Raw genomic sequence first — 55,783 nt, 5'->3', positions numbered from 1 at the left:
GATTGTCATTATCACTTCCGCCTTTTATTTCACCAGATACGGAAGCCGTTACTTTTCTCTTGGTATGATCGGCTTCATGACCGTTTACATTTCATCGTTTTTAAAGTTATCCCCTGGCCAATTCCCTTGGTTCTATCTGGCGATTGTTATCGGAGTCAGCTACGCCTTCCTTTATAATTTCTTTATTTTTAAAGATTCCGTACACATGCTGAGAAGAAGTATCCAATCGTTTCACACGCAAGCGAATTTGACTTTTCAATTGTTGGTCGAGATGATTCACGATCCAGAAATAAAGGAATCCCGGGCGAAAAAACTTCATTATAACGTACGTAAACTGCGTGAATATGCCAGCAATGTGGTGACTGATTTGAATACGCACGACGTAAGAAAAATTTGGCCAGGTCTCAACACGTCACAAGTACGGCTTTATGTTTTTGACACAGCTATGTTTGTCGAAACTCTTGCTGATTCGCTTTCGGAACTGAAGCGGAACGACGCTTTTGAAACAGAAGAAGTGAGGCAATTGCTCGTGGAAGTGATTGCTGCGCTTCGTAAAGCAGATGTGCTGGCACCAGAATATGAAAAAGAGAATTTGCTCACTGCCCAGCGGGCCACCGTAAAGTTCCGGGACAGGATCAATCTGCTTTTTGACGAAGAAGGCCCCCGTCCCAAAGGCAGGCTCTATTTATTGCGGCGCATCGACTCGATTGCTAATCATGTCACCAACGGTGCGATAGAAATCCAGCTTTCCCTGCAAAAAGGAGATAGTGAATCCCCTTCAACCGAGGAGCAAGACGATGAAGAGGTGGCCGAAGACGAGAAAGAAGAAGGGCTGAAACCTTCGACGAAGAAAGCACTGCAGGCTTTGGTGGGCGGTACGGTCGCCGTTATTGTCGGCCATATCATTTCACCGATTCAGCCCTACTGGGTGATTCTGACAACATTCATCGTCCTGCTCGGTACAGAAACGGTCGGCCGTACGTATCTGAAAGGATTTCAGCGTTCTGTAGGCACAGTCATCGGAGCTATTATCGGTTTTGGACTTGCCCGGCTTGTTTCCAGCTACACCACGATTGAAGTGGCACTTATCTTTGTCGTCGTTTTTTCCGCCTTTTATATTTTGACGGTTTCCTATACCGCGATGAGCATTTTCATCACCTTGCTCATTGCCTTCATGTACGATCTGTTGTTAGGGGGAATCAGTTTTGAATTATTAGGCGCCCGTGTCATTGATACGATTGCCGGGGGAGCGATTGCGTTTATCGTATCCGCGGTTCTTTTACCAACCAGGACACATGACAAGGTGAACGAGACATTTGTTAACTACCTGGAAGAGTTGAAAGGATATGTAATTCCGTATGTAAGCAGTTTTCATAAGCCGGTTAATGTGAAGGAATTAGCAGAACAGGCTTTTGCGATGGAAGAAAAGGTCCAGGTCATCAAAGATGAATCCCAGCCGATGCTGCAGCGGCCAGGTGCGATGAAGCATTCGGAATTATCGAGATGGATTACCATTTTTACTGCTACCAACTACTATGCCAAACACCTGGTAGCTTCCTCTTATCAGAAGAATTTCGGCTATCCGGATGAATTGAAAGCTATTTTTCCTAAGGTTGAGAAAAAATTAGAACATAATATTGATGCCCTGATTGGGAAGATAAGAGGCGAAGAACATATTGGTCAGTTATACGATTTACAGGATGAACGAGAGCAAATTGAGCGCCTTGCCCCTGGCAGCGATCAGGGACAAGGCGACCTTGTCCACCACCTATACTATGTTTGGCGAGTTAATCAATCGCTGCTGGTGCTGGCTGTAAAATTAGGAATAAGATGAAAAAAGGACTCCAGCGTCAGGAGTCCTTTTTGCTTATTTTAGCAAGCTATCATTGATTTCCCCGCAGGCAATTCGTACACCTGCATCACCAGATGGCTGGGATTCATTGTCGTCTGGCTTCGCGTGAATCATCAATGCTGTTCCTTCTTCTTTTAATAGGGAATTATCTTCCCCTTTTTTCATAGTTACGTTTTCCGCCAGGATTTCCTTTTGGATGGACTCGTCGCCACCTACATTAATGTTCGGCAGATCGCCCGCATGTGGCCCATCTTCACTGTTTTTTCCATGGCTGACACCTTCAGGGTTGAAGTGGCCACCAGCTGATTTAAACTCAGGCGGCTCACAGGTTCCTGTCTCATGGATATGGAACCCATGTTCACCCGGTGGAAGTTCAGATGCATCCAGGTTGATCAGCACGCCGTCCTCTTGCTGAGTCAATTTAGCGGTGCCAATATTATTATCATCCGTATCTTTCAAATCCACGGTAACCTCTTGTGTTTCTGCGCTTTTATCCTCATTACTCTTACTATCTTCGTTTTCCTTATTTTCCTTGCTGCTCTGATCCTGGTTATTCTCTTCTGTGTTTTCCTTATTTTCCATGTCTTCACCGCTTTCATTGTTGCCGCCGCATGCAGCTAATACCGCGATCATCATAATGGAAAGCATGAGAAACAACCAACGCTTCATCGGCACATCGCTCCTTTTTGTAAAAATTTCATGATATGTAACTTTTTACGATATATGGAGCTAGTAAACGTAATTGACACAAAATTGGACTTTCAACCTAATGGGGATGTGTAAGAAGTCGTGGTTTATCTTAGGGGAGGGAGGGGTCTGTCTTAACGCGGGGGTGTGCTGACTTAATGCACGTAAGTTCTTCCATAACCCCAAAAAAGAGGAGATACAATCTTCAATAAAAAAGGAAGCCGGGAAACACCCGGCTTCTCATTTAATCATTATTCTTCTACTGTAGCATTTACAGAAACTTGTACTGTTTCCTCATCTTCTTCTGTTGGTTCTTCTTCCTCAACTGCTTCTTCGTTTTCTTCGTCTACTTCCACTTCTTCTTCGGTTTCAACAGATTCTTCTTCCTTAGCTTCCTCTTCTACATCCACTGCTAGTACTGCAGAATTTTCAGAAGCATGCTCTTTTGCTGTTGCGCTTGCGTTAGCAGATGCTTGTGCGTTTACTTTGTTAACTTCAGACTTATTTACTTCTTCTTGTGCTTCCTCTGTTGTTTCTTCGCTATTTTCGTCTAACTCAACTTCTTCTGTAGACTCTTCTTCTGTTGTTGTTTTCTCGTCAACTTCTACATCTTCTTCTGTACCTTCTTCAGTTGTTTCTTCTTCTACAGTTTCTTCATTTTCATCAGCTTCAGTCTCTTCTTCTGTACCTTCGTCTTCTGTTGATTCACCAGATTCAGTTGTTTCTTCAACTTCTCCGGCTAGAACTGCAGAGTTTTCAGAAGCGTGTTCTTTCGCTGTTGCGCTGGCATTTGCTGCTGCTTGAGACTTAGCTTTGTTTTCTTGAGACTTGTTTACTTCTTCTTGTGCTTCGTCTGCTGCTTCCTCAGTTGCTTCTTCGCTTTCTACGCCTGCGTCAACTTCTTCTGTGGAATCTTCTAAAGTAGTTTTTTCTTTTTCAACTTCTACCGCTTCTTCTTTTACTTCGCCAGATTCAGTTGTTTCCTCAACTTCTCCAGCTAGAACCGCAGAGTTCTCTGATGCATTTTCTTTTGCTGTGGCACTTGCATTAGCTGAAGCTTGAGCGTTTGCTTTGTTTTCTTTAGATTTATTTACTTTTTCTTCCGCTTGAACAGTAACTTCAGCAGCTACGTCAGATTTAGCAGAAGCTTTTGCATTCGCTTTTAATTCTGTCTTTTTCTCAGCTGCTACTTCTTGTTTTTCTGCAATTTTTACTGTTTTTTCTGCATTGGAAGATGCTGCGTCTGTGGATTGGACTCCAACGAATGCTCCGATTGTCAATGTTCCTGCAAATACTAGAGATTTGAACCATGTGTTTTTCATTTTTAAATCGCTCCTTAATTTTTATTAGTACTGCAATTTCGATACTTTTATAAAATTAAGAAGCGTTTTTCGGTGGTTCTGCTGGCGGTGCATTCACCCATTGATCTGTGAGAAACTCAGATCTTATACCGATTGTTTGCGAATTTGAGGCAAAAAACAGGAAAGAACCTGGCAGGTTTCCTTTTATCAAAGAAAAAGTGGTCTGGCCTCCAAAGTCCCCTCCGCTCGAAGATACTGGTGACGGGAACGAAGCTGGTTTGGTCATATGTATCTGAGCGATTGGATCTTTCCTCGGCTCTGGAAGTGGTGCCGGCTCTTCTTGTTCTTGTTTTTTCGGTTGCTGTTTATTCGCTGTACTATTTTTTTGAGTTTTCGCCTCTCCTGAATCGGCTGCTGAAGTCTCAACTTTTTCGTTCGTTGACTCGATTTCAGCTTCTACTGGCTGCAAATCCTCTTTTTTATCAGCTTGGTCATCAGCAGAGCTATCATTTTTATGTTTGTCTGTTTCTGCAGGTTGCTCATTACCTTTGCCCGAGCTATTTTCTACCGAACGTTTTGACCTCCCCTTTTCATCCTGCGGTTTATCTTCAACTTGTTTCCTGACTGCTTCCTTCTTAGAAGCTGACTTCCTCTTTAGCTCGTTTGTCAGTTCAGAAGCTTTGTCACTTGCCTGAGGTGGCAACGTTGAAGCTTTATCTTTGGCAGGTTCTACAGGTTCGCTTTCTTTATTTGGTTGCATATTTTTACCTGTCGTCTCTTGAGAGATTTGCTTTCCATGATTAGAAGCTTCTTCAGCAGTCTCAGAGGCTTGGCTTCCCTTCTCCGCTGCTTGTTCTTTAGCAGCTTGAGAAGTTTCTTCGCCTTTCTCCGAAGCCTCTTCAGCGACAGGGTTCGATGATTCTATGTCTACATCAGCCTGTGGCGATGCCTGTTCAGGAGTAATTCCATTATTCGCAAACGTGTCGGCTGGAAGGAAAAATACCGCCAGTACCATTAGAGATACGTATAATAATGGTCTTGTGCGCATACGTTCACCTCCTTCCCTCTATTTACAAAAGTTCCTTAATTTCGCTATTTTTTTGTCCGTATTCTGAAAATTGTGGTAGAACTTAGTAAAATTCGTACATACAAAAAGACCGGAAAAAACCGGTCTTTCCCTTAACTTTCTTCTTTTTCTGTCTTATCTATAATTGATGTTCCGGCCAAATCCCCTGTTACGTTCAAGGCTGTTGCTCCCATGCCTACAAGGGCATCGATCGATGTAAGTAATGCGACGACTTCCATCGGCAAGCCGACCTGGGTGAACACAGTAGCAATCATGACAATCCCTGCCCCTGGAACTCCTGCCGTTCCGATCGAGGCAAGTGTACCGACAATGACGATGGCCAGCATTTCGCCGAGGCCTAGTTCAGTCCCCGTATAATTGGCAGCAAATACAGCAGAAACAGCGATCCGAATCGCAGCGCCATCCATATTGATGGTGGCGCCAAGCGGTAAGCTGAAGCCATATAAGCTTTTCGAGATACCGAGGTTTTTAGCGGCATTCAACGTAAGCGGCAAGGTTCCGGAGCTGCTTTGGGTGACGAAAGCGGTAATCATCGGAGTCCGGGCTTGAGCAAAGAAATTGCCGGGGCTTACTTTGAACAGCAGCATCAGTAAAATGTAAATAACTATCTGCACGATGATCGCTATATAGAGAACCCCAATCATGTTTCCCAGTTCTAAAATCGTGTTCATCCCCTGATTGCCAACTGTTTGTGCAATGATAGCAAAAATACCTACTGGTACATACTGCAGGATCACATGCATAATTTTGAACGTAGCTTCGTTCAATCCATCGGCCATCTTATAGACATGCTCCCCAAGAGCTCCGTGCTCTGTTGATCCCCTTAATGCTGAAATCGCGATTCCGAACGCAATGGCCGTGAAAATGATGCCGAGCAAATTCATTTCACTGAACGCGGTTACGATATTTTCCGGTACAATATTCAGCAGCACACTCGCTACGCCAGGATGTTCACCGGCATCTACTGTCTGATCGGTCTGCTGTGTAATTCCTTCGCCAGGTTTCATGATGCTCGCGATAGTCAAACCGACGATCAGCGCAAGAGCAGAAGTAATAACGTAGTAGAGGAATACTTTACCGCCCATCCTGCTCAAATTAGCCAGTCGCGTCTGGTTCACCCCTACGATTAATGTAAATAAAATCAATGGAATAATGATAAATTGCAATAACCGAAGCAGTAAATCGCCAAAAGGTGCCAGCACGCTCGTATCTTCGCCGAAAATAATCCCTGCGATAATACCCAGAGTAAGAGCAATTGTTATTTTTACGATCAGCGATACATCTCTATATCGCTTCCAAAGTGTTTTAATACCTCTTCCCCCCTCAATCGTATAAATCCTATTTTACTTATCGGAATTTTATAATAACTTACTAAAACAGGGGATAAAAGTCAAAACAAAGGACTTATTTCCTGCAGGTTGCGTTGGCACCGCCAAGTCCCGGGCTATAATCTATCCCTTTAACAATACGAGTATATCTTATCGATGGAAAACAAATAGTATGATTATCGCTGACTTTAAAGGAGGTGATTACGATTAACGCCCAACGAGCACAGGATATTGCTTTCTCGTCCGATATGGTTCAGGTGACCTATAACGGAGAAAGCGTCTACATCGAACACGTCGACGAAACAAGCGGCACAGCTACCATCCATCCTCTTAACAATCCAGAACAAAAACAAAGTGTTCCTGTAGACAGTTTACAGGAATAGTAAGAATTAGAACCCACCACCTTACGCGGCGGGTTCTTTTTTCTGTCTTCAGTTATAGGCCGCCGAAGTTATTTCCCGTTTGTCTGCTTGCAAATTCGTCTCGTTCGCCGCCATCAGCCAGCTCCTCCGAAAACTCTTCCCCATTTTCTTCACTGGCATCAAAATCATTAGGATGTTCATTTAAATAATCATTTTCTCCAGGGGCAAAGGTATCGTTTTGAACACTGTACTCCTCCAGTCCTGGATGGCCTGTTTCAAGCTCTACTTCTTTGTTGTCCCTTGTTTCGACTTCTAATTTCCGCCTTTTTGATGTCTTTTTCTTCTCATCCATATGATCGTATCCTTTCTATTTTAGCTTTTGTCTTTCCATGTTTATAATGATACAAATAGTGGTCTTTATGTATGGCAGAGGTAGGCATTAGGTTTTTACCATTTATTTAGCCATATGATTCCTCTTACCGTCGGACGCCCTTTTAACGTAAAGCAACCTATTATTGCTTCTTAATTTATAAAGTTAAAAAAGGGAACTTCCTGAGTAGAGAAGCTCCCTTTTTAATTCCATTGAAACAAGTCATTTGTTAAAATTTTTAATTTTTAACTTATTAACTTTCCAACTTTTCAGTTGATACAACTATGCCGTCTTCGTCCACATAAACATAATCGCCCGGATTCCACGCAGTATTACCGAACTCCAATGTGATATTTTTCTCTCCTTTTCCTTCTTTTTTGCTTTTCAAAGGGATGGTGCCTAAGGCGATTACGCCAGTATCGGTTTCACATACTTCGAGTAAATCTCGAATATACCCATTGATAATAACCCCGGCTAATCCTCTTTCTGCCGCTATTTCAGCCAGGTTACCACCCATCAGAGCGCAATTTTTTGAAGCCGCTCCATCGACCACTAACACGTGTCCAGGAGGAATGGTTTCTAATGCCTCTCTGACGAGGACATTATCGTCTTTTACCTTAACGGTGTAAATAGGGCCAAAAAAGCTTTTCTTTTTACCAAAACTTGAAAAAGACGGATCGACAATGCTTAGCTTTTCAGGATACTCGTCGCATAAATCAGCTGTTTTAATAGTCATTAAATCTTCCTCCCATTTTGTATATAAGCTAAATAATAAAGATTTCAATAAAATGGACGTTAAATCCTTCTTAACCGGAAGCTCCAAATCTAGATACCTTTAGAGAATCTTTTTCTTCACATTGTTTGTTGAGGAAAAATTATGATTTACTCACAGTGGTTACTTTCATAATGCTTCCCTTCTTGAGGAAACTTGCCCTCTGGCGGGGTCCAGACACTTTGGCAAATATTTTTTACATTTGCCACTGCATATGTATATGTCCAATCTTTTTCATTTTCAAATTTAACTTCTAAGTGATAAGGGTTATATTGCCTGCCTTCTTTTCGGCTAATCGTCCATTCTTGATTAGGATATTTTTCTGCTAGATATTGATTTAGTTGTTCGATTTTTTTTGAGACTTGATAATCAACCCAGTGAGGACGAAGAGTAAAAAATAATAGCAATAGTGCAGTTAATAAATACGCGATAATTAAACTAAGCTTTTTAATTTGCTTAGGTAATAAGAGTGCAATGACAAAAATAACAACAACCAAAATAGTGGACCCTGCAATTTCTATTACTGTAATTGGATGCAATTTATCCCCCCCGGGCGCCTCCGATACCTGATGACTAATCACTTTGAATTCATGTAATACACAAGATTGTCCGTCCAGGCATTGTATTCATAAATAAATCCCTTTCTTGTACACTCATAAGTCATTCCCGCACCCTCAGCTAACCGAATTGAGGGTGTATTATCTACATTGATGTGAGCTTCAATGCGATGGAATCCAAGATCATGGAAGGCGATACTTAACCCTTCCCTGACCGCTTCTTTCCCGTAGCCATTTCTCCAGAATTGGTTGTGAATCCTATATCCCAGAAGCCCCCATTGAAACTCCTCTCTCATGAGCGTACTAAACTCAACCTTGCCGATGTGTTTGTGATCCGCTTTCCGAAAAACCCCAAACACATATACTTCATCCTGATCAGCTAATTCTTGAAATTCTGAAACAACGTCATTGAACTTTTCCTGTGTCCATCCACTCACATCCATCCCGTTGCCGTCATACTTATACTGGGAAGGGAGCCTGTTGCGGAACCCTTCTACCCACCGATCATAGTCATTGTTATGTAAAGGTCTTAAAACTAATCGTTCAGTTTCTGATTGAAGCTTTTGTTTTTTTGTTATCAAAGTGACATCTCCTTTGCAAAAATCATCTCCTGTATAACTCCCCTTCACCCATTTGAATTTTATGGAAGTTCACCTTTTGTTTCCCTGTTTTTCATCGCTCTCGCTATTTGCTGAGAGTTAAAGTCTTTTTCTTCAGCTAAATTATCGATGATCGTGTGATAGTCCTCTTCCATTCGATTTTGACTTAATTTATAAGCAGCCTGGACTTCTTCCACTTTCACTTTAAATCCAACGATGCCTTTGATTTGCTTTTTAGCTTGTTCAGAAAGGTTTTCCCATAAAACTGGATGTTTTCGGTGGCTTTCATACTTTTGCAGCAACAGGATAAGGTCCTCCTGCAATTCCTCTTCACTCATAATACTCGCTGTTCCATACACATGAACGGCCTGATAATTCCAGGTGGGGACATCTTCAGCCGTATACCAGGATGAAGAGATGTATGCATGTGGACCTTGGTACATGACCAGGACATTATCATCCCTCAATGTTTTCCATTGAGCGTTCCCATAAGCCATATGTCCAGTTATGTAGTAATCGTCTCCTTGTTTATGTAATTCTAAAGGCAAATGAGTAGCAATGGGGTTCCCTTGATCTGACGTTACAATTGTTCCAAAAGAGTGCTTCTCAATAAATGCTCTTATTTCATCAAAATCTGTAACTTTGAAATGGTTCGGGATATACATAACAGTCCACCTTTCGAGGAGTTATCGGAGTCTTTTGGTCATGATGATATCCGTCTGTTTTTCATCTCCCATATAAAAAGAATGGGCTCCTGTTTGAACAAAACCCATTTTCTTGTAAAAAGCAATGGCATTTTCATTTTTTTCCCAAACTCCCAGCCAGATTTTCTGTTTGTTTTCATTCCATGCTATTTCCATAGCTTTATTCAAAAGATATTTACCAAGTCCATGTTTTTGAAAGTTGTTTATGATATAAATTCTCTCTATTTCAAGTGCGTCCTCGCCCATGTCTTCCGACTGTGCATCGTTAATATTGACTTTTAAGTACCCGGCGACTTCATGATTAAAATACACAAAAAAGAATTGCGAGGAAAGGTTGGATAATTCCTTTTCTACTTGATTCAAGTTAAATGCCTTTTCCAAATAGGCATTCATACTTTCTGGAGAATTCTGATGCTTGAATGTCTCCTGAAAGGTTTCATAACTAATTTCCTGAAGTTGGCGTAAGTCTTCAAAAGCACACTTTTTTATCGTTACAGGCATTTCTATATGTCGCTCCTTTATCTAAAAAACTATACTCTAGTACATTGGAAAATATTGATAGTATGAGCATATCATAAGATACACCAGTAAAGTACAGGCAGTTCTCAGCATTCATTTAACTGCCCCTCTTAATCTTATCGATCAGATAGTTAACATAGAAATTTATCAAAACCAGCTTAATTACCGTTCCATTGATGCTCTGGCTGGTTGGTGCTGTATCCTAGCAATCTCCTTTTTCATGCTATACTGAAAGAAAAAGGAGGGAAATCTATTGACAAAACAGGTGGAAAACGCGATTCAGGATGTTTATCCAGACGACTTTTCCTGGTGTTATGGATGTGGAAGGCTGAACAAAGAGGGCCATCACTTCCGAACAGGATGGGATGGAGATCATACAGTGACGGTTTACACGCCACGCCCGGAACATACGGCTGTGCCAGGTTTTGTGTATGGCGGGCTGACAGCTTCCTTGATCGACTGTCATGGAACAGGGTCAGCTGCTTTAGCCTTACATCGAAAAAATGGGCATGAGCCTGGTGACGGCGTAGATGCACCGCGTTTTGTAACGGCTTCTCTTGATGTGAAATTTCTGAAACCTACCCCGCAGGATGTTCCGTTGAAAGCTGTCGGTAAGGTAGAAGAAATCCACCCCAAGAAATTCAAAGTACATACAGAAGTGTATGCGGGGGATGTCCTTTGTTCCAAAGGAGAAGTAGTCGCTGCCTTGATGCCGGAATCATTCGGTAAATAATAGATTTACACCGCCACTCCTTAAATAGGGTGGCTTTCCTTTTGCAGGAAGGCAGTAATATAAATGGTTTTATTACCTATTATTTCTTGTAAAACTATTATTATCTTAGCTTAATGTCAGTGAAACCTCTTTACAGTATTCGTCTGTTAGACTAGGAATTGGCTTGCGAAAGACATACTTCGACAAGCTTCAACAACACGAATACTCTCTAGGAGGAATTTCATGTACACTTCAAAACTTTCGGTAAGAAAATATGTTGTCTCAACCGCTTTGGTTACGTCACTGGCATTCACGCCTGTTCTAAGTGACGGCGCTTTTGCAAAAGCTGACCCATCTGCAGGAGATACAGATACAAGTGTTTCTGACAATCAACAAGTCGAAACATCATTCCTTGATAAAGGCGACCGCGGCCAGGAAGTAGAAGCACTACAGACGGAACTGGAAGATCAGGGTTATTATACATATAACCTTGATGGAATATTTGGTCCGATTACAGAAGACGCAGTAAAAGACTTTCAGGCAGACCAAGGTCTTGCTGTTGATGGAATCGCTGGTCCAAACACATTGGCAGCATTAAACAGCACAACTGATAATGAAACTGCAGAGACTGAAACAGTTTCATTAGATGAAGATACTTCTTCTGAGGATGCAGCTTCCTCTTCTGATGTCGTATCTATCGCAGAAAGCTTAATCGGTACACCTTATGTATGGGGCGGTACTACTCCGGACGGCTTTGACAGCAGCGGGTTCATCCAGTATGTATTCGCGCAAGTCGGCGTTGAACTGGACAGAAAAGAAAGTGACATGTGGTTGAATAACGGTACTACTGTAGAATCTCCAAAAGTCGGGGATGTCATCTTCTTCGAAGGTACGTATGATACTGAAGGAGCTTCCCACAGCGGTATCTATATCGGCGATAACAAGATGATCCACGCTGGATCTGACGGTGTAGAAGTAGCCGACATCACCATCGATTACTGGCAAGATCATTATCTCGGCGTCAAATCTTTTCAATAAATCGTGACACTTAAAGCCAGGGCATGTGCCCTGGCTTTTTCTTTTGGCCACCCTGGATCCTCCATTATTTGTTTGCTTCGGAGTGAGCCATTTTATTTTTTCCATTCCTCTGCCAGCATGCCATATACCACATGGTCGACATAATGGTCATACAGCCATTCTGCTTGTCTGATTCTTCCCTCCTCAACATATCCTAAGCGTTCAGGAACCGCCCGGCTTTTCTTATTTCCTGCTGCTGCTTTAATATCCACCCGATTCATCCCCAATTCTTTGAAAGCATAATCGGTCAATGCTTTTGCTACTCTGGTCATAATACCGTTACCTTGATATTCTTCTCCAAGCCAGTAACCAATATAGGCGATTTTGTTGGTCCAGTCTATTTCATTGAATCCAGCAGTACCGACGATTTCTCCTTTATACATAATGAACGTTGTCATGCTTTTGTTATCTATGTAGCCTCTTCTCGTTAATTGGATAAAACTCTTTGTATCTGCCACTTTCTTCGTTCCATCAACCCATGGCAGCCACTCACGTAAATAGTGGCGTGAACGATCGGTTAATTCAAAAACCCGCTCTGCGTCGGAGACTTCGGGCAATTTCAGCGAGATTTCTTCATCGATTTTAAATGTAAACATTCAACTCCCCCTTATCATTTATTCCACTCACATCATACCCCAGGTCCTCCAAAATTTGGAGGACCTGGGGTAATCACTTCTTTACATTTCCTGTTCGGTTGGGCGGACGACGATTTCGTTGATGGCTACTTCGGCTGGTTCTTCCAGTGCGAAACGGATCGTTCTCGCAATGCTGTCTGGCTGAATCGCCATATCATAAAGGTCATCAACACCGGATTTCAGATCATCATCTGTAATGGTTGACGTCAGTTCTGTAGAAACTGCGCCTGGTGAAATGATGGTTGCCCGGATGTTGCTGTTTTTCGATTCTTCCATACGCAGACCATCAGTGATGGCACGAACCGCAAACTTGGTGGCACTGTATACCGCGCTGCCAGGGAAGACGACATGCCCTGCCACCGATGACAGGTTGATGATATGGCCCTGTTTACGTTCCCGCATATGCGGAAGTACAGCGTTAATTCCGTAAAGTACACCGCGAATGTTAACGTCGATCATTTTATCCCATTCGTCCACTTTTTGTTTGTTCAATAAGGATAAAGGCATCAGCCCGGCATTGTTCACCAGGGCATCAATTTGCCCAAATTCATCAATTGCATGTTCTGCGAGTTTTTCCATTTCCTCGTGGCTGGTGACGTCGGTTGCCTTGTAAGTGGCTTCTCCCCCATCTTGATTGATTTTATCTTTCAACTCCTGCAAGCGTTCCTCTCTTCGTGCTGCCAAAACCAATTTGGCACCTTTAGAAGATAGTTCTTTAGCGGTTTCTTCTCCAATTCCGCTGGAAGCTCCCGTAATGATTACTACTTTATCTTGTAAATTAGGCATTCCAATGCCCTCCTTTTGTCTCTAATTTTTAAACCTCCCTATTCCATTCCACTTCTATTGTCTACTAAACTTAGGTAAGGAAAAAGGTGACAAAATAGAATAGTTCAACATAAGCGAAAATAGTTTTCTTTTTTGAAAGGTTTACGGTTTTATGGCATAGAATTAGTGTAAGAATAAAATAAGGTGCTGATTACAGAGGAGGGAGCATAATGGACAAGATCGCAGTATTTTGCGGAGCCAGCATGGGAGCTTCGGAAGTATATGCAGAAGGTGCCAAGGCACTGGGAAAAGAATTGGCAAGAGAAAATATTACCCTCGTTTACGGCGGGGCAAGTGTCGGCATGATGGGAACAATTGCAGACGCCGTGCTTGAAGCAGGTGGACAAGCCGTTGGGGTCATGCCAGGTTTTCTGGATCAGAAAGAACATACCCACCAGCACTTATCCGAACTGATTGTAGTTGACTCGATGCATGAGAGAAAAGCGAAAATGGCAGAGCTTGCCGATGGTTTTATCGTGATGCCCGGCGGTGCGGGTACAATGGAAGAGTTTTTCGAGATTTTCACCTGGGCGCAGCTCGGGCTTCATCGAAAACCGTTCGGTCTATTTAATATCAATCAGTATTACGAGCCGCTCGTTGCGTTATTCAACCATATGGCAAGGGAACATTTTTTAGCAGAGAAACACCGGACGATGGCACTTGTAGACAGCGACCCAAAAGGACTGATTCATCAATTACAGAATTATGATGCTCCTTCCGGGACAAGGACTTATATCTCGGAAGAACAAACATAAGAAAACAGACCCGCGTGTGGCAGGTCTGTTTTCTTATATTCTTATTATTTTTTAGAAACCATAGTCTTGATCGCGATCTGTCAATGGAATATCATCGTAGCGGTCAGGGTCGAGGTTATAAACTTCTCCACTAGCAACCTGACTAATGATACCGTACACCCCGGTTTCCACTGCTTCCACCAGCTGACCTCGTTTCTTTTGACCATAACTCTGTGTTTGCCCGGTCACTTCAAACAGCACTGCCCCACTTCCATTCAGCGCAAAAGAGCCGAGTGCTGTACCAGGAAGGTCCAAATTTTGTGGGTAAAGGGTTATATTATCAAATGGTGAGTTCCCTCGTTGTTGCAAGGCATCATAAGCAGCCAGATTCAATTGCTTTGAAAGTTCTTCATTATAGGTGTCCGCATACTCACTGTATTTTTCTCCTTCTTCACTTTCCGGGTCTGGAATAAAATCTCCGGAGATAGAAAGCGTTACTTTATCATCACTGCCTTCCATATAATATTGCCCTTGATGGTGCAGATCGACAAACGCTTCTACCTTCCCATACTCATCCATCAAACCTTTATAAACATCTCGTACCGTCTGAGCTTCCGGAGTAATGTACCAGCCGGGCTGTGTGGAATCTGCAGGAAAGTCGGCTGGTTGTGGCTGATAATCTAAATCAGGGTTAAAATCACGATTGACATCAAAACCAGGCTGTGAAGCATAATCCCAATATTGATTCGTATACGTATAATAGTTCCAGGATGGCTCAGCACCTTCCAGCTGCGGAAAATCTTCCACGACCTCTTCCCATGTCATATCGTTCCCCCGGCGATTCAATTCTGTTGCATCCGGGTTGATCATCGGCATGGCTACGATAGTCACTTCCTCAAGAATCTTCTTTATCTCAGGGGAGTTATTAGAACCGAAATTCTGCAGCAAGTTCAGCAATGCAGCTGTACCTGTTTTTTCATTGCCGTGAATTTCACTTTGAAGCAACAGAACTTTATCGCCAGTTCCAACAGTTGCTGTATATATTTCACGCCCCTGGTTGGAGAAACCGGCCACTTCCACATCCACCGTGCCTTGACTGCTCTTTTCAATTTGAGCAAGCTTATTACTTAATTCTGCATGGCTGATAAAACCACCAATCGAATACTCCTGGTTTTCTGGTGTACCAGGGTTAGTACCATGAGAATCTGCATAAACAGGAGCGGCTAAACCAGCTGTAAGTACGACGGAACTGCACAGTAATGCGAATTTGTTCTTTTTTCTCAATGAAATTCCTCCTTTAAATTCTAGATTATTCTACTTAATTCTTCCTTTTTCTGCAGTCTCCTTTGCAAATTTTAAAAACAGAACGTTTGTCCGATAACAATAGGCCGTTACGACCATGATAAGTGAAAAATTTGTATGGACATCTGTATAATGAGAGTAGGTAAGCAAAAAAGGAGAGATTATTCTCATGGTACAAATAAAAATTGGCCTGGCAGGCATCGGTAAACTTGGAAGCGCGATGATGAGCCAATGGGAGAAACATAATATTTCCATCGGCATCTATCATCCTCATCAGGCAAAAGCAGAAAGTTTCATCAGCCACTATACGAATGGTTTCCTGCTAAAAGAAAAAGATATCACTGAATTGGACGTCATGCTCTTAGCGCTCCCTGCTAACCGGATCATTCCATTTCTCCAGGAGAGGAAAAACACGGATACCCTATTCATCAACATGGCCACTTCGTTAAGTACTGAAGAAGTGAGAAAGGAACTTCCAGATAGGAAGATTGCAGGTTTGAAGTTCATGGGGCATGCCGCTGATTTATCAGAGCACGGAAACGGCTTATTTATTACAGAGCAACAGCTTCCTGCAGCTCTTTTGAACGTTTTCCGTTACGTTGGAGAAGTAAAAAAGGATGATGAAGATGTAGTGATCAACGTCAATAAGATGGCTACTTACCAGGCAATCAAAGCAGCCGTTGAGATTGAATTAGAATTTGAAAGAAAGAACCTCCCGATGGAATATAAAGAAAGAGCTTTAACCTCCCTGGCCCCGGAAGTGATTCGCTCATACAGCAATGGGAAACTCGGCCATTTCGGACAGGAGATTGCCAAGGAGTTCAAAGAAAAACTTTAAAATTGTTTCACGTGGAACACAAATAAGGAAGACGCTATTTTCCTTAGCGTCTTCCTTATTTACGTGAGAACAATTCTGTTTTTAACCACTGAGAACTTTCAAATGCTGTTTAGATACAGGTTTTTCTTTTGGTCATTTCATCGGGAAAATCAATATAAGGATTGCGGTTGCCCTGGATTTCCTGGATCGCCTGATTACGGTGGCGTTCATAGATGGTTGGCGGATATGTCTGGTGCCATGCCTGCAGCAGTTCAATATCGATTGTCTTCAAATGGGAAGCTTCGATTTTATCGGGGTAGCGAAGCAGGAAGTAAAGCATGGCCCTTGCCACGGCTCCTTTTGCATACTCTGGCTCGAACAATCCATCTTCCGCTTTTCCGCATGCTTTTTCGATTCGTGATGCTTCCACCTGATCCGGGTCATAATTAGGAAAGTCGTGATAAGGATAGTTGCTCCGGATCGAGTTACAGACCGGATCGCATGTGAACAATTGGTGGATATCGCCCCGCATTGGTTCTTTGGCATTGTACCAGGATTGGGGAACAGTGTGCTCACAGTTATATTTGAATGCAGCAGCAATCCCCGCCAATTTCTCTCCACCAGGGTGCTTCTCTAACTTCTCTATTTCCCGGGTACGCTTCAAAGAAGTTTCATAGTCTTCCTTGATTACTTCTTCTGCGTCACGCTGGTGACCGGAATAAACACTCCTGAGCGTCCCATCAGGGCGTAAATCTACCCACGGATAGACATATTCACTTGGATCGTAACGAACCTGCCTGGTATGAGTTTCTTCCAGAAGCCGCCCCAGTGCTTGGAAGAGCTCTGCTTGATCCTCCTGGTCAAAATCAATATCCCGGTAATAATCAGCGATGGATTGGCGGTCTTTTTCGTTATCATAATAAGCTTTTTCATCTTTTTGAACGTTGGTTTTGTTCTTTCTTACTCTTGATAGAATCGTTTGAATATGCGTACGGTCCGTGGTTACAGACAAAAGTTCATTTTTAAGCTGCTGATTGAACATCGACACATGCATCCCTCCTGAAGCCGGTAATTTCCCCGGAGTCTCTTCCCAATATAGTCTCAAATCAGCTCCGCTTCCTTCTTTTCATTTGACGATATTTCTCTGCGTGCAACGCTTTTCTCGTTTGTTTCGAATAATCGAAATCTGCCAGCTTCTCTTTCATAACAGCAGATTCCTGCATTAATTCCTCGTCGCCCAGTTCTTTCGCCATGTCTTCCATATGAGAGACATTGCTATATAATAGATTCTTTCCTTCTTCGATATTTCCTTCATCAAATAATTGCAGAGCCTGTTCCAGCGTTTGCGCCGACTTGGTTACCTCTACCTCTTTATCCACCTTGGCATCACTAGGTTCTGACAGTTTTTCAAGGTCTGTGGTATAGGTGATTGAAACTGGATGGTCAAAAGAATAAGCTTTGGCCCCTTCTGTTACATCAATAAATTTCCCTGTTACCTGCATGAGCGCTGCATCCCCCTCAGCACCGGATGGAATGGCGCATTCTATTAGGAGTGACTTTGTTTCTTTGGCATAAATGTCACCCAACCGTATTTCTACCCCTTGTGCTGTATCACGAGGTTCATAACCCATGACACTTTTGATTACTACACCGTCGACAGGCTGCAAGGTCAATGTCACGTTCTGGGCAATGACAGATAACAAACCATCTAATTCTTTGGCAAAGATAGCAGGGATTTCTTCGACTTCATCAATAAAATAAAAATTGCCCTTACCTGCGTCAGCGATTGTTTCCAGCAACTCTTCATCAAAGTGCTCACTGACTCCCATGGTCGTTGTGACGGCGCCTGCTGTATGATAGTCTTCGGTAATATATTTCAGCTGGTCGATGTCTATAATTCCTGCGTTGGCTACTCCATCAGACAGCAGCAATACACGGTTGACATAGTTATCGACCTGCTGTTGCAAAACATTTTGACACCCCTGAATCATTCCACCGCTTAAATTGGTTATCCCACCTGTTTCGATAGCATCGATCCTATTTTTCAAGAAATCTTTATGGGTGACTGGCTGGGCATCAAACACGGTTTCTACATCGCCATCGAAAACGACCATATTCATCAGGTCCTGCTCCGATAACTGATTGACGACAAACTTACTCGCCTCTTTGCAATAGTGAAGCGGCTTGCCTGTCATGGAACCGCTGCGGTCAAGTACAACCGATAGATTTATTGGAGAACGATTCATTTCTTTCACATCATCAGCAGACAGTTCCAGGAGAATATACATCGAATCTTTTCCAGTCGTAGGGACATAAGGGAACTGAAGGGCATGGGAAAGGCTTACATGGTTATTCATGTTACAACACTCCTCTAGGAAATATATTGTTTATGGTTAGAGGATAGCACCCCTTCCCCTATCCACCCTCCCTGAAAAATGTAAAGGTATTTCCGCGGAACATCCATGCTGAGTTCCCCGGGACATCCAGATATTGGAGAACCCAAGGCAGGATATATGATATTTGTCATGTATCCTACCTGACGTTTATGTCTTACAACCATGACACGGATTCTTTATGATAAAGGTGGCGTAATTAAAAGCCGCAAAAAAGTATGTATCATAAGGAGTTAATCCCATGACTAATCAAAAAAAACAAGCACAATTACGAAAAAATGTTTCTGCTTTTGCTAAGCCTGATATGTTGGCTGGAATCAGGCAGTTGATCAACACACTGGCACCATTCTTCGTGTTATGGTTCCTTGCTTACCAAAGTTTATCTGTTTCGGTGTGGCTGACCGTAGCTCTAGCCAGTTTAGCAGGTGGTTTTGTCGTCCGGATGTTCATCATCTTCCATGACTGTACCCACCAATCGTTCTTTAAAAGTAGTAAAGCCAACCGGATCATTGGTAACATTACTGGTATTCTTACGATGTTTCCCTTTGAAAAATGGAAACGGGAACATGCCATCCACCATGCAACCAGCGGGAATCTGGATAAGCGTGGCACCGGTGACATTTGGGTAATGACCGTCGACGAATATAAAGAAGCAAATGTATGGCAGCGTCTGGCTTATCGCTTATATCGTAATCCATTCGTTATGTTTGGCCTTGGACCATTTCACTTGTTCTTATACTCCAATCGTTTCAACCGGAAAGATGCGAAGCGAAAAGAGCGTATGAACACTTATTTGACCAATGCATCTATCGCAGTCATCTATTCCCTTCTCATCTGGGCAATTGGCTGGCAGGCATTCCTTATCATTCAAATCCCAGTTCTTTATGTAGCAGGTTTTCTGGGAATCTGGTTATTTTATGTCCAGCATCAGTTTGAGGATTCCTATTTTGAAGAGGAAAGTGAGTGGGATTTTGTGAAGGCTGCCGTAGACGGAAGTTCTTATTATAAACTTCCGAAAGTGCTGCAATGGATATCCGGGAGTATCGGCTTTCACCATGTGCATCACTTAAGTCCACGGGTTCCTAACTATCACCTGGAAGAAGCGCATGAGTCAACACCGCCGCTTCAAAAAGCGACCACTATTACAATCGCTTCCAGTTTAGAATCGATCCGCTTCCGTCTTTATGACGAGAAAAATAAAAAATTCATCAGCTTTAAAGAAATGAAACAGCAACTGCGCAAGCCCGCAACAACCACTACTAACCTGGCGCGCAAACAGCCAAGCTTTCAACAAAAATAATTCAAAAACACCCATTCATACAGCATGGAATGGGTGTTTTGCTGTAAAATAAAACTATAATCGTTTCGGAGTCAAAAATAAGGAGGACACTATGCAGAACTGGTATCATATCATCCCGAAAAACACAGGACTCAGCATCTATGTGTGGATCATCTTTTGTGGTCTGCCGTTCTTTTTTATCTTCCGCTCTTCATCAGCGCTGGATATTGTCTCCGGTATTTTCATGGTATTGTTTTTTTTCCTTGCCTATCGCCTTTCTTTCATCTCGGACAACTGGATGGTCTACGTCTGGGTAAGCATCGAAATGGCAATCAACATCGTCATGACCATCCTTTTCGGCTACATTTATTTCTCGCTTTTCCTGGCATTTTTCATTGGAAATATTCGCAGTAAAGCGGGTTTTCTGACATTATATATCGTCCATCTAAGTACGACTGTAGCGACAACCACCTTTGTTTTCATCATTAAGAATGAATCGCTTTTTCCACATCTTCCATTTATCATCATCAGCGTGCTTGGCGTTATTCTGCTTCCTTTCACGATTTATTATCGAAACAAACGGATCGACTTGGAAGGAAAGCTCGAGGATGCTAACAAACGAATTTCTCAATTACGCGTCATCGAGGAACGAGAGCGGATTGCACGGGATTTACATGATACACTTGGGCAAAAGTTATCCTTGATCGGTTTGAAAAGTGATTTGGCTGGAAAATTGGTTGATATCAAACCTGATGTGGCAAAGAATGAAATACATGATATTCATCAAACAGCACGTACCGCATTAAAAGAGGTTCGGGAAATGGTCTCCAACATGAAGGGGGCCAACCTCCAGGAAGAAACTATCCGGGTACGGCAATTACTGGAAGCGGCGCAGATTGAGTTTCAGCTCGAAGGAGATGCTGAACTCCCCCATACCCCGCCGCTGGTAGAAAATGTGTTGAGTATGAGCTTAAAAGAAGCCGTAACCAATGTCGTCAAACATAGTAAAGCAACCGTCTGCCGTATTATCATTCAACAATCACCCAAAGAAACAAAAATTACAGTTGAAGATAATGGAACTGGAGTTTCTAAAGAAAGGGATGTTACCCAGGGACATGGGCTTCAAGGAATGAAAGAACGTCTGGAGTTCGTCAACGGCAGCCTGGAGGTTTTTTCGTCTAAAGAAAATGGAACCACCCTTCATATTGAAGTGCCAAATGTAATTCAACAAACGAAACAGGAGGAATCGGGATGATTCGTATTGTCATTGCCGAAGACCAGCGCATGCTGTTAGGAGCGCTCGGCTCACTGCTTGACCTGGAAGAGAATATGGAAGTCGTTGGAAGTGCAAAAAATGGGGAAGAAGCCTGCGAACTGGTAAAGAAACACAACCCGGATATATGTATCATGGATATCGAAATGCCTATAAAAACGGGTCTCGAGGCCGCGGAAGAATTGAAAGATCACCCATGTAAAATCATCATACTGACCACCTTCGCAAGAGCGGGTTATTTTGAGCGGGCACAGAAAGCGGGCGTAAGTGGTTATTTGCTGAAAGACAGCCCAAGTGAGGAACTGGCAATTTCAATCCGCAAAATCATGGAAGGTCAGCGCATCTATGCTCCAGAGCTGGTGGATCTCGCTTACGGCGATGAAAACCCATTGACGGAACGGGAAGTCCAAGTCATCCAGCTGATGGCTGACGGGAAGAACACGAAAGAAATTTCAAAGCAGCTGTACATTACCCCCGGCACCGTCCGTAATTATATTTCAGTGATATTGGATAAACTAGAGGTCGGCAACCGGATCGAAGCCATATCTCGTTTTAAGGAAAAAGGCTGGTTCAAATAAAAACAGCCATAAATTAAACAGCCATGCCCCTTATCCTTGTAAGGGGGCATGGCTGTTTTTGAATGTTTTACTAGACAAGTAGCAGGAATACTAGACAGGACAGCGTGTTAACTAGACAAAGCGAAAAACTTACTAGACATTTTCAAGAATTTACTGGACAATTTTCGTACTTTATTAGACTAATATAATAATTTACTAGAAATTATTTACCTTTTCTAGACAAATATCCTAACCTAAAAAGGAATACACAGCACTTTCTGGCTCTCATCGCTCCAGTTCAATATATTCCCTTACTAACTTCCATTCCCCACCTTCTTTTCTCCAGACAAACATACACTGAGCAGGGTATGGATCCCCGTTTATCCGGTTGATTTCCCTCCCCAGCACAAGATATTCTTTTCCCTTGTGTCTTTCAGTAATCGATGCCGCTTCAAAACTTTTCTCGGCATCCCCATATTGTTGTAACACGGCATCCAGGTCATACTCATCATACTTGTATTGATCAGGCTGTTCGAGATTGGAGTGCGCCCAGTAGCCAACGAAGTTCCTGGACATGAATTTACGTATCGTTTTTCCGCTTTTGCTTACAAAACCTTCATTCCATGCCTGGAAGTAATCCTTTAATACTGCTTCGATTTTTTCCATAGATATACTCCTCTCTACTAGTTACATTCGATTACTGCCATCTTTTTCCTCCCCATACTCAAATAAAGAGCGGAAAAGCCCGCTCTTACTTGCTAGTTATTCCACTTTTGTCCATTCACCACCGCTTACTTCAAAAGCAAAGTCATTAGGTGAAACTTCTACGATGGCACTTCCACCGGTAGGATTACCGTTAGCGATAATATCCGTCATTTCCAGGCTTACTCCACTTAGTCTTGCCCAGTAGATGCCGTCCCCTTCAAGTTTGTACTTGCCAGGTTCAATATCTACACCAACCAGATAGATTCCACTGGAAAATGATTTCTTGATATCATGCCGCTCTTTTTCAGCACCATCATACAATCTCCAGCCACCATTCCCAAAACTGACGGCCGCATCAGATTCTTTAATTTCCATGTAATATGGTCCGTTTGGATTTGCATTAGCGATAATATCGTCGAGTTCACCACTGAATCCTGCTAACCTTTCCGCATAGACACTGCCGTCTGGATTGTAATAGATTCCTGGTTCAATTTCAGTGCCAACTTCATACATCCCGCTGGAATACGTTACAGGCTCAGGTTCAGTATCTTCTTCTACTACTTCTTCCTCAGTTGCTGTCTCCTCTGCTTCTGTTTCTCCCGCACCTTCTGTTTCAGCTGTTTCTTTCTCTTCTGTCACAGGTTCCTCTGCCGGTTCTTCAGCACTTGCCTCAGTGGCAGGATTTACATCCACTTGTGCTTCTGTATCCTCTCCTTCTCCACCACCTGAAACACCAATTATGATAATAACGGCGACGACCCAAAACCACCAACGTTTAAAAATACTTTTCTTTGCCTTTTCTTTAGCCATTCCTGACACGCTCCCTTTCGTTGTGTTTTATATTGATTACTGTAGATAAATCGTATCACCGCATAGGAAAGAGACCCTCACAAAAAAACGCAAGGGTAAAAGGAATAAATTTAAATCGTTGTAAAATGTAAGCGTTTTATTAAATGCTAAGTCGGGAAATGTCTTAAAGATGCAACTTCCCAGAGCTTCTTACTTCACACTACTTAAAGGAGAGGAATATATATTGGCAGATAACCGTGGAGTCGTTTATACGGGTGCTGGCAGTGTCGAAGTGCAGGATATCAGCTTTCCGGATCTGGTGCTTCATGAAGGCCCAGGTGTTCCGAAAAGTAATGCAGGCCGGAAGTGTGAACATGGGGTAATTTTGAAGAATATCGTTACGAATATTTGCGGAAGTGACCAGCATATGGTGCGCGGACGTACGACTGCCCCGTCAGGGCTTGTGCTCGGTCATGAAATTACTGGTGAAGTTATTGAAGTTGGACGTGATGTGGAATTTATCAAGAAAGGAGATATTGTATCTGTCCCTTTCAACGTGGCATGCGGACGGTGTAAAATGTGCAAACGCCAGGACACGCATATTTGTCTGAACGTCAACCCCGAGCGCCCTGGAGGAGCTTACGGCTATGTAGATATGGGCGGCTGGGTTGGCGGCCAGTCGGAATACGTCATGGTTCCATATGCGGACTTTCAATTACTTAAGTTCCCCGACAAAGAAAAAGCGATGGAAAAAATTTTAGATTTGACGATGCTGTCTGATATTTTTCCTACTGGTTATCATGGTGCAATCAGTGCCGGTGTGACTACCGGTTCGACCGTATATGTGGCGGGAGCCGGACCTGTAGGGCTTGCGGCAGCTCACTCTGCCCAGTTATTAGGAGCGTCGGTCGTCATTGTGGGAGATCTGAAGGAAGAACGGTTAGCACAGGCAAGAAGTTTCGGTTGTGAAACAATTAACCTGAAAGAGCATGACGACCCTGGTGAGCTGATTGAACAGATTTTAGGCGTTCCGGAAGTCGACTGCGCTGTTGATGCTGTCGGTTTTGAAGCTTATGGCCACGGTACCGATCATGAAGAAGCACCTGCAATTGTACTGAACACGATGATGGATGTCGTGGAAGCTGGAGGTAAAATGGGTATCCCCGGACTTTATGTCACAGAAGACCCTGGGGCGGAAGATGAAGATGCCAAACAAGGTTCATTGAAAGTCAGATTCGGGCTTGGATGGTCGAAAGCCCATCATTTCGTCACCGGGCAGACACCTGTGATGCAGTACCACCGCCAGCTGATGATGGCCATCCTGAATGGGAAAGCGAATATTGCGGAAGCAGTCAATGCTACCGTCATTTCACTGGATGAAGCTCCACAGGGGTATAGTGATTTTGACAGTGGTGTTTCGAAAAAATTCGTAATCGACCCACACGGAATGCTAAGATAAAAAACTAGAAAAAGCACAGAGCTTATCGATGCTCTGTGCTTTTTCATCTACTCACCTATGATACAGCTTATACATTTTCTCCGCTTCCGCTTTGATTTTATCCTTCAGCTCCGGCGGGCCGATTACTTCCGCACTGCTCCCCCAAGTCAGCAGCCATCCGACGAGGCCGTCGCTTAGGACTGCTTTCGTTTTCAATGTGAAATAGCCGTCGCTCCCTTCTTTGATCGGGACGTTTTTTCCAAACCGGTCGATGATGACGTTGATCAGATGGTCGGCAAATTTGATTTCGATCCATTGTTCGGTTCCGGTGAACATGTTAAAGAGCTGGTGGGTGTACTGCGAAATATCAAAGTCATCCTGCTGCTTGAACTCCTCCGCCGTGATTTGCAATTTCACGATCCGGTCGACACGGAAATGACGGAGATCCTGATATTCCGGCGACCAGCCGATCAAGTAATAATAGTCCTGATTCCACACTAAAGCATACGGATGAAGATGATACGTTTTCCCGTCCCTGCTCAGGATGAATTCTTTCTTCACGTTGTACCTGCCATATTGGAACTTAATCGTTTTATGGTCGTTGATAGCGTTATGTAAATTATAAATGGCATATTTAACTTTGCTGGACTGGCTATGCGCTGTTTCATGATCGATATGAATCTGGTTCTCCAGTTTGGCGGCGAGATTTTCACTCGTCAGCTGCTTGATTTTTCCGATCAGCCGCTCTTTTTCTTTCTTGGTAATGAACCGGGCAGACACGACGGCATCGCTTAAGAGCCGGAGTTCCTGAATTTCAAACAGGCGGTTCTGGAAACTGTAATATTTCGGCTTGCCATTCATCTCCTGGTTGACGATCAGATCGATGACATTGGACGTCTCGAACGTGTTGAGGTCTTCTTTAATCAAACGTTTATTAAAATCGTAGTTTTGGTCGAATTCTTTATGTAGGCGGTCGACAATTTCATTTAAGGTCAGTTCGTTTTCATCATCCGTGTATTTTTCGAGCACATTTTTCAAAACCAATACCCGTTCCCGGGTTGTCAGATTACTCATAAACTGCCACCCTCTCTGTTAAAACTATCTATATTTTACCATTAACTACTAAATAATAAAGCAGCCTCCCTGATATCAGAAGGCTGCTTTATTATATATTATGAAGTTTTCGTCCAGTACGCTGCTTCGCCCGTTTCCGTAGAAGGAGGGAACTGTTCGCCTTTTTCTAATTTAATAGATGTATCATCCTTGCTGGCGTCCCCGCCATTCACAAGACTTTCTACTTTGTAAGTGCCGCCTTCTGGTGCTTTTTCGCCTGTTTTATGCTTGTTATTAGCCATGTTCATCATACCTCCTGAATTTTTATTATTGTAAAGGGTGTTACTCTTTTCATTGCACCTTGGCCATAATAATAAACGTAATTTGGCAGATTTGGGCAAAAAGGATGATAGGAGACATGGCATGCACATTTAACTGTAGAGGCCGACGTTTATCGTCGCAACTTGCCCAATTAATCAGCACGGACGTACGATTATAGTGCGAAAAGCTAAAAACAGGAGCTACGAATGGAAGGCTGTTTGGAACTGGACATTAGATGGGTAGGGAATTCAAAAAGATATTGGAAAGGAGTGGGCACATGTATCAGGATATTTTGCAGCAGACATCCCATCGCTCGACCCTGGCGACCCGCTCTATCATTATGCACGTTCCCAACGAGTCCTTTTCTGGCCGCTGAAAAAAATAACCTGACGCCTCCTTATTTTGCGGGGCGTTTTCATTTGGGCGGACTACCAATTTACAGGATTTGGTTATTGCCAGTTAATAGTATAGGTTACTAAAAAGATGGTAAGGATGGGGATAGAGAAACTAGAACTAATAATGTAGGGGTTGCTTATCATGTCAAGATTTTTCCGTCGTAAACGTCAAACCCCCAAGGAGAATACTCCCCCTGACAAAATTGGAAAATCGCTTCAAAATAACATTGACCAGTTCAAGCAGACGCTCGGCGATAGTACGGATATTGTGATCCGAAACTTTAAGGCTGGTCAGACTGGCGCTATGGATATTGCTGTCCTTTATACGTCCGGGCTTGTAGACGAAGCGATTGTTCATGAATTTGTACTCGATACATTAATGGTGCAAATCAGACAGACGCCTTTGGATACGATAGAAAAAGAAGATTATCAGATTATTAAAGAGTTCGCGATGACAGGCGGCAACATCACCGAAATTGATACGATGGAAAAGCTGTTCAATCACGTGTTATCCGGAGATACTGTCGTCATGCTGGATGGTTCGATAAAGGCGATGGCGATTGATACGAGAGATTGGGAGTCACGGGGCGTTGAGGAGCCTTCAACACAATCGGTCGTACGTGGGCCGAAGGAAGGTTTTACAGAGACACTCAGGACCAATACAGCTCTGCTGCGGAGAAGGATTAAAGACCCAAACCTGTGGATTCGCAGTAAACCGATCGGTTCCAAGAGCAAAACAGATGTAGCGGTCGTTTACTTGCACGGAGTAGCCGATGAGAAGGTTGTCAAAGAAGTCTATCATCGATTGAATAAAATCGATATTGACGCAATCTTAGACAGCGGCTATGTAGAGGAATTAATCCAGGATGAAACGTATACACCTTTTCCGACGGTGTACAACAGTGAACGGCCCGACACGATTGCGGCCGGTATCCTGGAAGGAAGGATCGCCATCGTCGTGGACGGCTCCCCATTCGTGCTGCTTGTCCCGGCCTTATTCGTGAATTTCTTCCAGTCAGCAGAGGACTATTTTCAGCGGGCGGATTTCTCAACACTCATCCGTATGATTCGTTATTTAGCCTTTTTCCTTGCCTTACTGACGCCATCAGTCTACATCGCCTTAACCACCTACCACCAGGAAATGATCCCGACCTCGCTGTTGGTCAGCTTATCGGCACAACGGGAAGGTGTGCCATTTCCGGCTTTCGTAGAGGCCTTACTGATGGAAATCACCTTCGAAATTCTCAGGGAAGCGGGAGTCCGCCTTCCTAAGGCTGTGGGATCTGCAATTTCAATTGTCGGGGCGCTGGTGCTTGGGCAGGCAGCAGTTGAAGCTGGCATCGTCTCATCTGCCATGGTCATTGTCGTATCGTTGACTGCGATTTCAAGCTTTGTGTCTCCAAGCTTTAATTTTGCGATATCGATCCGGATGCTACGCTTCGGTTTCATGGTTCTTGCTGCTACGCTCGGATTATTCGGAATTCTGCTTGGACTGATCATTCTGACGCTGCACCTTTCGAGTCTGCGGTCTTTCGGTGTGCCTTACCTGGCACCAATGGCACCGTTCATTGTTGCGGATCAGAAAGATGCTATTCTCCGGTTTCCACGGTGGAAACTCACTACCCGGCCGCGTCTGATCAGCCAGCAGAATATCACCCGGGAAGCAGGAGAAGCGCCGAAACCACCGAAGCGTTCCCGACGGAAGAAAAGGAAGAAACAAGAATGAAACGAAAAACCTTACTGAAGCTGGCGACGTTAAGTATATGCGCCCTTTTGCTGTCGGGCTGCTGGAGTAAACGGGAACTGAACGAAATTGGGATTGTGACCGCCATCGGAATCGACCTTCAGGAAGATCAGTATAAAGTTACGGTCCAGGTGATCAACCCGAGTGAAGTTTCTTCCCAGGAAATGACGACACGTACCGCGGTTTCTACCTATACCGCTGTTGGCAATTCTATTTTTGAAACCGTCAGGAGGCTGATCACCCAGACTCCGCGTCAGGTCTATATGGCTCACGTGAGGGAAATTGTTTTTGGAGAAGAAATGGCCAAAGAAGGTATCGGGAAAGCGTTGGACTTCTTATCCCGTGATCATGAAATGAGGACAGACTTCCATTTGACCGTCGCAGAAGGCATGGAAGCAGAAGATTTACTGAAAGTGCTGACGCCGTTAGAACGAATTCCAGCAGAAAAAGCGTATTCAGCAATCAAAGGCGGAAAAGAGTATTGGGCTCCGGTTCAATCGGTGAAAATCAGTGATGTACTCAGTGCCATGCTTTCGGAGGGAGATAACCCCGTGCTTACTGGAATGCATGTCATTGGGGATCCGGAGCAAGGGAGCAACCTCGACAACGTCGAAAAAGTAAACTCACCAACAAGCATCGAAATCAGCCGGCTTGCAGTCTTCCAGAAAGAACAGCTGGTCGGCTGGCTGACGGAGGAGCAAAGCAAAGGGTATAGCTATATTGTCGACAAGGTTCATAGTTCCGCTGAATACGCTCCATGTGAGGATGCTGCCCAAGGCGGTATCACTTTGGAAATTTTTGACGCCACCAGCTCAATGGAAGCCGTCGTCCAAGCTGGAAAGCCAAAGGTGACCGTTTCTATTGAAATCGATGCCGGGATCGCAGAAGTCGAATGTCCGTTGAAGCTTTCTGAAACAGCTGTCATACATCAGGTTGAAAAACAGTTTGAACAGCGGATGAAAACCATGGTCACAGGCACGGTCGAAGTGCTGCAGCAAGAATTAAAAAGTGATGTACTAGGCTTTGGAGAACTGATTCATCGTACAGATAAAACGTATTGGAAATCTGTAAGCAAAGATTGGGAGAACATCTTTCCTGAAGTTGAAACAGAAGTGGAAGTAAAAGTAAATATTAAACGGACGGGTACGATCGTTGATGCTTATCAGAAGGACATGGAGGAGTAGCAGCTATGGAAGTCATTCTATTGACCACGCTGCTCGTATGGGCGGGAGCTGGTATAAGGAAATTGCGCAAACAGGGGTTATGGAAAGATATGATTGTCTACGCCTGTATATGGGCGACGGCGGCGACCATTATTATGCTGTACCGGTTCAACATCCCTGTCCCGAACCCTCTGGATGGCATCGCCTATGTTTATCAACCACTGAATAACTTATGGAAACAATGGTTCTCTTGATAGATGGGAGGGAAGGTCATGGAACTCAACGAAAAAATCACATTAAGACAGTTCAATTTATTGATGATTTTATTTATTATCGGTACCTCCATCCTTCTCTCTCCAGCTAGCCTGGCCAATTATGCCGGTAATGATGCCTGGCTGAGCGCTATTTTATCCGTCGGTATCGGTATGGTCATCGTCATCCTATTCTGGATGATCAGTCGGCAGTTCCCAGGCAGCAATCTTGTCGATATCAGTGAACAGGTATTAGGAAAATGGATCGGTAAAATGGTATCCCTGCTGTTTGCCTTTTTTTCACTGCTATCTGCCGCCACCGTTTTATGGGTGATCGGCAATTTTCTCGTAACACAAATCATGCCGGAAACGCCGATGATGTTCCTCCATTTCCTGCTAATGGCCTCTGTCGTCTATGGGGTATTATTAGGAATCGAAGTTATCTCCAGGACGGCCGAAATATTTTTCCCTTACATTGTTACCCTGCTGATGATTATTTTCTTGTTCAGTATTCCTTCGGTAAAAATCGATCTGATTCGGCCTTTACTTGATGAGGGCTTCAAGCCTGTTTTGGAAGGAGCTCTTTTCGACGTCAGCGTCTCCATGCTGCCTCTGATTGTATTGTTCATGTTTTACCCTAAACTGGTCACAGATAAGAATCGAGCGTTTCCAAAATTGTTAATCAGCTACTTGATAGCTGGAGGTTTTATCGTGGCAATTACATTTGTTACCACCACGGTACTGGGTGTCAAAATAACTGCTAATCAAACGTATCCCACCTATGTGGTTGCCAAAAGCCTGAATGTGGAGGGTCTGATTCAACGGGCAGAGGTTGTCATTGCGGTTTCCTGGCTGCTGACCATCTTCTTTAAATTATCATTATATTTTTATGCCTCTGTGACTGTATTGGCACAGACATTGAATCTAAAAACGTACCGCACGATAACGGTACCGATGGGGATGCTGACGGTCGCTCTATCGTTAATCGTCTACCCGAGTACGACCTACGCCAACGAATGGAATGAAACGACCTGGTTATGGTTTGCCCTTACATTCGGGATCGCCTACCCGCTGCTGCTTTCCTTTATTGGCAGGCTTCGGGGGGGGCAAGGGAAGAAGCCATCCTAAGAGAGGAAGTTGAATAATGGGGACAGAAAAAATCAATGGACTCCAATTTTTTATAATGATTCTCTTATTTGAACTTGGCAGTGCGGTCGTGCTTGGGTTCACTTATGAAGCTGGCGGAAGTTCCTGGATCGTGATTCTCCTAAGCATGCTGGCAGGGATTGTTCTCTACTTATTGTTCACCCACTTAGCTAACTATCATCCGACCCTTACCTTGACAGAAGCTGGCCTTAAAATTGCGGGTCCGATCATCGGCCGGGTGATCGCCTTCCTCTATATCGGTTACTTTTTTTATATCGCAGCGAGGGTGCTCGGTGATTTCAGCAATCTCATCCAGATGACCATATTGCGACTGACTCCCCTGATCGTGGTAGCAGGTGTATTTACATTCATGGTGGTGATTGCTTCCTACCTTGGAATTGAAGTGATCGCAAGAACAGCAGAAACTTTCTTCCCATGGGTCATCTTTTTTAGTGCCTTATTTCTTTTATTTGTTTACATCGATGGACTGCCGGACTTCAGAAATCTGCAGCCCATCCTGGATGAAGGCTGGGAGCCAATCCTGACGACTGTCTTCCCCCAGGGGATGACGTTCCCATTCGGTGAATTGATCGTGTTCATGATGTTTTTCCCTTATCTTGCTGCTCCAGACAAAAAGACGAGTATTGGCATTGCCGGGGTGATTGTCAGCGGGTTGATGCTGACCCTGACTCAGGTTACGATTTTAGCTGTCCACGGAGCGGAAGCAGCCAAGCTGTTGACGATACCCCTTCTGGAAACCATTTCACTCGTCAATATCCAGGACATTATCCAGCGGATGGACCCGTTAATCATCATAACTATGATCATTCTCGGCTTTTTTAAAATCGCTATATTCTTTCACGCCGCCATCCTCGGCATGCATAAAACTTTTCATATCCCGCGTTCTAAGCGGATCTGGCTTGTAAGCGGCACGGGGGTCCTGTTGCTGGTCACCACGTATCTGATCAGCCATAATTACGTAAGTCACGTGGATATCGGTTTGAATATTGTACCGTTGTATGTCCATGTCCCGCTGCAATTCATTCTGCCATCCTTATTGATCGGGGTCGCCTTCATCCGATATAAAATGTTGAAAACAAGTAAGTGATTAAGCCTGGACAAGCTGGATTACATTGCCGCAGGTATCGTCAAAAACAGCAACCATTGATCCTCCCATTTTCGTCGGTCTGGTTGTAAATTTCACACCCAGCCCCTCGAGGCGTTCATACTCATCATAGATATCATCTACAGCAAAAGACGCTGCTGGAATCCCTTCCCGGTAAATTGATTCCTGATATTGTTTTGCCGCTGGATGAAGGTTCGGTTCCAATAATAAGTCGATATCGCCCGACCCTTCCGGTGAAACCACCGTCAACCAGCGAAAATCTCCCGCCGGAAGGTCCATTTTTTTCTCAAACCCGAGTACCTCGGTATAAAATTGCAACGCCTTCGCCTGATCTTTTACAAACACACTGGTGATATAAATACGCATTGTTATCCTCCTTTTTACATCGAACCTGGGATCGGTTCGTAAAGCTCGATCAAGTTCCCTGCCGGGTCGCGGAAATGAGCCACCTTAATACCCCAGTCCCGCTGTTCCGTCGGTGTGGTGATAAAGGAAACTTTCTTTTTCCACTCGTGGTAAACCTCTTCAACATTGTCCACGTTAAAAACGAGCGTCGTAGTATCATAGCTTTCCGCGTCGCGATCATAGACTTCCCCGATCGCTTCAGTCATCTGTTTTCGCTCGAACAAGCCTATTGTCGCATCTCCTATTCCCTCAAAGTTCGCATAATTCGAATGCTCATCTCCCCAGGCAACCTCAAAGCCAAGGGTGTCCCGGTAGAAAAAGAAGCATTCCTCGTAATTATCGACAAGCAATCGTACATGTGTCAATTTCATAGAATCCCCCCATTCCCTTACTACTTCGACTGATGATACAGGAATCCTCCTAGACACTCACCCATAAACGTATTTTGCATAGCTTATTATACAGGGAAAAGAGACTAATCGGGGAGCGTGTTAATGTGAAGGCAAAAGTACTCCACTATTTCGCCGGCGACCATACGGCAAAAGGATTTTACACATTGTATGATAGCTGTTTTCAGGATATCGGCCTGGTATATAAACTGAACGGAACCTCTCCAGCTGTAAAATCAAATATTATGAAGAAACTGGCAGATGCATCACAGGAAAAAGGCATGGCGGTCGAGTTGATCCATCGTTCATCAGACCCGGAAGAACTGGATGGCGTCATTTTACCGGAGATGAAAATCGGACTCGTGGACGGCGACTTATACAATGGTGCCGGAAAGGACGTCGATGCAGATACTTCCATCGATACAGATCAGCTGGTCGATCAGGAAGATGAAATCCTCGGTCTGAAAGAAAAAATTGAAAACGAATTTTCTTCAGCGCACGCTTCCTTTGCAACTGGTCTGCACATTCACGATGGCCTGGAGGAGATCTACATCAATCAGATGGATTTTGCCAAAGCCAACCAGCTGGCTGTAGAGCTTAACGATCGATTCTTCGAAGGGTTAACAGCAACGGGCCGTGAAGCCGTCATTAAGCACCGCTTCTTTGGCGCATCGACTCCTCAAGGCGTGATGGACTATATCGAAAACCTTACTGAAGATCTGGATAAACGCTATTTCATCAAAGGTCGGGCAGGGACAGGAAAGTCTACATTATTGAAAAAAATCGCAGCCCAAGCGGAGGAGCTCGGCTTTGATATTGAAATGTACCATTGCGGGTTTGACCCGGAAAGCATGGATATGGTGGTCGTACGTGAACTGGGATTCTGTGTTTTTGATAGCACCGATCCACATGAATATTTTCCAGAGAAAGATAGCGATGAAATCATTGATATTTACGAAAAAGCCGTTACCCCCGGCACAGACGAAAATTACGCCACCGCGATCATGGAATTGAACCGCAGCTATAAGTCTTATATGAAAAACGGTATCGTCATTTTACAGGAAGCGAAGCGATTACATGACCAGCTTGAGCACATCTACGCTGCTGCAACCGATGACAGCAAAGTGGATACGCTGGTTGAGCAGCTGAACGCCGAAATTGACGCCTCACAGAAGGCCTGATTGCCTTTTTATCCAAACCAAAAAGCCAGCCACTATCCTGAGTGGCTGGCTTTTCTAGTTAATTCCACACTTCGTCGGCGATTTCGATAACATGCCTGATTTTCGCCCATTGCTCCGCTTCCGAAAGAATATTGCCTTCCTCGGTGGATGCGAAGCCGCATTGCGGGCTGAGACACAGCTGGTCTAACGGTACATACTCCCTCGCTTCCGCAATACGTGCTTTGATGCGGTCTTTGTCTTCGAGCTCGCCGGTTTTAGACGTAATCAATCCAAGTACCACACGGAGGTCACCACGCTTCACATAACGGAGCGGCTCGAATCCGCCTGAGCGATCGTCATCATACTCGAGGAACAATCCATCGACATTCAGTTCACTGAATAATGTCTCGGAAACAGCGTCATACCCTCCTGATGCTGTATAGGTGGAGCGGAAATTCCCACGGCAAATGTGCATTGTAATAGTGAGGTCATCGGGCTTGTCAGCAATAGAAGTATTGATGGCCTGGACAAATAGCTGCCTTAATTTATCTGGCTCCTGGCCACGGTCACGAATCATCTTTTGGCCTTCTTCCGAGAAAAACACTGCCCAGGATGTGTCATCCAGCTGAAGGTAGCGGCAGCCGGCATCATAAAATGCCTGGATTGCTTTTTGATAGGCTTTCGTCAAATCCTTCAGCAGCTCGTCTTCATTTTCATAGATTTCTTTGTTAATATCCCCACGGAAAAACAACATGTTCGGGCTTGGAATCGTGAACTTCGGGGTATGTTCCTCCCCTACGAGTGAATGGAGAAATTTATAATGCTCGATCATCGGGTGCCTGTCGCTGAAATCGACTTTGTCAATGACACGGACAGAATGGGGCTTGGTTTCCACCCCTTTGAACTGGATGCCTGACGCTGGCTCGTACCCTTCGACTCCCTCTAAATTTTCGAGAAAATCAAAATGCCACCAGGCACGGCGGAAATCTCCATCTGTGATGGATTGCAGGCCGGCTTCCTTTTGCTTTTCTACAAGTTTGATAATCTCTTCATCTTCTATTCTCGTTAATTCTTCTGCAGAGATTTCCCCTTTTTCTCTTTGCTGGCGTGCTTTCTTCAGCCGCTCCGGCCGGAGGAAACTCCCGACATGGTCCCCGCGGAATGGTGCTCTTATTGTTTTTGTTTCTGCCATTTCTGATCCTCTCCTCTGCTTAGAAAAAGTTGGGCTTGTCACCAGGTATTTATGGCGAAAGCCTTCGTTTTTTCTTATACTTTAATCCTTTAACAAAGGTAAACTTACTTAAAGTATAAAAAATAAAAGCCTCTTCCAATAAGAAGAGACTTTGTAATTGAATTCGCCACTTCTTATCTTTCAAGTTTTTTTCAACTTGCAGGAATTAGCACCTTGTAATCATACAGGTTGCTGAGGTGTCACCGGGCCATACCCTCGACCTCTCTCGATAAGAAACTATATACAATTTTCAGAAAGTAGTATGCTAGTAATCATATCAGCTGTAAAGAAAAAAATAAAGCCGGAAAAAATTTTTTCTGATGCTTCAATTTGAAGTTTTTTCCACCCCCACTTGGAAACTTTTTCTATCGAATTATGTAACGAAATGGAGGGAATAAAGATGAAAAAAGGCGAACTGGAACAAAAAATTGAAGAACAACGAGAAAAATTGTACCACCTGTATATAACGGATCACCACTATCCTGAAATTGTAAAAATATCTCAATACTTAGATGAACTATTGAATGAATACAACCTTTACACCAACAAGTTCAAGAAATCAAAAGAGCTTACTTTTGAGTGAGTGCTTTCCCAAAGATTACCTTCGTAATTTCAAGCTGGTTTTACAGCTATGAAGCAAACCATGTACTACCCACCAAAGGTGACCCCTCGTCACCAGTAAGCTTCCAATATTCTATTAATCACCTTATCTCCAGCCTGAAAAACTCGGCGCTGGAAACTGACAAGCCAGATTCTTGCACTTAAAGCTTCTATTCTGCCCACTCCTCTACTATGATAGGAATTAACTTGAAACGAAAGGGCAGAGGGCAGATGGGAATCAACGACATTATCATACTAATCGTAATCGGGTTCCTCTGTGTAGGAGCTATCGATAAAATATTGGGTAACCGGTTCGGGTTTGGCGATCGTTTCACGGAAGGGTTCATGGCCATGGGCTCCCTCACACTTGCCATGGTCGGTATCATTTCCCTGGCACCGGTGATAGCAACATTCCTGACCCCTGTCATCGCTCCGGTCTACGGACTGATTGGGGCCGATCCAGCCACCTTTGCGAACACAATTCTGGCCATCGATATGGGCGGCTACTCGCTCGCAACCGAAATGTCACAGCACCCGGATGCCGAACTGTTCGCCTGGGTATTCCTTGGCACGATGATGGGCCCTACGATCGTGTTCACCATTCCTGTCGCGCTCGGAATCATAGAAAAACAGGACCATCCCTACTTCGCCAAAGGCATTCTACTCGGGCTGATCACGGTTCCGGTCGGTGCTTTTTCAGGAGCCATGGTGGCGGGACTGGATACTGGTATTATTCTCATAAACCTGGTACCTACAATTATTTTTTCTATTGTAATTGCTATCGGGTTATGGAAAAAGCCTTCGATGATGATTACTGGGTTTTCCTGGTTCGGCAAAGGTGTGGAAAGCTTAGCGATCATCGGGCTCACCGCGATTGCGGTGGAAACGTTGACCGGATTCGTTGTCATTCCCAATTTGACCCCACTCGATGAAGGGATTCAAATTGTTGCCAGGCTCGCTATATTCCTTGCTGGCGCCTTTCCGATGGTCGCGTTCATCTCCCGTGTATTTGATAAATATTTATCTAAAATCGGCGGCTGGCTGCGTATCAGTGAAACCTCTACAACTGGCCTGATCGCATCGCTGGCGCATAATATTCCGATGCTTGCCTTGCTGAAGGAGATGGAACCGAGAGGAAAAGTCATTAACGTTGCGTTTGCAGTCAGTGGAGCGTTTGTGTTCGGTGGACATTTAGGATTTGTCGCCGGAGTCAATCAGGAGATGGTTTTCGCCATGATTGTCGGAAAACTCGTCAGCGGATTCAGCGCGATCGCGCTGGCAGTTTTTGCGTTGAAAAAGACTGTCTGAATGCCGGCGTAGATTTGCGGGGTGAACTTGCAAAGTTAGCGGTCGAGATTGCACGTTTAGCTGGCAAACTCGCACAATTACAAACTCTTGTCGTTCATTTAAAAAAGGGTGCCCGCCAGGCACCCTTTTTCTGGTTATTTTTGAGGAGACAGTTCTCGTTCAGTGAATTGATCTGCTTCGGTAGACCCTTTCAGTGCAGTCGTCGATGATGTTCCACCGGAGACAACCTGAGCCACTTCATCAAAGTAGCCGGTGCCGACTTCACGCTGGTGACGGGTAGCGGTGTAGCCGTGTTCTTCGCTGGCAAATTCAGCCTGCTGAAGCTCGGAATAGGCTTCCATGCCGCGGTCTTTGTACTGGCGTGCCAGTTCGAACATGCCATGGTTCAAGGAGTGGAAACCTGCCAGTGTAACGAACTGGAATTTGTAGCCCATTTTGCCAAGCTCCTTCTGGAAGTTGGCGATTGTCTCGTCATCCAGCTTCTTTTTCCAGTTGAACGATGGCGAACAGTTGTATGCCAACAGCTTTCCAGGGAACTTCTCATGGATGGCATCAGCAAACTGTTGCGCTTCTTCCAGGTTCGGTTCCGAAGTTTCACACCAGATCAAGTCGGCATAAGGCGCATATGCAAGACCACGGGAAATCGCCTGTTCAATGCCTGGTTTGGTGCGGAAGAATCCTTCCGCTGTACGTTCACCGGTCATGAACTCCGCATCATACGGATCAAGGTCACTCGTAATCATATCTGCCGCATTGGCATCCGTCCGGGCAATAATGACGGTTGGAGTACCCATCGTATCCGCTGCGAATCTCGCTGATATCAGGTTGCGCACCGCTGTCTGGGTCGGCAGCAGTACTTTTCCTCCCAAGTGGCCACATTTTTTCTCAGAAGACAACTGATCCTCGAAGTGTACCGCAGATGCCCCTGCTTCGATCATGCCTTTCATCAATTCAAATACGTTCAGCTGACCTCCGAAACCAGCTTCGGCATCGGCAACGATCGGCGCGAACCAGTCGATGTCGTCTTTGCCTTCCATATGGTGGATCTGGTCAGCACGCTGCAATGCCTGGTTAATTCGTTTGACTACCTGCGGCACACTATTTGCCGGGTAAAGGCTTTGGTCGGGATACATATGACCGGACAAGTTGGCATCTGCCGCCACCTGCCAGCCGCTTAAGTATATGGCTTTCAGTCCTGCTTTCACCTGCTGCATCGCCTGGTTGCCGGTCAGTGCTCCCAGCGCATGAACATAGCCTTCTTCATTCAGCATCTTCCACAATTTTTCCGAGCCCTTTTTCGCTAATGTATATTCAATGTCCATCGAACCGCGGAGACGAATGACATCTTCCGGCTCATACGGACGCGTAATACCTTCCCAACGTTCTTGTTCCCATTGTGCCTTCAAATTCTCGATTCTTTCTTGCTTCATAAATCTGACTCCTCCTTAAAGAAATGGTTATATAAAATAGTTATCAGCAATTGTTATACTACATTCAATTAAATTTACCTCTATTATATAACAGTAGCTTCAAAAAAATTTACTCTTCACTTTTAGCCAGGCAATGCTCACATTCCATAAAGTAAATCGCGCTGTGATCTCCCACTGGTGTACCGCACTCCGGGCAATAATGTCCGCTGTTTCGTTCGTTTTGTTTTTTCATGTTAACTCCTCCTTTTATAATACAGAAAATATTTTTGATTAACTGTTATGATACAGTCTATATAGTTTGGTCAAAAAATGCAACCGTTTTTTCAGAATTTTTTACGAATTAGTGCTTTAGTCTATGACATAGGTGTTTTTTCATAGAAAAAATTTGCTGTTCCTCCTTGGTAATGGCGTGAAGTAAGAACATGACAGCGTTAGGGAAGAAGGTTATTGAGACAGGACAGAAGGTGTGCACATTAAGTAAGAAGATAGCGGAGATAAGGCGGAACAAATAAAAACAAACGTAAACAGCGATGTTTACGTTTGTTATCTCAGTGTTTTGAATGACAGCATTACATAGGTGAAGAAGGCACCGATTAGAATCATCAGTACCCGGATCAGCCAGAGTTCCACAAAAAGAAAAGCAGAGGACAGCATCGATACCCATAAAACAGTCACACCGATGACTTTCGCTTTCAATGGAATGCCTCGCTTTTCGCGGAAATCACGGATATACCTGCCGAACCATTTATTAGTGATCAGCCAGTGATATAGCCGATCCGAGCTCCGGACAAAACAGGCGGCCGACAGCAATAAGAATGGCGTCGTCGGCAATAACGGCAGAATGATGCCGAGGATGCCAAGAAATAATGTAATGAACCCCGAAACGATAAGAGTGATGCGTAAAATTAAATTCATTGCTACGACACGCCTTTAAGTGGAATTCTGTATTAGTACAGTAATTAGAAAGATTGAAGGTACTCGCAGATCGTCTCGATTCCCTTTTCAAAATTCTCGAGATGGAAATGTTCATTTGGTGCGTGAAGGTTCTCTGTCGGCAATCCGAATCCCATCAGTACGACCGGCGCTTCCAGTACCCGGGCAAATACCTCGACGATCGGGATCGAGCCGCCTTCTTTTGGGAACAGCGGACGAACGCCGTAAACTTTTTCATAAGCATCAGCGGCTTTTTGAATCATCGGATCCTGGGAATCCAGAGCAACCGGCTTCGCCTGAATGAACTGCTTCGTGCTCACCTTTGCACCGGCCGTCTTGTGCTTCTCTAAATGTTTTCCGATCAATTCGTAAACCCGCTGAGGGTCCTGGTCTCCAACTAACCGGCAGCTGATTTTGCCGCTCGCTTCTTTTGGAATGACTGTTTTGATCCCTTCTCCTTGATAGCCGCCGGACACGCCATTGATCTCCAGGGTCGGCCGAATGCCGGTTTGTTCATGAAAAGTAAAGCCCGCTTCACCGAACAATGCATCAAGACCCAGTTCCTGTTTCATCTGTTCTTCGTCAAAAGGAATTTCGGCCACTTCTTTGCGCAATTGCTCTGTCGGTTCCGGCACGCCTTCATAAAATCCTTCGACCGCTACTCTTCCATCCGCTTCATGCAGGGAATCGAGCAAGCGCACTAACGCATGAACAGCATTTGGGACCGCTCCTCCATAAGCACCGGAGTGGAGGTCGGAGTTAGCTGTTTTCACCTGGACTTCCATCGCCAACGCTCCACGGAGTGAAGTGCAAATCGCCGGCTGGCCTTTTTCAATAAAAGAGGTATCCGAAACCAGCACGGCATCAGCAGCGAGCTTGTCCGCATTGGCGTCTATGAACGGACCAAGGTTCGGACTGGCAATCTCCTCCTCCCCTTCGATACAAAATTTCACATTCACAGGCAGGGTACCATGTTCCTTTTTTAACAATTCTAACGCTTTTATATGCAAAAACAGCTGGCCTTTATCATCGGTTGCCCCGCGGGCGAAAATTTTTCCATCGCGGATCACAGGTTCGAATGGCGGTGTTTCCCACAATTCTAATGGTTCCGGCGGCTGGACATCATAGTGGCCATATATCAGCACCGTTGGAAGCCCTTCTGCATGCAGCCAGTCGCCATAAACAATCGGATGACCGTCTGTTTCAATGATTTCCACATGCTCCATCCCGATGTTTTCGAGTGACTTGGCTACCCACTCCGCTCCTTTTTTAACGTCATCTTTATTAGCTTCAACAGCGGAGATACTCGGAATTTTCAAAAACTCCTCCAACTCTTGCAAAAATGCGTCTTTATGTACCTGAACCTTCTCCTTCACTATATAACCTCCTTCAATCTTCATTAACCCTATTATAATCAAGACCAGCAACTTTTCACAAAATGGCGCCCTTTAAGTGTTTGGAAAATTCCTTTCTTATAACACGGACTGCCACCTCATTACACAGGTAATTGAAACAGATAGTAGTTTGATAATCCTTCATTGTGGAAATAAAGAAAGAAATAAAAGCGGAAAGGATGGGGTAGTTCATGAGCGAACCTCTACACTATTTTCCTAATAGTTACGAAGAATCACGCGCTGCATTTCGCAGCCACCTCGATAAAATAAAAGAAAAATGGCCAGAAGCCGAGCTGACAAGCGAAACCATTTCAGCGGGGGAGGATAACACCATTGATATGATATACGCTGACGCACGTTCTTCTAATGACAAAGTGTTGTTCTTCACTTCTGGGGAGCACGGCATTGAAGGATATGCCGGCGCAGCAGTCATTCGTTTGTTTGTCGATGAATACCTGAACCAGATGGACCCTGAAACGACGGGTATCTGCCTGATTCATGGGCTCAACCCATGGGGGATGAGAAATTTTCGTCGTGTCAATGAAAACAACGTCGACTTAAACCGGAACCAGCTCTATGATGAGAACTCTGTTCCTGAGGACGTTAATAAAAATTACGAAAAAGAAAGTGAACTCTTTCTTCCTAATGGAAAAATTACTTACTTGAAAAACGATAAAAATGAGCTTCATGCCCAACTGACAAAGGCGTTAGCCAAGGAAGGGTACAGTGCCATCAAAGAAGCGAAAGGGATGGGACAGTTCGAGTATGAAAAAGGCGTCTATTTCGGCGGTAATAAAGAGGAAGAGTCGGCCGCTTTCTTAAAAAAGATGCAGCGAAAACTGCTGGCAGACTACACGAAAGTCATCCATATGGACTGGCATACCGCTCTTGGCCCGACCAATGAAATCACTATGGTCGCATCAGAACTTGATGAGCGTGATGAAGATGAACTGAAATCCTTTTATGGAATGAAAAACATCCAAAAATTCACGCCTAAAAAGGTAAAAGGCGACTCTACCAACCATTTTCATAAACTAAGGAAGGAAGAATACCCTGACACGGAGCTTTTTTCCGCATTATTCGAATTTGGTACCTTTGGGGAAGGAAAGAAAGCCGAATTACGCGAGTTCACAACCATTGTGCTCGAAAACCGGCTATACTGGGAAGGTGCAGAAAAAGAGGAAGATCGGCAATGGGTTCTTGATGAATTCAAAGCCATGTTCTATCCAGAAGAACAAAAGTGGCGGGAAGCTGTACTGAAAGAAGGACGTTTTGGTATAGAATCCATCTTGAAAAAAGAAGAAATAGTATAACAGGGCTGGGTTCAGCTCTGTTTTTTTTACGGGCAATACCTCCCAAATGCTAGTCATTGTCTGTCACCGGCGTGCATAGTCTCTTACAAAGGGGGACAGGCGATGACGACTATGAAATTAATCCGTTATTTAGTAGCATTTGTGTTCATCACATCAGCATTGATGAAGCTGCTCAACTCGGATCTGGCGAATATATTTATAAATCTGGGACTTCCAAGCCCGGTGCAATTGATGTATGCGGTCGCTACAGTAGAATTGGCAGCCGGCATCATGCTGATTATGGATAAGTATGTGAAAAATTCTGCTATTATTTTAATGTTTATAATCATTGCCGCTATTTTACTGACAAAAGTTCCAGCCTTGCACGACGGGTTTGTGCAGGCCTTGTTCCATGCACGTTTGGATATAGTGATGTTAGGATTGCTGTTTATCCTTTATCGAAACTATCCACGTGGATTATGACGAAGACTCCTTATAATGGGAGTCTTTTTTGTGCTTTTCTGCTTTGTTAAAAAGCATGAAAAAACCTGAGGATTTCACCAAAAGTACCTGAAGACACGCTCATTTTCAATCAGCGAAAATAATACCAAAAAGGCTAACACAAAACAGCACTGCTATTTTTGTGTTAGCCTTCTATCATTCTGCTTTTCTGAGAATCGCTGCATTGAGGTCTTTTACAGAACTTTCCCCACACAATGGCAGCGTAATGTCCAGGTCAGCAATCATATTTTGCAATACTTCTGTTACTCCCTGCTGTCCAGCTGCCGCCAGGCCATACATGCACGGCCTCCCTATAAGTACTGCTTTAGCTCCTAAAGCCATTGCTTTAATAATATCGGAACCTCTCCTTATTCCGCTATCCATTAGGACAGGAATCTTATCCTGAATAACGTTGCAGACTCCAGGCAATGCATCAAGTGCTCCTATCGCCCCATCTACCTGGCGCCCACCATGATTGGATACAATTACGCCATCTGCTCCATATTCCAGGGCACGTTTAGCATCATCCGGGTGAAGAATGCCTTTTAGTATGATAGGGAGGTTTGTATTAGCCTTCAAGAAGGCAATATCTTCCCAAGTTAAGCCAGCGTTACCGAACACTTGGGTCCATAGCTTGATCGCCGCTTCCGGGTCCTCTTGTGGAGATTTCCCCAGCTTGGCACAAAATGCCGGGTCCGTAAAGTAGTTTCCTACACCTTCTCCTAACAAGAATGGAAGATAAACATTCTTCAGATCTTTTTCCCGCCAGGCCATCATCGGGGTATCCAGCGTCACTACGATTGCCGAGTAACCGGAAGCTTCTGCTCTTTTTAAAAAGCTGGCTGCGATATCCGGATCGTTGCTCCAATATAATTGAAACCACCGCGGTGCATCTCCCATTTCTTCAGCAATTTTCTCCATCGGCGTCGTCGAAGCACTGCTCGTAATAAACGGCACACCTAGTTCTGCACACGCTCTTGCAGAACCTAAATCCCCGTCCTCATGGATGATCGATTGCACTCCTATCGGTGCATGGAGGACTGGAAACGGGTATGTATGGCCAAATAGCTGTATGTCTAAATCTCGCTGTTCCACATTTCGGAGCATCCTCGGAATGATTTCCCAATGATCAAAGGAGTTAAGGTTTGCTTTCATTGTTTTACCCGCTCCAGCGCCGGCTGCCACATAATCATAGGGACCATCCTGTAGCACTTCCCTGGCTTTTTCTTCCCACTCCTCATAAACCACCGGAAGCCGTTCTGGATCCGGTTGCTGCATCGTCTGATATAAACGGAACTGTACTTGATTTCCAAAGTTCTGCATGCATACACTCCTTTTTTTAAAATTGCGTTCGCACTTATGTCTGATTATTCTGTCTATTTTTAGAATACCGATAATGTGAAAAGATGGCAACTACGTATAAGCCAGGAAACATCCCCCTACAGAAAGAAAACTTCAGTGAAAGGATCTCCCCACTGGTAAAAAAGACCCTTTCCATAATCGGAAAGGGTCAGTAGTTACTTCACACTAATCATCAAGCTCTAACAATCATCTTCGGTCTCAATGGTCAGACCTTCCACATGCTTACGGTCAAGCTGTTTAGTAACTTTTCGGTATTCCTTAGACTGGAAGATGGTATCAAAATCGTAATCAGGAGGATAAAGCTCCTGAGCTTTGATGTACAGCTCCAGTCGTTTATGATTCATTTTCAGCTTTTTATCCTTCTGCTGGATGATGTAATCTCCATTGTCATCTGGCCCTTTATAAACAATGGCTGTTTCCCCTGTTGCTTTTATCTTCACATTATCACCCATATTATAACGGGAGAATGTAGTCTCTCGTTTGGAAGCAGTGTTCTTTTTCTTATAGCGTGGAACGTTTATCTGCTGTTTCATTTCATTAGAATTAAGCATTTCTCGATCCAAGGGGTACTCCTTTTTTTCGTGATAGGTAACTTCATGGGCACGCTGGATGATGGAAGGATGAAGCCCCAGCTTTAATGCAATTTGAAATGCCTGACTATCACCCGCTTCCCCAATCACCAATTTATAGGTCGGTTGTAATGTCTCCAAGTCAAAGGACATGGAACCATTGATAAAATCATCACGCTGATGAGCAAGCTCTTTCATCTCTGTAAAATGGGTCGTAACCATAAGTTTCGCTTGCTTCGTCACCAACTGCTCCAAAATAGCCTGAGCCAGACCCATCCCTTCATTAGGCTCTGTGCCTGAACCGATTTCATCAATTAATGCCAAGGTTCCCGGTCGAGCATCTTGTAAGATTTCAATGATATTGACAAGCCTTGAACTAAAGGTGCTTAAATTGGCCTCAATGCTTTGTCCATCGCCAATATCACAAAAAATATCATCAAATATCATCACTTGGGATTCCGGACTGGCCGGGATCCATAAGCCTGCCTGGGCCATCATCGTTAATAGACCAGTAGTTTTAAGGGTCACAGTTTTCCCACCTGTATTAGGGCCGGTAATCATCAACGCTTGTTCCTCTGGTTGCATTTCGATTGTTAATGGTACAGCCTCCTTCCCAAGGTGAGGGTGACGGGCATCAATCAGCGCAATCCGATTCTCTCTGTTCAGTCCAGGCATAGCAGCCTTTATATGATTGGCGTATTTAGCCTTGGCGAAAATGACATCGTACTGATGCATGACCTCAATAGCAATGAGGATTTCCTGCTTGTATTCAAGTACAGTCCCAGTCAGGTAGTACAATATTTGTTCAACTTCATGCTGCTCAGACAGTTTCATATATTCAATCATGTCCTGCCGCTCTTTCAGTTCCTTCGGTTCCATGAAAACGGTGGCCCCTGAAGAAGAGGTATCAATTACCGCCCCCTTTACTTTCAGGCGGTATTCTCGTTTAACTGGAAGGGTAAGACGACCACTCTTTTCTATAATCATTTGTTCTTGTAAAAAAGAAGATTGTTTTTTCAGCACTTCCTGGGCTCGATTTTTCAGTTTTGTCTGTTCTGTCTGTAAATCACGCCTGACTTTTAATAACGCTTTGGAGGCATAGTCATCGATTCTTCCATTTTTCAAGCACCTTCGTAATTCCTCCTCCAGGAAGGTTAAGTCTGCCATGGAATCGACATAGACGGAAATCGTCGGGGCAACATATCCTTTATCATCCATAAACCGCTTCAGCTTGCGACAATGATCCAAAAACTCAATAATCCCTTGAAGTGAACCGACTGGAAGGTAACGCCCTTTCTCTCCCTCTTCCAACGAACGAATCACTGAATCCAAAGAATGAATCGGTACACTGGAATTAATGCGCATTACTGCGATAGCCTCGCCAATTTCCTGAAATGAACGTTCAATTTGCCTCTTATCTACCATAGGCGTTAATGCACGTACTGTCTGTTTTCCTTTGTGTGTCAGTGCGTTAGAAGCAATCTCTTCAATAATTTGATTAAATCCTAAATCATTTATCGCTTTTTTATTCACTTTTAATAAGCTCCTTTATTAATTAGTTAAAGATACAAAAAAGCCATCGCAGGCTGTACTTCCCCCGCGATGGCTTTAACACATTACCATTCTGCATGCAGATATAAAGAAAGAGCTATGACAGGCCCGTCATAGCTCTTTCTAAAACCTTTGGGTATGCCTGTTCTTAACTACCCCTAATTAATTCAGCACAAATAACACCTTTGCGAAGGCGATTTTGAAAGCAATCAGGGATTATACGGTTCGTATTAGTTAAGAACAGCCACACTCATAAAAATATCTCCTTTTATCACACCATATTTGCAGAATGGTATAGATTTAAGATATGCTACCCTTCCGTTAATGTCAATAGGCGAGAACAAAAGCGCAAGCGCCTTGCTCACCCCCGACAAGCTTAAGACAAGCCTCGCCGTGACGTTTTTTGTCACAGAGAGGATTGACTTAAGACCTCGAGGGGGTAGGCGCTGGAGCTAGAAGTGCCCCACCACCTAAAGTTATCCCACAAAAAGAAAATCTTATAATTTTTTTCTAGGCGACTTTAAATGCCTGCCCCCTCAGCTGGAGGTGGCAGGCATCTTCCTTTTCATTACTTCACTTTTTTCAAAAGTGTCAGTGCATAGATAGCCGCGATACCGACCAGAACATAGACAATTCGTGCAACCGGGCTATCCATTCCTCCAAAAATACCACCGACGAGATCCCATTGGAATAAACCAAATAATAGCCAGTTTAACCCACCAACAATAATAAGAATTAGTGCGAGCATATTTAAACCTTTCATTTACATCTACCACCCTTCTAAGTTTTGTTTAATCTTTGTATATATATTGTATAACCAAATTATATGTTTGTAAAACCTTTTTATAACCTAAAACATAAAAAACTTCCAAACCATATGGTTTAGAAGCTTTTTTGCAGTAAAAATGATTAATCTCAGTACAATGGTATGGATATTAGAGTTATCAAAGTGATTTTCAAGTCGTTCAGTGATCGAAAATGCTTGCATGTGTTCATTTCGATATGAACGGCTTCAATATGTGACTGAGTCCCTTCAGAACACTCATGTTCGGTTGGACTGCTATCTTTCTCACTGCAGGGTTATGAAGTGATTTGGTCACCAAATCCAATTGATGGTTGCTCAAGCCTTCAATTGCTCTGCGCAGAACCAGGGAATCATCATAATCCTTATATAGCGGTTTACAAAGCTTTTCATAATCTCCCAGCCCACAAATATCCTGGGCTGCATAAATACCGCTAAGGATAGATCCTGTTTGTCCAAAACCTAAAAATGGGGTAATCGCACCAAAGCAGTTGCCAGCAAAGAACGTGTTGCCAATACGTGGGTACTTGCACCTTCCAACCATGTAATCCATTATCGTAAATTCTTCCTCTACAACAATTTCCTGCTTCAGCGTACGTGAGGCTTGCGATAACATTTCTTCCCAAAATTCACTGCGTTTGTCTACCCATTCCGCTTCATATTGAGGATAAACAATCACCATCGTCGCTTCTGTTTTGGAGTGAGGTATCATGTATCCCATACCTTTAGGAGCAAAATGGTTATTGAACCAGGTATGTACCTCATTCCGTATAAAATCCCCTTTGACGATAGCTCCTGCAAAGGTGGATTTGAGTGCTATTTCATAAGGCTGGATTTGCTGGGTATCCTGAGGATCTCCGGTCGCTAACACGACATGGGTGTAATCTTTAGAAACCTCTTCATAAGTGACATGTTGATCATAATGTATCTTACTATGCACCAGTTGTTCGGCTAATTGTTTTTCATAAGAGTCTTTATATTCCCCCCGCATATTGATAAACCCGATATTTCCTTCCACGTAGGCAGATTCGTTTTCGGAGTGTGCATAAATTTTTTGGACATTGTACGTCGGCTTTAAGTGAATATCATGCGTTTCAGAAAAATATTTCACCGCATCGTTGATGGGAGCGTGAAGAATAGGCGTCATCAATTCTGCTATGCTATACCTAAACCCCACTTCCTTACTCTGCTCAAATATATCCGCAGTATGGCCGTGCTTTTCCAACGTTATAGCACAAGAAAGACCGGCAAGTCCAGCTCCGATTATTGCTGTTTTCATAAGGTTTCCCCCTTTTTTCATAGTGTTTGTCAGGAGGCGTATTTTATCCTTATAAAAACAACCTGCAACCCACTTTAACAATAAATTAGTGGCCCCAGGCTCTCTTCATTGCTTGCGGTAACGAAACGCATCAAGGACCAGGCACTGGTGATGTTCAAAGGTTTCCAGTGTAGGAACAGATGCGGCCAGTTCACTTAAATACCCCACGCCTCCGACTGTTTGGATATCCTTTCCCAGCTCGGTCGTTACCGTTACCAACGTAACCTGCTCCCCACGCTGATGAACCTTCGCTATCGCAGCGAAAATCTTTTGGTGCCGCTGGGAGTGGAAATACTTGCCCTTCAGTTTCGACTTCTCCATCACGGCATCATCCAAAAAAATTGCCCCTAATACCGACTGTTCCGCTTCCTCATTGATTATCATCTGTCACCCTCCACATCAGTTCTACTGCAGTTTATCGAAAGTCATCCTTGTTTCACGTGGAACATCGGCCGCTTCCTGTTCCCTTTTTTACTATTATTAAAAAATCCTTTCAATCGTTATCATCGAAAGAAAGCAGAAAACGGTGTTGTACTTTTCTAATGGTTAAATTTTGTAGATTAAGGAATAACGGGAAATGGAATCAATATCATAGGAGAAGACAACAGGAATGGACGACAAGGGAGGAGTGATGATGGTGCATGCGTATATTTTTTTAATTCTGGCGATTGTTCTTGAAGTATTCGGGAGCGCCATGCTGAAGGCTTCTAATGGATTTAAAAATAAACTGGCTACTATTGGTGTGATCGTTGGATATGGCTTGGCTTTTTACACCTTATCTTTAGCGCTGAAAATGCTCCCTCTTGGTCTGGTTTATGCGGTTTGGGCTGGATTAGGAACAGCTCTTACAGCAATAGTAGGAATTACAATATATAAAGAAAAATTCAACTACAAAAACGTCGTCGGATTAATTCTTATCATAGGAGGCGTCACACTGTTGAATTTATCAAAGGGATCTCATTAACGTGAGGGAGGAGATGAACATGAAAGGTTATCTACTTTTAGCTATTGCCATTTTCGCTGAAATATTTGGGGTTACTATGTTGAAAATGTCACAAGGTTTCACAGCTTTGCTTCCTTCCCTCGGGGTAGTAGCTGGTTATCTTTTTTCTTTTTACTGTTTTTCGTTAGCGCTCAAAACCATTCCATTAAGTTTCGCTTACGCCATCTGGGCAGGGGTGGGCACAGCTGCAACGGCATTAATCGGTATTTTGGTATGGGGTGAAGCGTTCAACATACTCACCTTCTCAGGACTCACCCTGGTTATTGGCGGAATCGTCTTGTTGAATCTGTCCAGTCACCCAAACACAGCCAAGGAACTATCATCAAACGGGTGATGGTTCTTTTTGCTAATGGCCGTTCTGGCTGCTGCCAGAATATCATGCCTCCTTTTTCTTCATACTAAACAAAAAAGGAGGCAAATCCATGGCGAAACGCACAAAGAAAAATGATGCTCAGCAAAAGAATAAAAAAGGTTTTGATTCCAGCAAGACAGATACAGAATTCTCTAAGGAACTCGGCAGTGCTAAAGCAAACCAGGCACACAGAGAGAAGGCCAAGCAAGAAAGAAAGTCCAACAAAGCAGGCAACGATCTTAATAAAGGACAGGAGCAACGATAACAATGACCAAATCCAAACGACAAGAAGAACGGGAATGGAAAGCCAGAAAGCATGCACAAAACCCTCACGGAAAAGTCAGGTCGTTCGATGAAATTGCTGATGAAGCAAAGAAAAATAATGACAAATAAAGAACCAGGGCTAAACCGCTAAAGGTTTGGTCCTGGTTTTTGATAAATAGCATTACAATTATGCTTTTGTTACCTCCGCTCCTTTGACATTCTCTTGGGTATCCATATGCTGCAAAATTACAATCGAGAAAATAGCTAATGCAATCATATAAAAACCGATGAAATAACCAGCCGTAATAACACTGGTGGTATCGATCAACAGACCGATTAAAAATAATCCCGGGAGGCTCGCCCCTTTCATCAGCAAGGTATAAAAGCTTGCGACTCTTGCATAGTACCGTTGGGAAGTGACCTCCTGCAGATAGGAGTTGAGAAAGGTCAAAAATACGCCCTGAGCTATTCCACCGGCCATCAAAAACAGCAACAGGACAATTAACGGCAATTTTACCGCATAACCGAGGATAACCAAGCCGAATAAAAGACTTGGCATATAAAAACCAATTTTCTTATCAATCGTTTCATATAGCTTCGGTGCTAAAAATGACCCAATAATGATTCCACTCAAAGAAAAAGTAGTGATCAAGTAAAGATCTTCTGTCCCCTTTCCTAACACATCATTCAAGTAGGAAATCAGAAAAACATCGATGGAGGAACCCACAAGCCAGGCCAATCCGAATACGATGAAGAGATTTTTGATAATGGTCGTGTTCTTTATAAAAGTCAAACCTTCCGTCACCATTTGTAGTGTCTTTGTAGTCTTATCAGTGTTGTTGACCACCGCCGGACGTATGAACAATATGAGTACGATTGATAGCCCGAAAGCAACAATGACCATGAATAATAAAGAACTCAGCTCGTATCCTGCTTTTATCAAAAACGCTCCTAACGAAAAGGAAAGCAACTTTCCAGTCATCATCGCTATTTGTAAATGTCCATTCGCCTGCGGTCTAAGCTTTTCCGGAACAACCCAGCGTAATAAGGATTGACTGGCTGGAAGAAAGAACATGTCATTGATCGTTATTAAAAACAACAATAGGTAAATAAAGAGCGGTTCTACCGTTGTAAAAAAGTCGCCTACAATAAAAAGAAATACTAACAGCGCACGTATAAAATCCGTCGTAATCATTGTCCGCTGCAGATTGCTCCGTTCTACATACGCCCCCGCCGGAATCGCAAACAGAAAAGCAGGGATACCTGCAGCAAGATAAAGAATAGAGATGCCCATGCTGCCCGCTCCCTGTAATTCCAACATTTTAAGCAAAGTGATGAACAGGATGCCATCGCCTATCAGAGCGATGAAACGGGCAAAAAATAAATGAAGAAATCTTTTATTTTTCCATACTTTCAATAGCTGTTCACCTCAAATGGTTTTAGTCATAGAAATTCCGTATAACTCCCTCCACCAATCAAATAACACCATTTATTTCCTGGTTATAGTTTATAGCAAATAGTTTTTTCTGAAAAGTTCAATGTCAGAGAAGATACCCCCAACTTACAAAGGTTAAAGGAAAACAACAGATGACTTTACATGTTAAAATGTAAATAGCACATCCATCCTGCGTTATAGATGTCCCTATAACGGGAAGAGTATAGGTGGATGTAATTTCGAATACTAACAAAAAGGAGTGGAAAGTATGAATCAAAACCATTTTGACAAAATCAAAAACGGCAACGGATTTATCGCAGCACTCGACCAAAGCGGTGGCAGCACACCAAAAGCTTTAGCGGCATACGGGGTGCCGGAGGATTCCTATTCTGGCGAAGATGAAATGTTCGACCTTGTGCACGAGATGCGCACACGAATCATCACGTCCCCTGCTTTCAATTCTGATAAAATTCTTGGCGCTATTCTGTTTGAACAGACGATGGATCGCGAAATCGAAGGGCAGTACACTGCTGATTACCTTGCCAGCAAAGGTATCGTACCATTTTTGAAAGTTGACAAGGGACTTGCGGATAAAGAAAATGGTGTGCAGCTGATGAAGCCGATCCCAGACCTTGATGATACGCTACGCCGCGCCAATGAGCGTAACATCTTCGGAACCAAGATGCGCTCTGTGGTCCATGAACCGAACGAAAAAGCGATCAAGACGATCGTTGACCAGCAGTTCGATTTCGGTAAACAAATCCTCGCTGCAGGGTTAGTTCCAATCATTGAACCTGAAGTAGACATCAACAGTCAGGATAAAGAAACATGTGAAGCCATGTTAAAAAATGAAATCCTGAAGCAGCTCGACGCGCTGACAGATGACCAGAACGTTATGCTGAAGCTGACCATTCCAACCAAGGCAAACATGTATAAAGAATTGATCGAACATCCACGCGTCGTTCGCGTTGTAGCCCTTTCCGGCGGCTACTCCCGTGACGAAGCCAATGAAAAACTGAAAGAGAACGACGGCCTGATCGCCAGCTTCTCCCGCGCACTTGCCGCTGACCTGAATGCCAATCAATCAGACAATGAGTTTAACGAGAAGCTACAACAAGCAGTGGATAGTATCTATGATGCTTCTATTAATAAAAAATAAGATAAAACAAGTAAGATAAAACAAGCGCCTGCCCCCAATGGGGACAGGCGTTTGCTTAAGAAAAGTTTGGACTTGCAACGCTATAAATAAGTTGTTCAAAAAAACTTTTTCAAAGCGTTTTTAGTTCATTATATGTGATTCAGGTCTTAAGTTAAATACTTTATGACGATAAAAAGCACTTCTTCAGATAATAAAAGTGCTTTTTGTAATTTAAAGCTATGATAACCTCAACAACCCTTAATCGTGGATACTTATCTGGCTTGTGTTTTTTAACGACACCATGCAATAAAGTAAAATTTTAGTTTAAAAAATAGAATAAACACTCCTCTTTTCGTTTTAATTCTACGTATTGTAATTAACAAATATAAGATTGTAGTATTAATTCTATACAGGAACTAACAATGGAAGGGGGGGTCTTATACCATGGCACAATCTTATGGCGCAATACTGGAGGGTTTAAGAAAGTTAGAAAGGTACGACCTTATAAAAGATAATAATTTATTGGCAAAGGAGAATTTTAACGAACTATTCAGAGTTCCTTGTGACATCATAAAACATTCTCAACAGGAACACAGTGGATCTTTTCCAGCACAACCCACTATACACAAAAACACACTGGGCCAAATATTATATGAATCATCTATTTGTACTACGATGAGTCCTGAACAGCCAATAGTACCTATGATCATTATATTAAGCACTACTGCTGTGGAGGGGTTACATAATCCAGGTATTTATTTGCTTAACACAGGAAAAAGTCAATATGACTGTCTAAAAAGATTTGGTAGAAGTGATGAAGTCGCCGCTAAGTTTAACGAGGTACAACAATCTAATAAAATCAAATCCGACTTAGCAATCGGGTATTCTATAAACTTGAATTATTTGGATCAGGAATACTTAGTGAACTCCGTAGATAAACAATATTCCCAAGTCAAGCGACTACTGGAGATTCATGGCTCCATGGAAGATATATACACTAATCTAGAACTAGTGACTAATGAATCATCGAGTGTCACAACTTTTAATAATTTTCTTATCTACCCCATGTATCTCATCCAATGGCTGGTCAAAAAAGAAAAGATATAAGCGGAAGAGTTTCTTTTTGAAGCTTTTCCGTTTTTTACGTATTATTGTACAGTGTGGCTCACAATTGAAAAAAGTTCGACCTCAAATAAATTCAAAAGTTCCCATTTCAATAGATACGAAAACTTGGAATATTATCCCGTTTTATAAGGGGTGGTGTAGAGATTTGCATAATTTTACAGTATTATAAGTGTAAGTCTATTTTAGGTGGGTGAAAATGTGAATGTTGGAGAGAGAATAAGACAATTAAGGATACATAAGAAATTAACACAAGGGGAATTGGTCAAGGATATCTCTTCCATAACCTATTTGAGTCGAATTGAAAATGGGCAAATCAAACCCTCATACTCTTTTCTAAAAAAGATCTCAAAGAGATTAACCATCCCGTTAGATGACTTAGCAGAACAAAATACTGTCGATGCGGAAAAAAGAATTTCTACTATATTTGATGACTTTAAAAGAGATAGCCAACTTTCTGAAGAAGAGTTATCTTTTTTGAGTATGAACACAAAAGAAAGCCATCCCCCCCACATACTCATACAACTTTACGGTATTTTAATCCGTTACTTTGTGCACAAAGATATTAACCAGGCTGAAACGCTATATACCTTATCTTCCCGTGTGATTCCCAACAACGATGATAACACAGATATAGACACTGACTATTATTTATTTTATTATATTTCCTGCGGCATTTACTATTACAAAAAACAACTCTATGATCGTTCCGATCATTATTTTACCAAAGCAGAAAGAATTATGGATCATAAGGATACACTTGAGAATGGAAAGCTTTACTATAATATAAGTCTTGTCAAACAACGTTTAATGGAAGACAAAACATTAGGATTATATTATTCAAAGAACGCTTATGACATATTTGAAAAATATGGAGAAACCAGGATGATGGCAATGGTATTGATCACACAGGGAGTACAATATCATTTAATGAAGGAATACGACCAATCTCTCACATGTTTAAATCATGCAATGAACCTGGTAGAAGATACTAATGAAAGTTTACTAGCCATGATTGAGTATAATAAAGGGAGAGTATACCAGGGCCTTCATAAATTCGAAGAAGCCATCGATAGCTACCAAAAAAGTATTAACATTAACGAAAAGCTGAATATTATAGAAGAACAGATCTATTCTCTGAGAAGTTTGGCTGAAGTTTTTATAGAAAAAAAGCACTGGGATGAAGTGGAAAAAAGTCTGGTGAAAGCTTTTGACATTGCTGAAGAGTATGAAATGAATTATATGTATATTGAACTTGGCTGGATGAGGGCTTATACATATAAAGTTCGGGGCGATGATTTCACTTATGAAAAAGATATGCGGAAATTCATTGAAAATGGGGTTAAATTAAACCAACAGGTTTTAGTAAAGAAAATGGCTAAAGAACTGGGGAATTATTTCTATGAGATACGTGCTTATAAAAAGGCTGCAGACCATATGAAGCTGGCCATGGACATGGAAGGTTAGCGAGATGATCAATACGAATAGTTATATGATCAGTTAATCCTAGTTTCTTGTTAAATTTCAAAAAAATAACATTCAGATAATTCTTAAATAATAAAAAAATTTTACCTCTTCCTTTTAACATAGGAGACTTTGTAAATTAAAAGTATACCAAATAGATAAGGAGAGGTTAATTATGAAAAAAGCAATCAGAAATGTTTGTTTCCTATTATTCCTTGTATCTGCGGCGAACACTTTAGATTTCCCTGACAATACTTCCCATGTACTAAGCTTAAGTGAATCACAGCCTGGCCCTATGGGTACGAGTCCAAATCCAATTGAAGTTGTTGATACGAGCAAATAAATTCGTTTAATTTGTTACAGGAATTCACCAATCCCTCTACATAACTTCTATGCTACTATCACTAGATAAGGGTAGAAAAGATAACTACTTACTCACCACATATTCCTAGAAAAATCCTTCTTCAAAAGTGTAATAGCTTGGTTCACCTATAATCGTAGACTAACCTGTTAATTCGTTAACTTCCAGGTTTAGTTTACTAATGCTCTTTCTACTCTCTGTTGTCAGGAAGTAAGTCCCCCTTTGGTCTTATGGGATGTCGATAATTCGGCACCCTATAAGTCCAAGGGGGTCAATTGTGATCAAAACTTATTACATTTTTAACGATAATTTCCTTTCATCAAGGACAATATGCAAGCGAAATAGTGATACCGATGGTCACACAGGTAGGAGAAGTTTCCGGCTGTACGTCAGATCCTCCATTAACACGGGAAAGTTCATCCTTGCTAAGCTCTCCTAATGTTTCACCAGCAGGGCTCTCTACACCCAGTTTTGTACGAATTTCCGGATTCTTCAGCGCCTCCGCCATTTGTTTACGAGACATTCC

At 43.3% G+C, this 55,783-nt stretch carries 61 protein-coding genes and 1 riboswitch (1 of these 62 cut by a window edge); of the genes, 28 read left to right on the top strand and 33 right to left on the bottom strand.

All coding sequences use genetic code 11. The features are described from left to right. On the top strand, nucleotides 1–1,834 hold the 3' portion of the coding sequence (locus ACGTN9_RS01145) for an FUSC family protein (protein ID WP_499589702.1). It extends 329 nt beyond the left edge of the window; only the last 1,834 of its 2,163 coding nucleotides appear in the window; its start codon lies off the left edge, out of view; it ends in the stop codon at nucleotides 1,832–1,834. 33 nt (nucleotides 1,835–1,867) lie between these two features. Here ACGTN9_RS01145 and ACGTN9_RS01140 read toward each other — a convergent pair whose 3' ends face one another. The 4 genes from ACGTN9_RS01140 to ACGTN9_RS01125 form a co-directional block, all read right to left on the bottom strand. After that, nucleotides 1,868–2,521: a superoxide dismutase family protein gene (locus ACGTN9_RS01140; protein ID WP_499589700.1), complete on the bottom strand. Its 654-nt coding sequence runs from the start codon at nucleotides 2,519–2,521 to the stop codon at nucleotides 1,868–1,870. 269 nt (nucleotides 2,522–2,790) lie between these two features. Beyond that, entirely contained in the window at nucleotides 2,791–3,861 is a 1,071-nt protein-coding gene (locus tag ACGTN9_RS01135; protein WP_499589698.1) for a hypothetical protein, read from the bottom strand. A gap of 55 nt (nucleotides 3,862–3,916) precedes the next feature. Further along, nucleotides 3,917–4,888, bottom strand: a complete 972-nt coding sequence (locus ACGTN9_RS01130) for a hypothetical protein (protein WP_499589696.1) — start codon at nucleotides 4,886–4,888, stop codon at nucleotides 3,917–3,919. 131 nt (nucleotides 4,889–5,019) lie between these two features. Beyond that, a complete protein-coding gene (locus tag ACGTN9_RS01125) occupies nucleotides 5,020–6,237 on the bottom strand; it encodes a dicarboxylate/amino acid:cation symporter (RefSeq protein ID WP_499590489.1) in 1,218 nt (405 codons plus the stop codon). Between the two features lie 224 nt (nucleotides 6,238–6,461). Here ACGTN9_RS01125 and ACGTN9_RS01120 point away from each other — a divergent pair, with 224 nt between their 5' ends. Beyond that, on the top strand, nucleotides 6,462–6,638 hold the full coding sequence (locus tag ACGTN9_RS01120) for a small acid-soluble spore protein H (RefSeq protein ID WP_499590487.1): 177 nt from the start codon (nucleotides 6,462–6,464) through the stop codon (nucleotides 6,636–6,638). 52 nt (nucleotides 6,639–6,690) lie between these two features. Here the strand turns inward: ACGTN9_RS01120 and ACGTN9_RS01115 are convergent, their stop codons facing one another. From ACGTN9_RS01115 to paiA, 6 genes are all read right to left on the bottom strand, one after another. Then, nucleotides 6,691–6,969, bottom strand: coding sequence for a hypothetical protein (locus ACGTN9_RS01115; protein ID WP_499589694.1), 279 nt, complete (start codon nucleotides 6,967–6,969; stop codon nucleotides 6,691–6,693). Between the two features lie 271 nt (nucleotides 6,970–7,240). Then, a complete protein-coding gene (rraA, locus tag ACGTN9_RS01110; protein WP_499589692.1) occupies nucleotides 7,241–7,723 on the bottom strand; it encodes a ribonuclease E activity regulator RraA in 483 nt (160 codons plus the stop codon). A gap of 146 nt (nucleotides 7,724–7,869) precedes the next feature. Then, nucleotides 7,870–8,298 (bottom strand): hypothetical protein, encoded by a 429-nt coding sequence (locus ACGTN9_RS01105; RefSeq protein WP_499589690.1) that lies wholly within the window; start codon nucleotides 8,296–8,298, stop codon nucleotides 7,870–7,872. Nucleotides 8,299–8,336: 38 nt separating this feature from the next. Further along, a complete protein-coding gene (locus ACGTN9_RS01100; RefSeq protein WP_499589688.1) occupies nucleotides 8,337–8,897 on the bottom strand; it encodes a GNAT family N-acetyltransferase in 561 nt (186 codons plus the stop codon). A 59-nt stretch (nucleotides 8,898–8,956) separates the two neighbouring features. Beyond that, complete coding sequence (locus tag ACGTN9_RS01095) at nucleotides 8,957–9,580, bottom strand: FMN-binding negative transcriptional regulator (RefSeq protein ID WP_499589686.1); 624 nt, start codon at nucleotides 9,578–9,580, stop codon at nucleotides 8,957–8,959. 21 nt (nucleotides 9,581–9,601) lie between these two features. After that, a complete protein-coding gene (gene paiA, locus ACGTN9_RS01090; RefSeq protein ID WP_499589684.1) occupies nucleotides 9,602–10,120 on the bottom strand; it encodes a spermidine/spermine N(1)-acetyltransferase in 519 nt (172 codons plus the stop codon). Between the two features lie 271 nt (nucleotides 10,121–10,391). Here paiA and ACGTN9_RS01085 point away from each other — a divergent pair, with 271 nt between their 5' ends. Next, on the top strand, nucleotides 10,392–10,871 hold the full coding sequence (locus ACGTN9_RS01085) for a PaaI family thioesterase (RefSeq protein ID WP_499589682.1): 480 nt from the start codon (nucleotides 10,392–10,394) through the stop codon (nucleotides 10,869–10,871). A gap of 222 nt (nucleotides 10,872–11,093) precedes the next feature. Further along, entirely contained in the window at nucleotides 11,094–11,888 is a 795-nt protein-coding gene (locus ACGTN9_RS01080) for a C40 family peptidase (protein WP_499589680.1), read from the top strand. A gap of 92 nt (nucleotides 11,889–11,980) precedes the next feature. Here ACGTN9_RS01080 and ACGTN9_RS01075 read toward each other — a convergent pair whose 3' ends face one another. Continuing rightward, nucleotides 11,981–12,523, bottom strand: coding sequence for a GNAT family N-acetyltransferase (locus ACGTN9_RS01075; protein ID WP_499589677.1), 543 nt, complete (start codon nucleotides 12,521–12,523; stop codon nucleotides 11,981–11,983). A gap of 81 nt (nucleotides 12,524–12,604) precedes the next feature. After that, nucleotides 12,605–13,348: an SDR family oxidoreductase gene (locus ACGTN9_RS01070; RefSeq protein ID WP_499589676.1), complete on the bottom strand. Its 744-nt coding sequence runs from the start codon at nucleotides 13,346–13,348 to the stop codon at nucleotides 12,605–12,607. 209 nt (nucleotides 13,349–13,557) lie between these two features. Between ACGTN9_RS01070 and ACGTN9_RS01065 the strand changes: the two genes are divergently transcribed. Further along, nucleotides 13,558–14,142 carry an LOG family protein gene (locus ACGTN9_RS01065; protein ID WP_499589674.1) on the top strand — a complete coding sequence of 195 codons (585 nt, stop codon included), beginning with the start codon at nucleotides 13,558–13,560 and terminating at the stop codon, nucleotides 14,140–14,142. Between the two features lie 51 nt (nucleotides 14,143–14,193). On the opposite strand, the gene ACGTN9_RS01060 is transcribed toward ACGTN9_RS01065, so the two are convergent. Then, entirely contained in the window at nucleotides 14,194–15,405 is a 1,212-nt protein-coding gene (locus ACGTN9_RS01060; protein WP_499589672.1) for a M14 family zinc carboxypeptidase, read from the bottom strand. 187 nt (nucleotides 15,406–15,592) lie between these two features. Between ACGTN9_RS01060 and ACGTN9_RS01055 the strand changes: the two genes are divergently transcribed. Next, nucleotides 15,593–16,261, top strand: coding sequence for an NAD(P)-binding domain-containing protein (locus tag ACGTN9_RS01055; protein WP_499589670.1), 669 nt, complete (start codon nucleotides 15,593–15,595; stop codon nucleotides 16,259–16,261). Between the two features lie 109 nt (nucleotides 16,262–16,370). Here the strand turns inward: ACGTN9_RS01055 and ACGTN9_RS01050 are convergent, their stop codons facing one another. Beyond that, nucleotides 16,371–17,282: an endonuclease I family protein gene (locus tag ACGTN9_RS01050; RefSeq protein WP_499590485.1), complete on the bottom strand. Its 912-nt coding sequence runs from the start codon at nucleotides 17,280–17,282 to the stop codon at nucleotides 16,371–16,373. Nucleotides 17,283–17,346: 64 nt separating this feature from the next. Next, the gene (locus ACGTN9_RS01045; protein ID WP_499589668.1) at nucleotides 17,347–18,597 is read right to left on the bottom strand and encodes a vWA domain-containing protein; all 1,251 of its coding nucleotides are present in this window, start codon (nucleotides 18,595–18,597) and stop codon (nucleotides 17,347–17,349) included. A gap of 277 nt (nucleotides 18,598–18,874) precedes the next feature. Between ACGTN9_RS01045 and desA the strand changes: the two genes are divergently transcribed. From desA to ACGTN9_RS01030, 3 genes are all read left to right on the top strand, one after another. Then, nucleotides 18,875–19,933 (top strand): Delta(5) desaturase DesA, encoded by a 1,059-nt coding sequence (desA, locus tag ACGTN9_RS01040; protein WP_499589666.1) that lies wholly within the window; start codon nucleotides 18,875–18,877, stop codon nucleotides 19,931–19,933. 91 nt (nucleotides 19,934–20,024) lie between these two features. Beyond that, complete coding sequence (locus tag ACGTN9_RS01035; RefSeq protein ID WP_499589664.1) at nucleotides 20,025–21,167, top strand: histidine kinase; 1,143 nt, start codon at nucleotides 20,025–20,027, stop codon at nucleotides 21,165–21,167. Further along, on the top strand, nucleotides 21,164–21,763 hold the full coding sequence (locus tag ACGTN9_RS01030) for a response regulator (protein ID WP_499589662.1): 600 nt from the start codon (nucleotides 21,164–21,166) through the stop codon (nucleotides 21,761–21,763). The genes ACGTN9_RS01035 and ACGTN9_RS01030 overlap by 4 nt, the downstream gene beginning before the upstream one ends. 264 nt (nucleotides 21,764–22,027) lie before the next feature. Here ACGTN9_RS01030 and ACGTN9_RS01025 read toward each other — a convergent pair whose 3' ends face one another. Together ACGTN9_RS01025 and ACGTN9_RS01020 are read right to left on the bottom strand one after the other, a co-directional pair. Then, on the bottom strand, nucleotides 22,028–22,408 hold the full coding sequence (locus tag ACGTN9_RS01025) for a nuclear transport factor 2 family protein (protein WP_499589660.1): 381 nt from the start codon (nucleotides 22,406–22,408) through the stop codon (nucleotides 22,028–22,030). 96 nt (nucleotides 22,409–22,504) lie between these two features. Continuing rightward, nucleotides 22,505–23,257, bottom strand: coding sequence for an Rv1352/Rv1906c domain-containing protein (locus ACGTN9_RS01020; RefSeq protein WP_499589658.1), 753 nt, complete (start codon nucleotides 23,255–23,257; stop codon nucleotides 22,505–22,507). A 223-nt stretch (nucleotides 23,258–23,480) separates the two neighbouring features. Here ACGTN9_RS01020 and fdhA point away from each other — a divergent pair, with 223 nt between their 5' ends. Beyond that, complete coding sequence (gene fdhA, locus ACGTN9_RS01015) at nucleotides 23,481–24,695, top strand: formaldehyde dehydrogenase, glutathione-independent (RefSeq protein WP_499589656.1); 1,215 nt, start codon at nucleotides 23,481–23,483, stop codon at nucleotides 24,693–24,695. Nucleotides 24,696–24,746: 51 nt separating this feature from the next. Here fdhA and ACGTN9_RS01010 read toward each other — a convergent pair whose 3' ends face one another. After that, complete coding sequence (locus ACGTN9_RS01010; RefSeq protein WP_499589653.1) at nucleotides 24,747–25,748, bottom strand: helix-turn-helix transcriptional regulator; 1,002 nt, start codon at nucleotides 25,746–25,748, stop codon at nucleotides 24,747–24,749. Between the two features lie 98 nt (nucleotides 25,749–25,846). Continuing rightward, on the bottom strand, nucleotides 25,847–26,029 hold the full coding sequence (locus tag ACGTN9_RS01005; protein ID WP_062443282.1) for a YjzC family protein: 183 nt from the start codon (nucleotides 26,027–26,029) through the stop codon (nucleotides 25,847–25,849). A 556-nt stretch (nucleotides 26,030–26,585) separates the two neighbouring features. Between ACGTN9_RS01005 and ACGTN9_RS01000 the strand changes: the two genes are divergently transcribed. Genes ACGTN9_RS01000 through ACGTN9_RS00980 form a run of 5 tightly spaced genes read left to right on the top strand, consistent with a single transcriptional unit; the run spans nucleotide 26,586 to nucleotide 31,855 of the window. Beyond that, complete coding sequence (locus ACGTN9_RS01000) at nucleotides 26,586–28,169, top strand: spore germination protein (protein WP_499589651.1); 1,584 nt, start codon at nucleotides 26,586–26,588, stop codon at nucleotides 28,167–28,169. Continuing rightward, nucleotides 28,166–29,371 (top strand): Ger(x)C family spore germination protein, encoded by a 1,206-nt coding sequence (locus tag ACGTN9_RS00995; protein WP_499589649.1) that lies wholly within the window; start codon nucleotides 28,166–28,168, stop codon nucleotides 29,369–29,371. The genes ACGTN9_RS01000 and ACGTN9_RS00995 overlap by 4 nt, the downstream gene beginning before the upstream one ends. Nucleotides 29,372–29,376: 5 nt before the next feature. Further along, nucleotides 29,377–29,604 carry a hypothetical protein gene (locus ACGTN9_RS00990; RefSeq protein WP_499589647.1) on the top strand — a complete coding sequence of 76 codons (228 nt, stop codon included), beginning with the start codon at nucleotides 29,377–29,379 and terminating at the stop codon, nucleotides 29,602–29,604. Between the two features lie 18 nt (nucleotides 29,605–29,622). Then, on the top strand, nucleotides 29,623–30,729 hold the full coding sequence (locus tag ACGTN9_RS00985; RefSeq protein ID WP_499589645.1) for a GerAB/ArcD/ProY family transporter: 1,107 nt from the start codon (nucleotides 29,623–29,625) through the stop codon (nucleotides 30,727–30,729). Nucleotides 30,730–30,745: 16 nt separating this feature from the next. Continuing rightward, nucleotides 30,746–31,855, top strand: a complete 1,110-nt coding sequence (locus ACGTN9_RS00980; RefSeq protein ID WP_499589643.1) for a GerAB/ArcD/ProY family transporter — start codon at nucleotides 30,746–30,748, stop codon at nucleotides 31,853–31,855. Here ACGTN9_RS00980 and ACGTN9_RS00975 read toward each other — a convergent pair whose 3' ends face one another. After that, on the bottom strand, nucleotides 31,856–32,239 hold the full coding sequence (locus ACGTN9_RS00975; RefSeq protein WP_499589641.1) for a VOC family protein: 384 nt from the start codon (nucleotides 32,237–32,239) through the stop codon (nucleotides 31,856–31,858). Between the two features lie 14 nt (nucleotides 32,240–32,253). Next, nucleotides 32,254–32,649: a VOC family protein gene (locus tag ACGTN9_RS00970; RefSeq protein ID WP_499589639.1), complete on the bottom strand. Its 396-nt coding sequence runs from the start codon at nucleotides 32,647–32,649 to the stop codon at nucleotides 32,254–32,256. Between the two features lie 125 nt (nucleotides 32,650–32,774). Here ACGTN9_RS00970 and ACGTN9_RS00965 point away from each other — a divergent pair, with 125 nt between their 5' ends. Then, a complete protein-coding gene (locus ACGTN9_RS00965) occupies nucleotides 32,775–33,848 on the top strand; it encodes a PRK06851 family protein (protein WP_499589637.1) in 1,074 nt (357 codons plus the stop codon). A 58-nt stretch (nucleotides 33,849–33,906) separates the two neighbouring features. Here the strand turns inward: ACGTN9_RS00965 and ACGTN9_RS00960 are convergent, their stop codons facing one another. After that, entirely contained in the window at nucleotides 33,907–35,019 is a 1,113-nt protein-coding gene (locus tag ACGTN9_RS00960) for a 5-methyltetrahydropteroyltriglutamate--homocysteine S-methyltransferase (RefSeq protein WP_499589635.1), read from the bottom strand. 170 nt (nucleotides 35,020–35,189) lie between these two features. Continuing rightward, nucleotides 35,190–35,294: riboswitch (SAM riboswitch) on the bottom strand. 164 nt (nucleotides 35,295–35,458) lie between these two features. Between ACGTN9_RS00960 and ACGTN9_RS00955 the strand changes: the two genes are divergently transcribed. Together ACGTN9_RS00955 and eutH are read left to right on the top strand one after the other, a co-directional pair. Then, nucleotides 35,459–35,641, top strand: a complete 183-nt coding sequence (locus tag ACGTN9_RS00955) for an aspartyl-phosphate phosphatase Spo0E family protein (RefSeq protein ID WP_499589633.1) — start codon at nucleotides 35,459–35,461, stop codon at nucleotides 35,639–35,641. A gap of 248 nt (nucleotides 35,642–35,889) precedes the next feature. Continuing rightward, entirely contained in the window at nucleotides 35,890–36,966 is a 1,077-nt protein-coding gene (gene eutH, locus ACGTN9_RS00950) for an ethanolamine utilization protein EutH (RefSeq protein ID WP_499590483.1), read from the top strand. A 134-nt stretch (nucleotides 36,967–37,100) separates the two neighbouring features. Here the strand turns inward: eutH and aceA are convergent, their stop codons facing one another. From aceA to ACGTN9_RS00930, 4 genes are all read right to left on the bottom strand, one after another. After that, on the bottom strand, nucleotides 37,101–38,396 hold the full coding sequence (gene aceA / locus ACGTN9_RS00945; RefSeq protein WP_499589631.1) for an isocitrate lyase: 1,296 nt from the start codon (nucleotides 38,394–38,396) through the stop codon (nucleotides 37,101–37,103). 109 nt (nucleotides 38,397–38,505) lie between these two features. Further along, complete coding sequence (locus ACGTN9_RS00940) at nucleotides 38,506–38,628, bottom strand: hypothetical protein (RefSeq protein WP_499589629.1); 123 nt, start codon at nucleotides 38,626–38,628, stop codon at nucleotides 38,506–38,508. Nucleotides 38,629–38,939: 311 nt separating this feature from the next. After that, complete coding sequence (locus tag ACGTN9_RS00935) at nucleotides 38,940–39,311, bottom strand: YbaN family protein (RefSeq protein WP_499589627.1); 372 nt, start codon at nucleotides 39,309–39,311, stop codon at nucleotides 38,940–38,942. 44 nt (nucleotides 39,312–39,355) lie between these two features. Further along, nucleotides 39,356–40,705 (bottom strand): dipeptidase, encoded by a 1,350-nt coding sequence (locus ACGTN9_RS00930; RefSeq protein WP_499589625.1) that lies wholly within the window; start codon nucleotides 40,703–40,705, stop codon nucleotides 39,356–39,358. A gap of 209 nt (nucleotides 40,706–40,914) precedes the next feature. Between ACGTN9_RS00930 and ACGTN9_RS00925 the strand changes: the two genes are divergently transcribed. Together ACGTN9_RS00925 and ACGTN9_RS00920 are read left to right on the top strand one after the other, a co-directional pair. Next, the gene (locus ACGTN9_RS00925) at nucleotides 40,915–42,036 is read left to right on the top strand and encodes a M14 family metallopeptidase (protein WP_499589623.1); all 1,122 of its coding nucleotides are present in this window, start codon (nucleotides 40,915–40,917) and stop codon (nucleotides 42,034–42,036) included. Nucleotides 42,037–42,138: 102 nt separating this feature from the next. Beyond that, nucleotides 42,139–42,498 carry a DoxX family protein gene (locus ACGTN9_RS00920; protein WP_499589621.1) on the top strand — a complete coding sequence of 120 codons (360 nt, stop codon included), beginning with the start codon at nucleotides 42,139–42,141 and terminating at the stop codon, nucleotides 42,496–42,498. 174 nt (nucleotides 42,499–42,672) lie between these two features. Here the strand turns inward: ACGTN9_RS00920 and ACGTN9_RS00915 are convergent, their stop codons facing one another. From ACGTN9_RS00915 to ACGTN9_RS00895, 5 genes are all read right to left on the bottom strand, one after another. Beyond that, complete coding sequence (locus tag ACGTN9_RS00915) at nucleotides 42,673–43,839, bottom strand: lactate 2-monooxygenase (protein WP_499589619.1); 1,167 nt, start codon at nucleotides 43,837–43,839, stop codon at nucleotides 42,673–42,675. Nucleotides 43,840–44,057: 218 nt separating this feature from the next. Beyond that, nucleotides 44,058–45,980 carry an endonuclease MutS2 gene (locus ACGTN9_RS00910; RefSeq protein ID WP_499589617.1) on the bottom strand — a complete coding sequence of 641 codons (1,923 nt, stop codon included), beginning with the start codon at nucleotides 45,978–45,980 and terminating at the stop codon, nucleotides 44,058–44,060. A 586-nt stretch (nucleotides 45,981–46,566) separates the two neighbouring features. Continuing rightward, nucleotides 46,567–46,761, bottom strand: coding sequence for a DUF378 domain-containing protein (locus ACGTN9_RS00905; protein WP_499589615.1), 195 nt, complete (start codon nucleotides 46,759–46,761; stop codon nucleotides 46,567–46,569). 229 nt (nucleotides 46,762–46,990) lie between these two features. Next, nucleotides 46,991–48,079 (bottom strand): NAD(P)/FAD-dependent oxidoreductase, encoded by a 1,089-nt coding sequence (locus tag ACGTN9_RS00900; RefSeq protein WP_499589613.1) that lies wholly within the window; start codon nucleotides 48,077–48,079, stop codon nucleotides 46,991–46,993. Between the two features lie 105 nt (nucleotides 48,080–48,184). Further along, the gene (locus ACGTN9_RS00895; protein ID WP_499589611.1) at nucleotides 48,185–48,502 is read right to left on the bottom strand and encodes a DnaB-like helicase N-terminal domain-containing protein; all 318 of its coding nucleotides are present in this window, start codon (nucleotides 48,500–48,502) and stop codon (nucleotides 48,185–48,187) included. 226 nt (nucleotides 48,503–48,728) lie between these two features. Here ACGTN9_RS00895 and ACGTN9_RS00890 point away from each other — a divergent pair, with 226 nt between their 5' ends. The 4 genes from ACGTN9_RS00890 to ACGTN9_RS00875 all read left to right on the top strand — a co-directional run bounded on the left by ACGTN9_RS00890 (nucleotide 48,729) and on the right by ACGTN9_RS00875 (nucleotide 49,866). Next, a complete protein-coding gene (locus tag ACGTN9_RS00890) occupies nucleotides 48,729–49,082 on the top strand; it encodes a DMT family transporter (RefSeq protein ID WP_499589609.1) in 354 nt (117 codons plus the stop codon). Between the two features lie 19 nt (nucleotides 49,083–49,101). Next, nucleotides 49,102–49,455, top strand: coding sequence for a DMT family transporter (locus ACGTN9_RS00885; RefSeq protein WP_499589607.1), 354 nt, complete (start codon nucleotides 49,102–49,104; stop codon nucleotides 49,453–49,455). An 88-nt stretch (nucleotides 49,456–49,543) separates the two neighbouring features. Then, entirely contained in the window at nucleotides 49,544–49,738 is a 195-nt protein-coding gene (locus ACGTN9_RS00880) for a hypothetical protein (protein ID WP_499589605.1), read from the top strand. 2 nt (nucleotides 49,739–49,740) lie between these two features. Continuing rightward, nucleotides 49,741–49,866, top strand: coding sequence for a DUF6254 family protein (locus tag ACGTN9_RS00875; RefSeq protein ID WP_499589603.1), 126 nt, complete (start codon nucleotides 49,741–49,743; stop codon nucleotides 49,864–49,866). A 58-nt stretch (nucleotides 49,867–49,924) separates the two neighbouring features. Here the strand turns inward: ACGTN9_RS00875 and ACGTN9_RS00870 are convergent, their stop codons facing one another. Continuing rightward, nucleotides 49,925–51,154, bottom strand: coding sequence for an MFS transporter (locus tag ACGTN9_RS00870; RefSeq protein ID WP_499589601.1), 1,230 nt, complete (start codon nucleotides 51,152–51,154; stop codon nucleotides 49,925–49,927). 286 nt (nucleotides 51,155–51,440) lie between these two features. On the opposite strand from ACGTN9_RS00870, the gene ACGTN9_RS00865 reads away from it, so the two are divergent. From ACGTN9_RS00865 to ACGTN9_RS00850, 4 genes are all read left to right on the top strand, one after another. After that, nucleotides 51,441–52,331, top strand: coding sequence for a fructose bisphosphate aldolase (locus tag ACGTN9_RS00865; protein WP_499589600.1), 891 nt, complete (start codon nucleotides 51,441–51,443; stop codon nucleotides 52,329–52,331). 423 nt (nucleotides 52,332–52,754) lie between these two features. Beyond that, nucleotides 52,755–53,417 carry a hypothetical protein gene (locus tag ACGTN9_RS00860; protein ID WP_499589598.1) on the top strand — a complete coding sequence of 221 codons (663 nt, stop codon included), beginning with the start codon at nucleotides 52,755–52,757 and terminating at the stop codon, nucleotides 53,415–53,417. Between the two features lie 216 nt (nucleotides 53,418–53,633). Then, nucleotides 53,634–54,899, top strand: a complete 1,266-nt coding sequence (locus ACGTN9_RS00855; protein ID WP_499589596.1) for a tetratricopeptide repeat protein — start codon at nucleotides 53,634–53,636, stop codon at nucleotides 54,897–54,899. Between the two features lie 172 nt (nucleotides 54,900–55,071). Next, the gene (locus ACGTN9_RS00850) at nucleotides 55,072–55,239 is read left to right on the top strand and encodes a hypothetical protein (protein ID WP_499589594.1); all 168 of its coding nucleotides are present in this window, start codon (nucleotides 55,072–55,074) and stop codon (nucleotides 55,237–55,239) included. A gap of 337 nt (nucleotides 55,240–55,576) precedes the next feature. Here ACGTN9_RS00850 and ACGTN9_RS00845 read toward each other — a convergent pair whose 3' ends face one another. Beyond that, a complete protein-coding gene (locus tag ACGTN9_RS00845; protein WP_499589592.1) occupies nucleotides 55,577–55,780 on the bottom strand; it encodes a mersacidin family lantibiotic in 204 nt (67 codons plus the stop codon). Nucleotides 55,781–55,783: the final 3 nt, after the last annotated feature.

The sequence above is a fragment of the Halobacillus sp. B23F22_5 genome (assembly GCF_043497085.1).
Classification (GTDB): domain Bacteria; phylum Bacillota; class Bacilli; order Bacillales; family Halobacillaceae; genus Thalassobacillus.
This window is presented reverse-complemented; position numbering and strand designations above follow the sequence as displayed.

What these genes read in the sequence shown, in the direction of transcription:
- rraA (WP_499589692.1), bottom strand. Translation starts at nt 7,723, where the DNA reads ATGACTATTAAAACAGCTGATTTATGCGACGAGTATCCTGAAAAGCTA.
- ACGTN9_RS01025 (WP_499589660.1), bottom strand. Translation starts at nt 22,408, where the DNA reads ATGGAAAAAATCGAAGCAGTATTAAAGGATTACTTCCAGGCATGGAAT.
- ACGTN9_RS00915 (WP_499589619.1), bottom strand. Translation starts at nt 43,839, where the DNA reads ATGCAGAACTTTGGAAATCAAGTACAGTTCCGTTTATATCAGACGATG.
- ACGTN9_RS01000 (WP_499589651.1), top strand. Translation starts at nt 26,586, where the DNA reads ATGTCAAGATTTTTCCGTCGTAAACGTCAAACCCCCAAGGAGAATACT.
- ACGTN9_RS00935 (WP_499589627.1), bottom strand. Translation starts at nt 39,311, where the DNA reads ATGAATTTAATTTTACGCATCACTCTTATCGTTTCGGGGTTCATTACA.
- ACGTN9_RS00895 (WP_499589611.1), bottom strand. Translation starts at nt 48,502, where the DNA reads ATGATAATCAATGAGGAAGCGGAACAGTCGGTATTAGGGGCAATTTTT.
- ACGTN9_RS00885 (WP_499589607.1), top strand. Translation starts at nt 49,102, where the DNA reads ATGAAAGGTTATCTACTTTTAGCTATTGCCATTTTCGCTGAAATATTT.
- ACGTN9_RS00980 (WP_499589643.1), top strand. Translation starts at nt 30,746, where the DNA reads ATGGGGACAGAAAAAATCAATGGACTCCAATTTTTTATAATGATTCTC.
- ACGTN9_RS01140 (WP_499589700.1), bottom strand. Translation starts at nt 2,521, where the DNA reads ATGAAGCGTTGGTTGTTTCTCATGCTTTCCATTATGATGATCGCGGTA.
- ACGTN9_RS01005 (WP_062443282.1), bottom strand. Translation starts at nt 26,029, where the DNA reads ATGGCTAATAACAAGCATAAAACAGGCGAAAAAGCACCAGAAGGCGGC.
- ACGTN9_RS01045 (WP_499589668.1), bottom strand. Translation starts at nt 18,597, where the DNA reads ATGAATAACCATGTAAGCCTTTCCCATGCCCTTCAGTTCCCTTATGTC.
- ACGTN9_RS01030 (WP_499589662.1), top strand. Translation starts at nt 21,164, where the DNA reads ATGATTCGTATTGTCATTGCCGAAGACCAGCGCATGCTGTTAGGAGCG.
- ACGTN9_RS01065 (WP_499589674.1), top strand. Translation starts at nt 13,558, where the DNA reads ATGGACAAGATCGCAGTATTTTGCGGAGCCAGCATGGGAGCTTCGGAA.
- ACGTN9_RS00985 (WP_499589645.1), top strand. Translation starts at nt 29,623, where the DNA reads ATGGAACTCAACGAAAAAATCACATTAAGACAGTTCAATTTATTGATG.
- ACGTN9_RS00880 (WP_499589605.1), top strand. Translation starts at nt 49,544, where the DNA reads ATGGCGAAACGCACAAAGAAAAATGATGCTCAGCAAAAGAATAAAAAA.
- paiA (WP_499589684.1), bottom strand. Translation starts at nt 10,120, where the DNA reads ATGCCTGTAACGATAAAAAAGTGTGCTTTTGAAGACTTACGCCAACTT.
- ACGTN9_RS01035 (WP_499589664.1), top strand. Translation starts at nt 20,025, where the DNA reads ATGCAGAACTGGTATCATATCATCCCGAAAAACACAGGACTCAGCATC.
- ACGTN9_RS00890 (WP_499589609.1), top strand. Translation starts at nt 48,729, where the DNA reads ATGGACGACAAGGGAGGAGTGATGATGGTGCATGCGTATATTTTTTTA.
- ACGTN9_RS00970 (WP_499589639.1), bottom strand. Translation starts at nt 32,649, where the DNA reads ATGAAATTGACACATGTACGATTGCTTGTCGATAATTACGAGGAATGC.
- ACGTN9_RS01115 (WP_499589694.1), bottom strand. Translation starts at nt 6,969, where the DNA reads ATGGATGAGAAGAAAAAGACATCAAAAAGGCGGAAATTAGAAGTCGAA.
- ACGTN9_RS01010 (WP_499589653.1), bottom strand. Translation starts at nt 25,748, where the DNA reads ATGAGTAATCTGACAACCCGGGAACGGGTATTGGTTTTGAAAAATGTG.
- ACGTN9_RS00960 (WP_499589635.1), bottom strand. Translation starts at nt 35,019, where the DNA reads ATGGCAGAAACAAAAACAATAAGAGCACCATTCCGCGGGGACCATGTC.
- ACGTN9_RS01095 (WP_499589686.1), bottom strand. Translation starts at nt 9,580, where the DNA reads ATGTATATCCCGAACCATTTCAAAGTTACAGATTTTGATGAAATAAGA.
- ACGTN9_RS00900 (WP_499589613.1), bottom strand. Translation starts at nt 48,079, where the DNA reads ATGAAAACAGCAATAATCGGAGCTGGACTTGCCGGTCTTTCTTGTGCT.
- ACGTN9_RS01070 (WP_499589676.1), bottom strand. Translation starts at nt 13,348, where the DNA reads ATGCCTAATTTACAAGATAAAGTAGTAATCATTACGGGAGCTTCCAGC.
- ACGTN9_RS00905 (WP_499589615.1), bottom strand. Translation starts at nt 46,761, where the DNA reads ATGAAAGGTTTAAATATGCTCGCACTAATTCTTATTATTGTTGGTGGG.
- ACGTN9_RS00845 (WP_499589592.1), bottom strand. Translation starts at nt 55,780, where the DNA reads ATGTCTCGTAAACAAATGGCGGAGGCGCTGAAGAATCCGGAAATTCGT.
- eutH (WP_499590483.1), top strand. Translation starts at nt 35,890, where the DNA reads ATGGGAATCAACGACATTATCATACTAATCGTAATCGGGTTCCTCTGT.
- ACGTN9_RS01020 (WP_499589658.1), bottom strand. Translation starts at nt 23,257, where the DNA reads ATGGCTAAAGAAAAGGCAAAGAAAAGTATTTTTAAACGTTGGTGGTTT.
- ACGTN9_RS01055 (WP_499589670.1), top strand. Translation starts at nt 15,593, where the DNA reads ATGGTACAAATAAAAATTGGCCTGGCAGGCATCGGTAAACTTGGAAGC.
- ACGTN9_RS00975 (WP_499589641.1), bottom strand. Translation starts at nt 32,239, where the DNA reads ATGCGTATTTATATCACCAGTGTGTTTGTAAAAGATCAGGCGAAGGCG.
- ACGTN9_RS00860 (WP_499589598.1), top strand. Translation starts at nt 52,755, where the DNA reads ATGGCACAATCTTATGGCGCAATACTGGAGGGTTTAAGAAAGTTAGAA.
- ACGTN9_RS00940 (WP_499589629.1), bottom strand. Translation starts at nt 38,628, where the DNA reads ATGAAAAAACAAAACGAACGAAACAGCGGACATTATTGCCCGGAGTGC.
- aceA (WP_499589631.1), bottom strand. Translation starts at nt 38,396, where the DNA reads ATGAAGCAAGAAAGAATCGAGAATTTGAAGGCACAATGGGAACAAGAA.
- ACGTN9_RS01135 (WP_499589698.1), bottom strand. Translation starts at nt 3,861, where the DNA reads ATGAAAAACACATGGTTCAAATCTCTAGTATTTGCAGGAACATTGACA.
- ACGTN9_RS00865 (WP_499589600.1), top strand. Translation starts at nt 51,441, where the DNA reads ATGAATCAAAACCATTTTGACAAAATCAAAAACGGCAACGGATTTATC.
- ACGTN9_RS00920 (WP_499589621.1), top strand. Translation starts at nt 42,139, where the DNA reads ATGACGACTATGAAATTAATCCGTTATTTAGTAGCATTTGTGTTCATC.
- ACGTN9_RS01075 (WP_499589677.1), bottom strand. Translation starts at nt 12,523, where the DNA reads ATGTTTACATTTAAAATCGATGAAGAAATCTCGCTGAAATTGCCCGAA.
- ACGTN9_RS01080 (WP_499589680.1), top strand. Translation starts at nt 11,094, where the DNA reads ATGTACACTTCAAAACTTTCGGTAAGAAAATATGTTGTCTCAACCGCT.
- ACGTN9_RS01130 (WP_499589696.1), bottom strand. Translation starts at nt 4,888, where the DNA reads ATGCGCACAAGACCATTATTATACGTATCTCTAATGGTACTGGCGGTA.
- ACGTN9_RS00850 (WP_499589594.1), top strand. Translation starts at nt 55,072, where the DNA reads ATGAAAAAAGCAATCAGAAATGTTTGTTTCCTATTATTCCTTGTATCT.
- ACGTN9_RS00955 (WP_499589633.1), top strand. Translation starts at nt 35,459, where the DNA reads ATGAAAAAAGGCGAACTGGAACAAAAAATTGAAGAACAACGAGAAAAA.
- ACGTN9_RS00990 (WP_499589647.1), top strand. Translation starts at nt 29,377, where the DNA reads ATGGAAGTCATTCTATTGACCACGCTGCTCGTATGGGCGGGAGCTGGT.
- ACGTN9_RS01050 (WP_499590485.1), bottom strand. Translation starts at nt 17,282, where the DNA reads ATGTTCAATCAGCAGCTTAAAAATGAACTTTTGTCTGTAACCACGGAC.
- desA (WP_499589666.1), top strand. Translation starts at nt 18,875, where the DNA reads ATGACTAATCAAAAAAAACAAGCACAATTACGAAAAAATGTTTCTGCT.
- ACGTN9_RS00995 (WP_499589649.1), top strand. Translation starts at nt 28,166, where the DNA reads ATGAAACGAAAAACCTTACTGAAGCTGGCGACGTTAAGTATATGCGCC.
- ACGTN9_RS00925 (WP_499589623.1), top strand. Translation starts at nt 40,915, where the DNA reads ATGAGCGAACCTCTACACTATTTTCCTAATAGTTACGAAGAATCACGC.
- ACGTN9_RS00875 (WP_499589603.1), top strand. Translation starts at nt 49,741, where the DNA reads ATGACCAAATCCAAACGACAAGAAGAACGGGAATGGAAAGCCAGAAAG.